Annotated in this window: 48 protein-coding genes, 5 tRNA genes and 1 pseudogene (1 of these 54 running past the window's edge); 40 read left to right on the forward strand and 14 right to left on the reverse strand. The window is 40.0% G+C overall.

Features of this window, described 5'->3' with window-relative positions:
* The 7 genes from CWB62_RS13470 to purF all read left to right on the forward strand — a co-directional run.
* Positions 1-2,926 (forward strand): FimV/HubP family polar landmark protein (locus CWB62_RS13470; protein ID WP_283235179.1); only part of this gene is annotated, 2,926 nt, incomplete at its 5' end.
* A 155-nt stretch (positions 2,927-3,081) separates the two neighbouring features.
* Positions 3,082-3,876 carry a tRNA pseudouridine(38-40) synthase TruA gene (gene truA / locus CWB62_RS13475; RefSeq protein ID WP_008128643.1) on the forward strand — a complete coding sequence of 265 codons (795 nt, stop codon included), beginning with the start codon at positions 3,082-3,084 and terminating at the stop codon, positions 3,874-3,876.
* Positions 3,877-4,026: 150 nt separating this feature from the next.
* Positions 4,027-4,902 carry an acetyl-CoA carboxylase, carboxyltransferase subunit beta gene (gene accD, locus CWB62_RS13480; protein WP_138530431.1) on the forward strand — a complete coding sequence of 292 codons (876 nt, stop codon included), beginning with the start codon at positions 4,027-4,029 and terminating at the stop codon, positions 4,900-4,902.
* A gap of 25 nt (positions 4,903-4,927) precedes the next feature.
* A complete protein-coding gene (gene folC / locus CWB62_RS13485) occupies positions 4,928-6,193 on the forward strand; it encodes a bifunctional tetrahydrofolate synthase/dihydrofolate synthase (RefSeq protein WP_138530433.1) in 1,266 nt (421 codons plus the stop codon).
* Positions 6,194-6,204: 11 nt separating this feature from the next.
* On the forward strand, positions 6,205-6,894 hold the full coding sequence (locus CWB62_RS13490; RefSeq protein WP_138530435.1) for an SPOR domain-containing protein: 690 nt from the start codon (positions 6,205-6,207) through the stop codon (positions 6,892-6,894).
* 184 nt (positions 6,895-7,078) lie between these two features.
* The gene (locus tag CWB62_RS13495) at positions 7,079-7,573 is read left to right on the forward strand and encodes a CvpA family protein (RefSeq protein ID WP_006793890.1); all 495 of its coding nucleotides are present in this window, start codon (positions 7,079-7,081) and stop codon (positions 7,571-7,573) included.
* 18 nt (positions 7,574-7,591) lie between these two features.
* On the forward strand, positions 7,592-9,118 hold the full coding sequence (gene purF / locus CWB62_RS13500) for an amidophosphoribosyltransferase (protein WP_138530437.1): 1,527 nt from the start codon (positions 7,592-7,594) through the stop codon (positions 9,116-9,118).
* 101 nt (positions 9,119-9,219) lie between these two features.
* On the opposite strand, the gene CWB62_RS13505 is transcribed toward purF, so the two are convergent.
* Entirely contained in the window at positions 9,220-9,819 is a 600-nt protein-coding gene (locus tag CWB62_RS13505) for a Yip1 family protein (RefSeq protein ID WP_058405738.1), read from the reverse strand.
* Positions 9,820-10,023: 204 nt separating this feature from the next.
* Between CWB62_RS13505 and miaE the strand changes: the two genes are divergently transcribed.
* The 3 genes from miaE (at position 10,024) to CWB62_RS13520 (ending at position 15,077) form a co-directional block, all read left to right on the forward strand.
* On the forward strand, positions 10,024-10,782 hold the full coding sequence (miaE, locus tag CWB62_RS13510; RefSeq protein ID WP_138530439.1) for a tRNA isopentenyl-2-thiomethyl-A-37 hydroxylase MiaE: 759 nt from the start codon (positions 10,024-10,026) through the stop codon (positions 10,780-10,782).
* A 166-nt stretch (positions 10,783-10,948) separates the two neighbouring features.
* Entirely contained in the window at positions 10,949-13,177 is a 2,229-nt protein-coding gene (locus tag CWB62_RS13515; protein ID WP_138530441.1) for an EAL domain-containing protein, read from the forward strand.
* On the forward strand, positions 13,164-15,077 hold the full coding sequence (locus CWB62_RS13520; RefSeq protein ID WP_008128625.1) for a sensor histidine kinase: 1,914 nt from the start codon (positions 13,164-13,166) through the stop codon (positions 15,075-15,077). The genes CWB62_RS13515 and CWB62_RS13520 overlap by 14 nt, the downstream gene beginning before the upstream one ends.
* 103 nt (positions 15,078-15,180) lie before the next feature.
* Here the strand turns inward: CWB62_RS13520 and CWB62_RS13525 are convergent, their stop codons facing one another.
* The gene (locus tag CWB62_RS13525) at positions 15,181-15,918 is read right to left on the reverse strand and encodes a UDP-2,3-diacylglucosamine diphosphatase (protein WP_138530443.1); all 738 of its coding nucleotides are present in this window, start codon (positions 15,916-15,918) and stop codon (positions 15,181-15,183) included.
* Between the two features lie 90 nt (positions 15,919-16,008).
* Positions 16,009-16,500, reverse strand: coding sequence for a peptidylprolyl isomerase (locus CWB62_RS13530; RefSeq protein WP_138530445.1), 492 nt, complete (start codon positions 16,498-16,500; stop codon positions 16,009-16,011).
* 132 nt (positions 16,501-16,632) lie between these two features.
* On the opposite strand from CWB62_RS13530, the gene cysS reads away from it, so the two are divergent.
* Positions 16,633-18,012 (forward strand): cysteine--tRNA ligase, encoded by a 1,380-nt coding sequence (cysS, locus tag CWB62_RS13535; protein ID WP_058405733.1) that lies wholly within the window; start codon positions 16,633-16,635, stop codon positions 18,010-18,012.
* 67 nt (positions 18,013-18,079) lie between these two features.
* Here the strand turns inward: cysS and folD are convergent, their stop codons facing one another.
* The gene (gene folD / locus CWB62_RS13540; RefSeq protein ID WP_058405732.1) at positions 18,080-18,934 is read right to left on the reverse strand and encodes a bifunctional methylenetetrahydrofolate dehydrogenase/methenyltetrahydrofolate cyclohydrolase FolD; all 855 of its coding nucleotides are present in this window, start codon (positions 18,932-18,934) and stop codon (positions 18,080-18,082) included.
* A 349-nt stretch (positions 18,935-19,283) separates the two neighbouring features.
* Between folD and CWB62_RS13545 the strand changes: the two genes are divergently transcribed.
* The 11 genes from CWB62_RS13545 to CWB62_RS13595 all read left to right on the forward strand — a co-directional run bounded on the left by CWB62_RS13545 (position 19,284) and on the right by CWB62_RS13595 (position 28,762).
* A tRNA-Pro gene (locus CWB62_RS13545) sits at positions 19,284-19,360 on the forward strand.
* A 58-nt stretch (positions 19,361-19,418) separates the two neighbouring features.
* A tRNA-Arg gene (locus CWB62_RS13550) sits at positions 19,419-19,495 on the forward strand.
* A 23-nt stretch (positions 19,496-19,518) separates the two neighbouring features.
* Positions 19,519-19,594: transfer RNA gene (locus CWB62_RS13555), tRNA-His, on the forward strand.
* 14 nt (positions 19,595-19,608) lie between these two features.
* Positions 19,609-19,685: transfer RNA gene (locus CWB62_RS13560), tRNA-Pro, on the forward strand.
* Between the two features lie 69 nt (positions 19,686-19,754).
* A tRNA-Pro gene (locus tag CWB62_RS13565) sits at positions 19,755-19,831 on the forward strand.
* Positions 19,832-20,191: 360 nt separating this feature from the next.
* Positions 20,192-21,496, forward strand: a complete 1,305-nt coding sequence (tig, locus tag CWB62_RS13570; RefSeq protein ID WP_058405731.1) for a trigger factor — start codon at positions 20,192-20,194, stop codon at positions 21,494-21,496.
* 165 nt (positions 21,497-21,661) lie between these two features.
* Positions 21,662-22,279, forward strand: coding sequence for an ATP-dependent Clp endopeptidase proteolytic subunit ClpP (gene clpP, locus CWB62_RS13575; RefSeq protein WP_008126622.1), 618 nt, complete (start codon positions 21,662-21,664; stop codon positions 22,277-22,279).
* 133 nt (positions 22,280-22,412) lie between these two features.
* Positions 22,413-23,696, forward strand: coding sequence for an ATP-dependent protease ATP-binding subunit ClpX (clpX, locus tag CWB62_RS13580; RefSeq protein ID WP_058405730.1), 1,284 nt, complete (start codon positions 22,413-22,415; stop codon positions 23,694-23,696).
* Between the two features lie 149 nt (positions 23,697-23,845).
* A complete protein-coding gene (lon, locus tag CWB62_RS13585) occupies positions 23,846-26,206 on the forward strand; it encodes an endopeptidase La (protein WP_138527935.1) in 2,361 nt (786 codons plus the stop codon).
* Between the two features lie 186 nt (positions 26,207-26,392).
* Complete coding sequence (locus CWB62_RS13590) at positions 26,393-26,689, forward strand: HU family DNA-binding protein (RefSeq protein WP_286364811.1); 297 nt, start codon at positions 26,393-26,395, stop codon at positions 26,687-26,689.
* 171 nt (positions 26,690-26,860) lie between these two features.
* The gene (locus CWB62_RS13595; protein WP_138527937.1) at positions 26,861-28,762 is read left to right on the forward strand and encodes a SurA N-terminal domain-containing protein; all 1,902 of its coding nucleotides are present in this window, start codon (positions 26,861-26,863) and stop codon (positions 28,760-28,762) included.
* A gap of 102 nt (positions 28,763-28,864) precedes the next feature.
* Here the strand turns inward: CWB62_RS13595 and CWB62_RS13600 are convergent.
* The 7 genes and pseudogenes from CWB62_RS13600 to pspF form a co-directional block, all read right to left on the reverse strand.
* Positions 28,865-29,328 (reverse strand): annotated as a pseudogene (locus tag CWB62_RS13600) (VOC family protein).
* Positions 29,329-29,421: 93 nt separating this feature from the next.
* Positions 29,422-30,183, reverse strand: a complete 762-nt coding sequence (locus CWB62_RS13605; protein WP_138527939.1) for an ATP-binding cassette domain-containing protein — start codon at positions 30,181-30,183, stop codon at positions 29,422-29,424.
* Positions 30,183-31,175 (reverse strand): peptide ABC transporter ATP-binding protein, encoded by a 993-nt coding sequence (locus CWB62_RS13610; protein ID WP_138527941.1) that lies wholly within the window; start codon positions 31,173-31,175, stop codon positions 30,183-30,185. Before CWB62_RS13610 ends, CWB62_RS13605 begins: the two co-directional genes overlap by 1 nt.
* Positions 31,176-32,069: an ABC transporter permease subunit gene (locus CWB62_RS13615; protein ID WP_058405724.1), complete on the reverse strand. Its 894-nt coding sequence runs from the start codon at positions 32,067-32,069 to the stop codon at positions 31,176-31,178.
* A complete protein-coding gene (locus tag CWB62_RS13620; protein WP_138527943.1) occupies positions 32,056-33,090 on the reverse strand; it encodes an ABC transporter permease in 1,035 nt (344 codons plus the stop codon). The genes CWB62_RS13615 and CWB62_RS13620 overlap by 14 nt, the downstream gene beginning before the upstream one ends.
* A complete protein-coding gene (locus CWB62_RS13625; RefSeq protein WP_138527945.1) occupies positions 33,090-34,697 on the reverse strand; it encodes an ABC transporter substrate-binding protein in 1,608 nt (535 codons plus the stop codon). Before CWB62_RS13625 ends, CWB62_RS13620 begins: the two co-directional genes overlap by 1 nt.
* A 15-nt stretch (positions 34,698-34,712) precedes the next feature.
* Entirely contained in the window at positions 34,713-35,777 is a 1,065-nt protein-coding gene (pspF, locus tag CWB62_RS13630; RefSeq protein ID WP_058552885.1) for a phage shock protein operon transcriptional activator, read from the reverse strand.
* A 186-nt stretch (positions 35,778-35,963) separates the two neighbouring features.
* On the opposite strand from pspF, the gene pspA reads away from it, so the two are divergent.
* The 9 genes from pspA (at position 35,964) to CWB62_RS13675 (ending at position 43,802) form a co-directional block, all read left to right on the forward strand.
* On the forward strand, positions 35,964-36,623 hold the full coding sequence (pspA, locus tag CWB62_RS13635; protein ID WP_058405721.1) for a phage shock protein PspA: 660 nt from the start codon (positions 35,964-35,966) through the stop codon (positions 36,621-36,623).
* A gap of 66 nt (positions 36,624-36,689) precedes the next feature.
* The gene (gene pspB, locus CWB62_RS13640) at positions 36,690-36,923 is read left to right on the forward strand and encodes an envelope stress response membrane protein PspB (protein ID WP_058405720.1); all 234 of its coding nucleotides are present in this window, start codon (positions 36,690-36,692) and stop codon (positions 36,921-36,923) included.
* The gene (pspC, locus tag CWB62_RS13645) at positions 36,920-37,321 is read left to right on the forward strand and encodes an envelope stress response membrane protein PspC (RefSeq protein WP_058552884.1); all 402 of its coding nucleotides are present in this window, start codon (positions 36,920-36,922) and stop codon (positions 37,319-37,321) included. Before pspB ends, pspC begins: the two co-directional genes overlap by 4 nt.
* A 55-nt stretch (positions 37,322-37,376) precedes the next feature.
* Entirely contained in the window at positions 37,377-38,801 is a 1,425-nt protein-coding gene (locus CWB62_RS13650; RefSeq protein WP_138527947.1) for a YcjX family GTP-binding protein, read from the forward strand.
* Positions 38,798-39,826, forward strand: coding sequence for a YcjF family protein (locus CWB62_RS13655; RefSeq protein WP_138527949.1), 1,029 nt, complete (start codon positions 38,798-38,800; stop codon positions 39,824-39,826). Before CWB62_RS13650 ends, CWB62_RS13655 begins: the two co-directional genes overlap by 4 nt.
* A 140-nt stretch (positions 39,827-39,966) precedes the next feature.
* Positions 39,967-41,148, forward strand: coding sequence for a methionine gamma-lyase (gene megL, locus CWB62_RS13660; protein ID WP_138528057.1), 1,182 nt, complete (start codon positions 39,967-39,969; stop codon positions 41,146-41,148).
* A gap of 237 nt (positions 41,149-41,385) precedes the next feature.
* Positions 41,386-42,183, forward strand: a complete 798-nt coding sequence (gene phhA / locus CWB62_RS13665; RefSeq protein ID WP_138527951.1) for a phenylalanine 4-monooxygenase — start codon at positions 41,386-41,388, stop codon at positions 42,181-42,183.
* Positions 42,184-42,221: 38 nt separating this feature from the next.
* Positions 42,222-42,566 (forward strand): 4a-hydroxytetrahydrobiopterin dehydratase, encoded by a 345-nt coding sequence (locus tag CWB62_RS13670; protein WP_006793641.1) that lies wholly within the window; start codon positions 42,222-42,224, stop codon positions 42,564-42,566.
* Between the two features lie 204 nt (positions 42,567-42,770).
* Positions 42,771-43,802: a DUF2804 domain-containing protein gene (locus tag CWB62_RS13675; RefSeq protein WP_138527953.1), complete on the forward strand. Its 1,032-nt coding sequence runs from the start codon at positions 42,771-42,773 to the stop codon at positions 43,800-43,802.
* Positions 43,803-43,930: 128 nt separating this feature from the next.
* Here the strand turns inward: CWB62_RS13675 and dapD are convergent, their stop codons facing one another.
* From dapD to map, 3 genes are all read right to left on the reverse strand, one after another.
* The gene (gene dapD, locus CWB62_RS13680; protein WP_058552878.1) at positions 43,931-44,758 is read right to left on the reverse strand and encodes a 2,3,4,5-tetrahydropyridine-2,6-dicarboxylate N-succinyltransferase; all 828 of its coding nucleotides are present in this window, start codon (positions 44,756-44,758) and stop codon (positions 43,931-43,933) included.
* Between the two features lie 10 nt (positions 44,759-44,768).
* Positions 44,769-47,387 carry a [protein-PII] uridylyltransferase gene (gene glnD, locus CWB62_RS13685; RefSeq protein ID WP_138527955.1) on the reverse strand — a complete coding sequence of 873 codons (2,619 nt, stop codon included), beginning with the start codon at positions 47,385-47,387 and terminating at the stop codon, positions 44,769-44,771.
* A gap of 62 nt (positions 47,388-47,449) precedes the next feature.
* The gene (gene map, locus CWB62_RS13690) at positions 47,450-48,235 is read right to left on the reverse strand and encodes a type I methionyl aminopeptidase (RefSeq protein WP_058405713.1); all 786 of its coding nucleotides are present in this window, start codon (positions 48,233-48,235) and stop codon (positions 47,450-47,452) included.
* A gap of 272 nt (positions 48,236-48,507) precedes the next feature.
* On the opposite strand from map, the gene rpsB reads away from it, so the two are divergent.
* The 9 genes from rpsB to bamA form a co-directional block, all read left to right on the forward strand.
* Entirely contained in the window at positions 48,508-49,236 is a 729-nt protein-coding gene (gene rpsB / locus CWB62_RS13695; protein ID WP_058405712.1) for a 30S ribosomal protein S2, read from the forward strand.
* Positions 49,237-49,340: 104 nt separating this feature from the next.
* Entirely contained in the window at positions 49,341-50,192 is an 852-nt protein-coding gene (gene tsf / locus CWB62_RS13700) for a translation elongation factor Ts (RefSeq protein WP_006793635.1), read from the forward strand.
* A 157-nt stretch (positions 50,193-50,349) separates the two neighbouring features.
* Positions 50,350-51,099 carry a UMP kinase gene (gene pyrH / locus CWB62_RS13705; protein WP_006793634.1) on the forward strand — a complete coding sequence of 250 codons (750 nt, stop codon included), beginning with the start codon at positions 50,350-50,352 and terminating at the stop codon, positions 51,097-51,099.
* A 49-nt stretch (positions 51,100-51,148) separates the two neighbouring features.
* Entirely contained in the window at positions 51,149-51,670 is a 522-nt protein-coding gene (gene frr / locus CWB62_RS13710; RefSeq protein WP_257903597.1) for a ribosome recycling factor, read from the forward strand.
* A 58-nt stretch (positions 51,671-51,728) separates the two neighbouring features.
* Complete coding sequence (uppS, locus tag CWB62_RS13715) at positions 51,729-52,508, forward strand: undecaprenyl pyrophosphate synthase (RefSeq protein ID WP_058405710.1); 780 nt, start codon at positions 51,729-51,731, stop codon at positions 52,506-52,508.
* A 20-nt stretch (positions 52,509-52,528) separates the two neighbouring features.
* On the forward strand, positions 52,529-53,395 hold the full coding sequence (locus CWB62_RS13720; protein ID WP_138527957.1) for a phosphatidate cytidylyltransferase: 867 nt from the start codon (positions 52,529-52,531) through the stop codon (positions 53,393-53,395).
* Positions 53,392-54,597, forward strand: a complete 1,206-nt coding sequence (gene ispC / locus CWB62_RS13725) for a 1-deoxy-D-xylulose-5-phosphate reductoisomerase (protein ID WP_138528059.1) — start codon at positions 53,392-53,394, stop codon at positions 54,595-54,597. The genes CWB62_RS13720 and ispC overlap by 4 nt, the downstream gene beginning before the upstream one ends.
* A 1-nt stretch (position 54,598) precedes the next feature.
* Positions 54,599-55,951: a sigma E protease regulator RseP gene (rseP, locus tag CWB62_RS13730; RefSeq protein WP_058552874.1), complete on the forward strand. Its 1,353-nt coding sequence runs from the start codon at positions 54,599-54,601 to the stop codon at positions 55,949-55,951.
* 96 nt (positions 55,952-56,047) lie between these two features.
* A protein-coding gene (gene bamA / locus CWB62_RS13735; protein ID WP_058405750.1) for an outer membrane protein assembly factor BamA crosses the window boundary here: on the forward strand, positions 56,048-57,671 show its 5' portion. Its footprint extends 848 nt past the window's final position; only the first 1,624 of its 2,472 coding nucleotides appear in the window; it begins with the start codon at positions 56,048-56,050; its stop codon lies off the right edge, out of view.

Consider the following 57,671-nt stretch of genomic DNA (forward strand, 5'->3'; position numbering starts at 1 on the left):
GCCAGAGCTTGAAGAAGAGCCTGAGCTTTTAGAGGAGCCAGCACTTGAAGAAGAGCTAGAGCCTAATGAAGTGCTTGAAGACTTTGGGGCCGATGATTTTACAGACACATCAGACACGCTTTTAGATCCAGAAGATTTACTGGATGAATATAACGATGATGCGTTGCAAAGTGTAGACGAACTCTTAAATGAATTACAACAACCAGAAGACTCAGAATACGTAGAAAGCCCTGATTGGACACTTGATGATCTGGACGATGAAATTGAAGAGGTTGAAGTTGATCTAGGTGATGATCCATTAGCAGAAGACACAGATTCTGATTTATCCCTTGAGGATGAATTACTAGAAACAGAATCAATAACGCCTAGTCAAGAATTAGACGATTACCCTGAGTTAGAAATAGCAGAAGATCAGGGCGCAGAAACAAACACAGAAGCTCTTTTAAATGAGGGTGACTCAGAAACACGAGAGTCTACTAACAACAATGGCGAAAATGTTGTTAGTCAAACAGAAAAAGACTTAGCTGAGTCGATTTCTAAGGGCGCGGACTTGGGTAACCTTAATGAGGAAATTGATGATGAGCCTCATATTAATCCTGATTTTGATGCAACCTCAGTAATTGATGATAATGAACCATTGCAATCAGGCGATGCTGACGAAGTAGCCTCAACAGAAGAGCATAACGAATTATATGGTAACGAAGAACTTGCTGAGCTCACAGCTAAAGAGGAGGTTTCAGACTTTTCGGATGATGATACTCAAGTGTCGGATGATGAAGAGCTAGAACCAGAGCTATCACCAAGTCAAACAGAGCAAGAATTATCACAAGCGCTCTCATCAAGTATTGATTTAAATAGCCTAGAAGATGACTTTGACGATGAGCCGTTAATCGATAGTGAGTTTGAACAGTCAGATTCTGGACTTGATACTAATTCAGAAAGTGAAGAACCACTACCAGAAATTACAGATGAAGCATTGTTATCGCAAGAGAACTTTGATGATTCACAGGTTGATTTAGCAGGGTTAGGCGCCGACCTAGAACTTGATTCTGTCAATGCAGAAGACTTTGAGGAGCTTGTTTCAGAGACGCCAGATGGTGATACTGATAACGACGAAGAGCTAGATGGATTAAATTTAGATGAAGTTGTTAGTGATACCACAATTGATGAAACTTTAGATGCAAGTCTAGAGCCAGAACTATCACCAAGTCAAACAGAGCAAGAACTATCGCAAGCGCTCTCATCAAATATTGATTTAGATAGCTTAGAAGATGATTTTGATGATGAGCCATTAATTGATAGCGAGTTCGATGAATCAAATTTAGAGCCTGAAATTAATGAAGAAGCCAACGTTTTAGTCCCAGAGGATACGGACGAAGATTCATTACTAGGCGCTGATTTAGAGTTTGATTCAGTGGGTGTCGAAGGCGTTGAAGAGCAAGTTTTAGAAACGCCCCAAAACGACATTGAGAGAACGGATACTAAAGAATTTGAACAAGATTTAGATGATGGCGGCAGTGCGATTGCTCAGGAAGTCGACATTGAGCATGAACCAGAATTATCACCAAGCCAAACAGAGCAAGAACTATCGCAAGCACTTTCATCAAATTTTGATTTAGATAGCCTAGAGGATGACTTTGATAATGAACCATTAATTGATAATGAGTTTGATGAATCAGAGTTAGTGCTAGAAGCTAATGACGAGACTGAAGTATCAGCGCCTGAAGCTACTGATGAAAGCCAAATTTTAGACGAAAACCTTGAATATTCACAAAACGATTTAGCAGAAACAGGCACTGATTTACCTAATAGTGAAGAGCTTGAATCATCTGATTTAGGTATCGAGCAAACTGTTGATGATGAACTAGATGAACTAGATGAACTAGATGAACTAGATGCTGAGCTTGAAATCAATGACGAGGTTGAGGGATCAATTGCTCAAGTTAACGATGATTCGGTTTCATCAGAAGAAGTTGAAGAGCCACTTCCGGATGTACCGAATAATGGTGCTGATTTCTCAGGTTCAGGTGAAGATAATAGTGAAATAACCAGTGACGATGCGTTCACTCCAGAGCTTAATGACAACGAAGCTGATAATCAAAATTCAGCTGAAGATGATATAGACAGCGCGGGAACTAACTTTAATGACGACCTGTTAATTGATGAATTTAATGAACTAGATGGTGAGCTCGACAATCTTAACGACTTAAACGATGACACACTTGATGATTTACTCTCAGAGTCGAATAACGCTGATGGGGACTATTTAGCGCCTGATAGCAGCGTTGGGCTAGACAATCCAGCATTTATAAGTGAATCGGACGATGAAATAAATGAACAAACTAATGTTGATCGTGAAGCTGAACTAACTCAAGTTGACTCTCAGGGTGATACTAACCTTGTATCAGATGAAGCACTTGATGATGAATTTATGGCTGATTTAAGTGAAACCGATTTCGATTCATTGCTCAATGAGTTAGCCGCTCCCGATGAACTTGCTATAGAAGATAGCAGCGAGTTTGATGTTGACTTTGATTCTTTATTGAAAGAAGACTTAGTTGATGAAGAAGTCTTCAATCATAAAGAGCCAGTCCCTGAAGACGCAAAACCTTTAGGTGAAGACGATTTTGTAGATATTGACTCATTACTTGAGCAAAGTGACGATGCTGAACTTGAGCATGAGCCTTACAATGACGTAAATATAGACTTAGGTTTAAGTGAGTTTGATGCATTACTTGCTGGTGATAATCCAACAGACGTTGATGCCGAGAGTGGAGGTTACTCCGCTAAGTTAGACTTAGCACGTGCCTATATTGAAATCGACGACTTTGATTCCGCGCTTAAGGTGATTGAAGACGTAATAGCAAAAGGGCCTGAAGAAGTTCAAGAAGAAGCGCTTAGTTTGCAAGCAAAATTACAACAATAGCATTTGTGTTAATTTCAATACGATAAACCCATAATTGGTGATGCTGATTATGGGTTTTTTATTGTTTTTATATGATTACATCACGGTCGCTTTTATTGCGCCGCGAGATAGCATAAAATGCGCCGTTAATTAGTACAGTAGGTAAAACGATAAATATGCGAGTAGCACTTGGGGTTGAATATAATGGCGCACGTTATAGTGGTTGGCAGCGTCAATCGCACGTAAATAGCGTACAACAAGAAGTAGAAAAGGCGCTGTCGAGTATCTGTAACCACCCAGTTGAAATTGTGTGTGCAGGGCGAACTGACGCAGGAGTGCATGGAACAGGCCAAGTTGTTCATTTTGAAACCAATGCATCTCGTGAAATGGTCGCGTTTACTATGGGTATGAACACTTTGCTACCTAAAGATATTGCTATTCGATTTGCTCAACCTGTTGCAGAAGACTTTCATGCACGTTTTAGTGCAACCGCAAGAAGGTATCGCTACGTTATTTATAACTATCCATACCGTGGAGCTGTTATGAACGAGGGTGTTACTCATTTCCATCACAAGCTAGATGAAAAGGTAATGCAAGAGGCGTGTCAGCATTTAATTGGTGAGCATGACTTTACATCATTCAGAGCATTACACTGCCAAGCTAATACCGCTAAACGTACAATTCATCACTTATCTGTTCAGCGCCAAGGTGATTACGTTGTAATTGATATTAAAGCCAATGCATTTTTACATCACATGGTACGAAACATAACCGGTTGTTTAATGGATATTGGCTTACACAAGCACCAACCTGTATGGCTAAAAGAGCTATTAGATTTAAAAGAGCGTGCAAAAGCGAGTGCAACAGCTAAAGCCGCTGGTTTGTATTTAGTCGATGTTGATTACCCAGAGCAGTTTAATATTCCTAAAACCCCACTAGGGCCATTATTTTTACCTGATGTTGATATTTAGTTAGAATTATTAATCGCTAAATTTAATTTCCTCTAACTACTAAGACCAGTTTTTTATACCGTGTTTGTGTAATTCATGTTTTAATTGAAAAAATCTGTCTGCTACTTATTAGCAGACTCGCGACACAGAACAGCATTAAGAGAGTTGCAAATGAGTTGGTTAGAAAAAATCTTACCTAAAACGACTAAGTCGTCAGGTCGTAAAGAAATTCCAGAAGGCGTTTGGGCTAAATGTACAGCTTGCGATTCAATTTTATATAAAGCTGAACTAGAAAAATCATTAAACGTATGTCCTAAATGCGACCATCACATGCGTGTGAGCGGCCGTAAACGTTTAGAGCACTTTTTAGATGAAGGTGACCGCACGGAGCTTGGTACTGAGCACGAGCCTAAAGATGTATTAAAGTTTAAAGACTCTAAAAAATACTCAGACCGTATTAGCGCAGCCCAAAAATCAAGTGGCGAAAAAGACGCGCTAGTTGCAATGAAGGGCCGCTTAAAAGGCATACCTGTTGCTGCGGTTGCTTTTGAATTCTCATTTATGGGTGGTTCAATGGCTTCGGTTGTTGGCGCACGGTTTGTTGATGCCGTAGACCAATGTTTAGAGCACAACATGCCATTAGTGTGCTTTTCTGCCTCAGGTGGTGCACGTATGCAAGAAGCACTTATGTCGCTTATGCAAATGGCCAAAACCAGTGCAGCACTTGCTAAAATGAGCGAAAAAGGATTGCCATTTATTTCGGTAATGACCGACCCAACAATGGGTGGTGTATCGGCTTCATTAGCAATGCTAGGTGATATTAACGTTGCTGAACCAAAAGCCTTAATTGGCTTTGCTGGCCCGCGAGTAATAGAACAAACAGTTCGCGAAACCTTACCAGAAGGTTTTCAGCGTAGTGAGTTTTTACTTGAACACGGCGCAATAGACATGATTGTAGACCGCCGTGAAATGCGTGATACCTTGGCACGTATTTTAGCCAAGTTTATGAACTTGCCTTCTACTGAACAAGAGCATAGAGTAGCGTAAATTTAAGCTTTTCTGATTTAACGCTATGACAAAAACAATTCCTAGCCAATCATCAAGCCTTGATGATTGGCTTTTTTATTTAGAAAGTGTTCACCCAGCCAATATTGCAATGGGGCTAGAGCGAGTTGCCGATGTTGCCAATAATATCGGTTTATTAAATACCCCTAGTAAAATAATTCTAATTGGTGGCACAAATGGCAAAGGCACTACTGCCCGTTGTTTAGAGTCGCTGCTTTTGGCACAAGGCTTTAGTGTAGGTACTTATGCGTCTCCTCATTTAATCCGTTATAACGAACGCGTGCGTATTAATGGCAGCGAACTTGACGATCAGTTTCATGTAGATGCATTTCATCAGTTAGAGCAAGGTCGTAAAGACACTCAGCTTACTTACTTTGAATATGGTACCTTGGGTGCGCTCGCTATTTTTAAACGCTTTAGTGTAGATTATGTATTATTAGAAGTTGGTTTAGGCGGACGTTTCGATGCTACAAACATAGTAACTCCATACGCAAGCGTTATTACAACCATTGATTTAGATCACAAAGAATACCTTGGCGATACCCGAGAGCTGGTGGCGTACGATAAAGCAGGTATATTCCGTGAAGGTACCCCGGCCATTATTGGGGATTTAAATATTCCTCATACAATGACAGATTACGGTTATGAAATTAATGCTAAGATGACATTATCAGGCACTGACTTTAGCTTTAAAGAGCATGACACAACGTTTAATTGGCAGTTTGAAACACATAACCTTACGCTTAATAAACCTGCAATACCTGCTCAGAATGTAGCAACGGCATTAACAGCGTTAAGCGTATTAAATTTATTACCGAGTGTTGAGGTAATACGCAATTGCTTAGCTAAATTAGTGGTTGAAGGGCGTTTTGAACAATTAAGTGCAGAGCCATTGGTATTTACAGACGTAGCTCACAACCCTGAATCAGCACGTTATTTAGCCAATAAGTTATTAAGTTACAAAGATAAAGGCTTTAAAGTTCACGCATTAGCCGCTATGCTTGCTGATAAAGATAAAGCCGCGGTGCTCAAAGAGCTAAGCCATTTAGTTGATAACTGGTTCCTTGCAAGCTTAGGCGGCCCTCGTGGTGATAGTGCTAATAATTTAAAAGAAGCTCTACAAAGCGTATCTACTCACAACAAGGTACAAAGCTTCGACAGCGTTGCGCAAGCACTTAGTGTTATTTTACCTAAGCAGCAAAGCAATGTTATTTTGATTGTATTTGGTTCATTTTTTACAGTAGCAGATGCTATTCATTATTTTAAAAAATAGAGAGGATATCGGTGAACTCAAGTTTTATTAATCGCTTAGTTGGAACAAGCATAGTGGTGATCGCAGCGATTGTGTTTATCCCAAACATACTTGATGGCGAAAAAGTGCATTACAAGGAAGGCTTTAAAGCGATCCCAGAACGACCTGAGTTCAAAACCATTGACTTGCAAGACTCAATTAATGATCAAGTAGCGATAGCTGAGCCATTAAAGCAAGACAAAATTGAAGATATTTCCCCTGATGATGACATTTTAAAACAAGACGATACGATTGCACAAAGCCACTATGCCAGCGAAGAGAAAATTGTTGAAGCGTCAGCCATACCATCAGCTATAGAAACTGAAGTTGTTGAACCGCAAGTTGCTAAAGCGAAAGAAGAGACTAAAGTTTCCGAACAAGTGGTTAAAGTGGCACCTAAGCCTATTACACCGCGTAAAAGTGATGAAAATCTAACTGATATGGCCTATGTGGTGCAGTTAGGTAGTTTTTCTCATGCTGCAAATGTTAAAGCATTACAGGCTAAATTAACTTCAAAAGGGTTTAATACGTTTACTAAACCTATAAAAACACCTAACGGAACGCTAACAAAAGTATTTGTTGGTCCGTCACTTGATAAAACTGAGTTGGAAAAACAATTACCAGAGCTTAAAAAGCTTACTAAGCTTAACGGTAAAATAACCCAATACGAAGTAACTAACTAATTAAAAAGGCCTTAAACAATAAGGCCTTTTTCTTTGATGTTACACAATTACTTAGGCCAATTTATTAACTGTCAAAATGTTAATTAAATGTTTCAGGTTGGCTGCGGTTATCTCCCGTTTAAACTTGCATACTGAGGATGTTTGGGTATAGAATGCGCCCCAAAATAGCGACTAATTGGTTATTATGATCTGGGTTGATTACGCCATTCTTGGCATCATTGCACTGTCTACCATCATCGGTTTAATACGCGGCTTTGTAAAAGAAGCTATGTCATTAGCGGTATGGGCAGGCGCGTTTATCATCTCAAGTTTATTTTACCAATATTTAGCTTCCTTCCTAACAAGCATTTCTGAACCCCTTTTAAGAAATGCGGCGGCCATTGCCATACTCTTCTTTGCGACGCTCCTGTTAGGCGGTTTACTAAACTATATTTTAGGTCAGCTTGTACTTCGTACTGGCTTATCGGGTACTGACCGTGTCTTTGGCATAGTGTTTGGTGCTCTACGAGGCGTGTTGGTCGTGAGCGCGTTACTCTTCTTTCTTGATGCTTTTACTGGTGCACCTAATACGCACTGGTGGGGTAATTCTATTTTGATTCCAGAATTTGGCTTTGTTGTTGAATGGTTTTTTTCGTACCTCGAAAACAACTCCAGCTTTTTAAATTCAGTAAACCGTTAATCGGCGAGGATAAATTACATGTGTGGTATCGTTGGAATAGTCGGAACGTCTCCTGTGAATCAGGCGATATATGATGGCTTAACTGTTTTGCAGCATCGTGGGCAAGACGCCGCGGGAATAATTACCATTGAAAATAATACGTTTAGCTTACGTAAAGCAAACGGCCTAGTGAAAGATGTATTTCACACACGTCACATGAAGCGACTACAAGGTACCATTGGTATTGGCCATGTACGTTATCCAACAGCAGGCTCTTCTAGTTCATCTGAGGCACAGCCTTTTTATGTAAACTCACCATTTGGTATCGCCCTTGCGCATAATGGAAACCTTACAAATGCTGAAGAACTAAAAGAACAGTTATTTTCAGAAGCACGTCGACATGTTAATACAACGTCTGACTCTGAGATATTGTTGAATATTATGGCGCATGAGCTTAGTCGCTCAGACAAGTTACACCTAGACCCTGAAGATGTGTTTACAGCCGTTGCTGAGGTAAACAAAAAAGTAACGGGTGGCTATGCAGCCATTGCTATGATTATCGGTCACGGCGTTGTAGCGTTTCGTGATCCTAACGGTATTCGCCCTCTTGTTTTTGGTAAACGCGAGACTGAAAAAGGCACAGAGTACATGTTTGCCTCAGAGAGTGTGGCACTAAAACCTGATGGCTTTGAGTTTATTCGCGATGTAGCCCCAGGTGAAGCTATTTTTGTGACTGAAGATGGACAGTTTCACTCATTAAATTGTGCAGATAAAGTGTCTTACTCGCCTTGTATTTTTGAATTTGTTTATTTTGCTCGTCCAGACTCAACAATAGACAGAATGTCGGTTTATGCAACACGCGTAAACATGGGTACCAAACTGGGTGAGAAAATAGCACGTGAGTGGGCAGATAAAGACATTGATGTTGTCATTCCTATTCCAGAAACTTCGTGCGATGTCGCGCTTGAAATTGCTCGCGTACTTGATTTACCGTACCGCCAAGGCTTTGTTAAAAACCGTTACATTGGCCGTACGTTCATTATGCCTGGTCAAGAAATGCGTAAAAAGTCAGTGCGTCAAAAGCTAAACGCAATTGATCGTGAATTTAAAGGTAAAAATGTATTACTTGTTGACGATTCAATAGTGCGCGGTACTACATCTGCGCAAATTGTGGAAATGGCGCGAGAGTCTGGTGCTAAAAACGTATACTTTGCCTCAGCAGCTCCTGAAATACGCTTTCCAAATGTTTATGGTATTGATATGCCATCGGCAGCTGAACTTATTGCTCATGGCCGTGAAGTTGAAGATATAAATGCAAGTATTGGTTCTGACGGATTGATTTTTCAATCGTTAAAAGATCTAATGGCTGCTGTAAGTCAGGAAAACCCTGAAATAACACAATTCGAAACGTCGGTATTTGATGGGCAATATATCACCGGCGACATAGATCAAAACTACCTAAACCGAATTGATAAACTGAGAAATGATACCGCTAAAAGCACACGCGAAAGTGCCATGTCATCGGGTTTAGAAATACATAACCAAGAAGAAAACGAGACCGATTAATACTTAGTGTAAACAGGCCGCGTATCTTAATTATAAAAAAGGAGCTTGTTAGCTCCTTTTTTATTGGTTGAACATAGCTTAATTGGCTTGCTTAAAGCACATTATGTAAACATAGGGCTCACAATGCCGTTAGTCCAAAGAATTGCAGTAGCGGCTAAAATAATAACCAACAATATAAGCCCACAAGTCACTACTGAGCTTGCATAAATAAATCCGCGTTCTTGGGGTATATGCATGAGTATGGGCACGCCTGTATAAAGTAAATATACTGAATACGCGAGCGCAACAATACCAGCACACACAACGAACCAAAGTACCGGCCAAAAAGCAGCAAGCGCAGACATGAAAACAGGTGTTGCCGTGTAAGCAGCTAGTTCAAGAGTTTGAGTAAAGGTTGGTTTTGAGCCAAAAGTAACCGCCATCCAATGTGCTAGGTATGCAAGTGCAAATACACCGATGATAAGTGCAACATACATGGCTATCGCAATCAGTAAGGCGCTGTCGTGGGTTAAAAATACGAGATCTCCAGTACCAATGCTCCAGCCCAAGTAAACGGATGAGTAATAACCCATTACTGACGGGAATAATGCGATGAGTAAAATATGTGACAAGCTATAGGTTAAACTTTCGTGTCGGTTATCAATTGTTTGCCACTCTTCGAGTGGATGAGCATATAAGCCCCATAGGTGGTTTAATATCATAGTGTGCACTCCGTGTAGGAAGATATTACTGTTTTTGTTGTAGTGTGTTTTTTATACAGTTCATCTACAGTTATGAGCTACATAGTTTACAAAGTCAAGTTAACTAATTTTTAACAAATAAATGAAAGAAGGTTTGATTTAATCAACCTATTAATTCGTGTTAAAATATTTGCTCTGTAAATTTATTAGCAATGAGTATTAACCGTGCCATATAGCCAGCTTTTAGAGCCTATTCATAACTTTTTATTGTGTAAAACACCAACTGAGTGGGTAGATAAGGCAGTTGAAAAAGAAAATTTGCCAGTTATTTTAATAGATCACTTAATTTGTGAGTTAAAAGCCGCTCAGTCAGCAATGTTTTTAATTCGTAAGTATGCAGTAGATAAAGAAAGCGGTGATGCACTTTTAGCTTGGCTTAAACCTTTCGAAACACTTATTTATAAACGTGAAGGTAACTGGCGTGATTTAGCAGCAAAAAACAAGCTTACTAAATCAATCATTCCCAAGTCTAACTCTCCTTACGGGCAAGACTTAATTGACAAAATGGTGTTGCTCATAAAAGAAGAGCTACATCATTTTTATCAAGTGTTAGAGATAATGGACGAGTATGGGGTTGAGTATCAAAGTATAACGCCATGTCGTTACGCAAAAGGGATGTTACGTAATGTAAAAACATTTGAGCCTAATGCACTCGTTGATAAATTAATTGTTGGGGCTTATATTGAGGCTCGCTCATGTGAGCGATTTGCAAAATTAGCACCGCATGTAGATAAACGTTTAGGTGACTTTTATATTTCATTACTGCGTTCTGAGGCGCGTCACTACCAAGATTATTTAGCCTTAGCCCAAGAAATTGCTGACTTTGATATTACAGAACGAGTAAAAGAATTTGGTGAAATTGAAGCTCAATTAATTTTATCAGCAGATGAAGACTTTAAATTTCACAGTGGTACCCCTGCATAACCCTCCTTGTCACACTACTTTCATGGCTGTAGTTATACAGTCATGAGGCTTAAAATTAGACGAATTTCAAACCAGCTTCTACTATATATAAAGTACTTTGGTACATACAAAAATATTAACTATATTTATTAATTTATCAGATGTTTTTTTATATAGGCGGTGAAGGATGTCCGACAGCAATAGTTTGTTTGTATTTGATGAAGAGCTGGAAATAGATGGTTCAAATATAGTAAAAAAAATCAAAGTGCTTACCGTTGAAGACGATCTTAATTATCAGCATGCTTTAACTAATAGTTTAAAAGAAATGACGCCAGAGGATAACTGTGAAATAGAAATACTCACGGCGAATTCAGTCTCTCAGGCTGCATTAGTGTTGAGCTTGCATCCAGATATAGCACTTACCTTTATAGATGTTGTTATGGAGGATGACGACTCAGGTCTCAGGCTTGTAAGTACTATAAGAGAGGTGATTGGTAACGCAGACATGCGTATTGTTTTGTTGACCGGTCAACCTGGATTTGCACCCGAACAGCAAATAATGAAAACGCTTGATATAGACGAATATTGGAATAAATCAGACGTCTCTGCTGAAAAATTACAATCTATTGTTACAAGCAACTTACGCACCTGGAAATACATTTCACAAATATCTTCAGCCAGAAAAGGTCTTCAACTTGTTTTAGATGCTTCAAGAAGCATAAACAGTAAACACGATATGGGATCTTTCTCTAAAGCTGTTTTAGAAGAAATCAGTAATATTTTAAACGTCACTGAGGGAGGAGGGATTATGTGCTCTACTCAAAGTGATGGCGAAATTATCAGAGCGCATATTTCGACAGCTAATGGTTGTTTTGATGGGTTTGAAGGAAAGCTTATTGACGATAGGGTTTTACTTCCACAAATCTACAGTGATTTTAAGCGAGCTTTGGACGAAAAAAGGCACGTTTTTTCTGAATACCACACGATATTTTATTTTTGCAACAAAGAAATAGCTGGGGAAAGCTATGTAACGATTGTTCAGTCGGACAATGAAATATCAGAACAAAATGAATATTTATTAAAAGTATTCAGTGAAAATGTAAGCACAGGCTTTAGTAACATAGCACTGCTTAACAAGCTTACTGAACTTGCATATACCGATGTGTCGTTAAACACGCACAATCGTAACTGGCTCATTCGTGAAATAAAAAATATGAACCTGCACGAGCAGTACCAAACACGTTTGTTAGTTTTTGAAGTTGAGCAATTTGAAGAAAAAGCATTTTCGTTTGGCCATGATTTTTGTCAAAAGCTATTAAAAGAAGTTTATAAAAATTTAATGACTATTTTTGATGGTTATTCAGCGCGCATTGCCATTATCAATAACAGCAGCTTTGGATTACTTATAAACGCAAACTTCGATATAACCGACGAAATGATAGCTAGCCTGATAAGGCAAAAATGTATAATTACCTCTGTAAAACAATATGCTGATTTGAGAATTCTTGATTTAGCGCTAAGTTCTGTTTTAAATATTGTACCCGAAAAAATAATAAGCATTGCTGAATCTAGTTTAAGTGATAGCCAAACCGCATCTTTAAAATATATAAAGCATACCCAAGAAAAAACAGAAGCATTAACTAACCGATATAGTTTAATGGCCCGATTAAGAAGAGTAATTGGTGCTGGTACTTTACAAATAGCCTTACAGCCTAAAATGGACTTAGCAACGTTAACCCCTGTGGGCTTTGAAGCATTGGCTCGTTGGCAGTTAGAAGACGGTAGTTTTGTAAGCCCAGAGATATTTATTGAACTTGCTGAAACAGCAGGTTTAATTAGTGAATTAGACAGCGTTATTTTCGATAAGATAATTTCGACTATTCATAAGTTAAGTGATATGGGCGTAAATTTGCCTATTGCTTTTAATGCGTCGGCTTTTGATTTGGTTGACTCTGACTACTGCAAAAAAATCCTTCATAAGTTAAAAGATGCCAATATACCTCCAGAAATGCTTGAGCTAGAGATTACTGAGACCCAAGCGATCAGTAATTACGACTTAATTAGAGAGTCGTTAGATGAATTTATGGCGCTGGGTATTAAAGTAAGCATTGATGACTTTGGAACAGGTTATTCATCTATTTCACACATAACTGAGATACCTGCAAATATTTTAAAAATAGACAGATGTTTTTTAACTGATATTGAGCGCAATGCTAATAACCAATACATCCTAGAAATGATTGTAAACTTAGCCAGACGATTTAATTTTTCTATTATTGTTGAAGGTGTTGAAACGTCAGAGCAATGTGAATGGGTTAAAAAAATAGGCTGTGATGTGGCCCAAGGTTATTACTTTTCAAAACCACTGTTTTTTGACGATTTAACAACATGGTTAAAGCAATATGGAAAAGTTTGATCATAGACTTTCTGTTAGTTTAAATAATAAACAGCTATATATTAAAGCATTGTTTATTATGGTTGCTGCTGGCGTTATTAGTTTTTTAGTATATTGGCAAATTTACCAATCAAGGCTTGCGCTTGTTCAAGATTATCAAGACGACAAACTATCTCTAGTGCAGACAGAGTTTGTAAAAGAGCTAAGTAGTATAAAAAAACTAACACAAGTTTTAGCAGACAACAAAAACCTAAAAAGGGGCAATAAGCTCAGGTATATGTTTAGAGACCGAGAATCCATACGAAGCATAAATGATTACTTCGTTAATTTTGGGTTATTATCGCCTATCATTTCGCAAATTCGGTGGATTGATATTACCGGGAACGAACGTTTTAGAGTTGACTTTAAAAACGGTGAGGCAAAAGTTGTTAAGCAAAAAGAGCTCCAAAACAAAATGTCGCGCTATTACTTTAGGCAAGGTATATCGATAGAGGCACCTGATTCGTTTTTATCAAGAATTGATTTAAACATGGAGTATGGTTCAATAGTTGAGCCATACGAACCCACCATTAGAGTTACTTATCGAACTAGCTCAAGCGAATTTATAGTTGATGGCCTCATTATAATTAATTTTAACTTATCTGACTTTTTTCAGAAAATTAGAAATTACTCTTCTGAAAACGCTCAAATTAATATTGTAAACAAAGATGGGTATTGGATTTTTAACAATGATAAGTCTAAAGAGTGGGGGTTTATGCTTGGATTGCCAGAGCTAACAATTGCTAATTATAACCCATCACTCTGGGAGTCTATGCAAAACCAACAAGAAAATACAGTAAGATATTTTGATTCAAACATTTATTCGTTAGACAAGCTGCCCGCACTTTTTTCAAAAAGGCATAATGAAACCCTTAATGAAGTCATTTATATTTACATCAAAAGTAAAGATAAGTTGATGAATAAAATACACTTTACGGCACTAGGTTATGCTGGTACTAGCGGTATTATTCTTTTGTTTATTGGTGGCTTTATTTTATATAGAGAGTATTGTTATACAAAAACGCTAAAAGATTTATTTGACCAGTTACGCGCTGAAAAGTTGGAGCTGGATTCTGTCAATAATCAACTTTCAAATACCATTAGGCAGCAGCAACTTTTGCAGGACAGCTTTGTTGAAGCGCAAAAATTATCTTCATTAGGCATGCTTGTTGCGGGTGTAGCTCATGAGATGAATACGCCTATTGGCGGTGCTATTATTTCTGTTACTAATGCTGAGTCGGTGATGAGCCGCCTAAATGAAGGTATAAAAACTGGCTTAACAAAGTCTCTACTAGAGAACAGCGTATCAAGCTTAGATGATAATTTAGGCTTAGCCAGAGTAAACCTAGATAAAGCTGCTGTACTTGTAAAAAGCTTTAAAAAAATGGCTATTGATAGAAACAATGAAGAATTTATTGAGTGTAATATTGAAGCAATAATAAAAGAGTTGTTGGTTACGCTAAACTCTCGATTAAAAACTTCAAAGGTTAAAATTAAAACCTTGTTTAATGATAGCTGCACGCTTAAAAGTCGCCCTGGGATTATCTCACAGGTTATTGAAAACCTTATAATGAATGCGCTTAACCACGCTTTTGAAGAGAATCAATCTGGAGAGATTGAAATTAAGGTTGAGGAAAGTGATAAGGGAGATGTAAATATTATAGTATCAGACAGCGGATGCGGGATTAATCAGCAGCAGCAATCTGTTATTTTTGAGCCCTTTCATACATCAGCGCGCGGTAAAGGAAACATAGGGCTTGGGCTTTATATGGTTTCTCAATGGGTTACCAAAATTTTAAAAGGGCAGTTGGTTTTAGAGTCTGATCCTAAATGGGAAGATAAATTTAAAACTCGATTTACAATTACGTTGCCTAAAAATTAAGTGAGTACCCACATTCAATTTTTAACGTATTATTTAAATGCTATATAGGGCCTTAAAGGGACTACACTTAGGGATTGAGGCTCTAAAAATGGCTTTATATAGCTCATTTAAATGGTGTGTTTATTAGCCTTTGTTCTTGAGGTGTCACAATTAAGTAGGAGCCTTGTTCGTACCAGTCACCTAAAACAGTGCGTGTAAGCGTTTGTCCATTTAGTGAGTATGTATGAATATTTGGTCGGTGCGTATGACCATGGATCATGTTAACAACTTTGTGCTTCGTAAATGTCGAAAGGACAGCATCATCAACAACGTCTAAAATTTCTATCGGTTTATCTGCTTGGCTAAGCTTACTTTTTTCACGGGCATTGCGAGCTATTTTTTTTCGGTACCATAATGGCATGGCAAGCATTAATTTTGGCCACCACCAACCGCGGCTTTTTTTACGAAATTTTTGATACTCAATATCCTGGGTACACATTTCATCCCCATGTAAAATAACAGTGGGTGTGCCGTAAAGGTCTATAACAGTTTGCTCATCTAACAGTGTCATACCTGCTAAATTTGCATAGTGTTTTCGCAGGATAAAGTCGCGATTACCATGAATAAAATAGACGGGAATACCTGAATCACTTACTGCTTTAAGCTTTTTAGCTACACTGCGCGCAAGTTCAGTGACGTAGTCATCACCTACCCATACTTCAAAAAAGTCACCTAAAATGTAAAGCGCATCAACGTCTTGATTCAAAATGTTAGATTCTAAAAACTTAAAAAAAGCAGCGCTAATATCAGGTCTGTTTTCAGTTAAATGTAAATCAGCAATAAAATACGTTTTTTGAGTCATAGGGGTGTCTTTTTGATAAAAATAAAGCGGGCGCATGCATTTTGCATAAACACCCGCTGATTCTCCAACATTACGTGGGTAAACGTACTATTAGCTAACAGTAACGTTTTCGATGATCACGTCTTCAAGAGGAACATCTTGGTGAAAACCATTGCTACCAGTAGCTACACCTTTAATTTTTTCTACAATGTCCATGCCTTCAACTACTTCAGCAAACACACAGTAACCCCAGCCTTGAGACGTTTCGCTGCTGTGGTTTAAAAAATCATTGTTGTTAACATTAATAAAAAACTGTGCTGTAGCAGAGTGTGGATCTGGTGTGCGTGCCATAGCTAAAGTACCTACTTTATTAGACAGGCCGTTGTTAGCTTCGTTTTGAATAGGGTCGTTAACGTCTTTTTGCTCCATACCTGAAACAAAGCCACCACCTTGAACCATAAAGCCATCAATTACACGGTGAAAAATTGTACCGTTGTAAAAACCTGCGTTTGCATACTCTAAAAAGTTTTTTACTGTGTTTGGAGCTTCTTGCTCAAACATTTTAATGGTGATGTCACCAAAGTTTGTGTGTAGAACAACCATGTGCTTTCCTATATCTGGTTTAAATAGTCGCACTATTTTATCTTAGTTAGCTAAGATTAACAAAGCGCTAGAGCCCATGCTTTTCAAGTGGTAACATACATTTTCTTGATAATAGTGAAGGACACCAACTAAATGGTACAAATATACAACACACTGACACGACAAAAAGAACAATTTAAACCCATGGTCGATGGTAAAATCGACATGTACGTGTGTGGTATCACCATTTACGATTACTGTCATATTGGTCATGCGCGCACATTTGTTGGGTTTGACGTCATTGTTCGTTACCTTCGTCATATTGGTTACAATTTAAAGTACGTGCGTAATATTACCGACGTAGACGATAAAATTATTAAACGTGCAAATGAAAATGGCGAGTCAATAAATGATTTAACACTTCGCATGACTAAAGCCATGCATGAAGATTTTGACAGCCTAAACATGCTGCGCCCTGATGTAGAACCAACAGTAACAGGGCACATGGATGAAATTATTGAAATGGTTGAGCGCTTAATAGCAAAAGGACATGCTTATGTTGCAGCCGACGGGGACGTGTTATTTGATGTATCAACGTTTGAGCAATACGGTGCGCTTTCTCAACAAGATTTAAGTATGCTGCAATCGGGTTCGCGTGTTGAAGTAGCTCAAGATAAAGACGACCCTCTTGACTTTGTTTTATGGAAGAAAGCGAAAGCTGGTGAACCATCGTGGTCATCGCCATGGGGAGAAGGACGCCCAGGTTGGCATATTGAATGTTCGGCAATGAGCTCTAAACATTTAGGTGAACATTTTGATATTCATGGTGGGGGCTCTGATTTACAGTTTCCGCATCATGAAAATGAAATTGCGCAGTCATGCTGTGCCAACAATGGTAAGTATGTAAATACGTGGATCCATACTGGTATGGTACAAGTAAATAAAGAAAAAATGTCTAAGTCGCTAGATAATTTTTTCACTGTTCGCGATGTGTTAAAAGAGTATGATCCTGAGTCGGTTCGTTACTTTTTAATATCAGGACATTATCGAAGCCAACTTAATTACTCGCAAGAGAACTTAGATCAGGCTCGTTCATCGCTTGAACGCATTTATACCGCTTTGCGTGACGTTAAACCAATCGAGTGTGAGCTTGAGGGTAATGAGTTTGTTGCCAAATTCAGAAAAGCGATGGACGATGATTTTAATACTCCAGAGGCTTTACCTGTTATGTTTGAGCTGGCAAAAGAGTTAAATCGCGTAAAAGAAAGCGATATCACATATGCAGGTCAACTCGCGTTTATATTACGTACCCTAGGCGAAGTGCTAGGCGTCGCACAACAAGCGCCAGAAGCGTTTTTACAAGGTGGGCAGGACGACGATGAAGTTGCAACAATAGAAGCGTTAATTGTAAAACGTAACGATGCTCGCGCCAGTAAAAATTGGGCTGCAGCCGACGAAGCACGCGATGCGCTTAATGCATTAGGTGTAATACTTGAAGATTCAGCCGGTAAAACAACCTGGCGTAAAGCGTAAGTGTTTTAAACAATAGCTTTAAAATAAAAAGGGTTGCCAATTGGCAACCCTTTTTATTTATATAAGCCTAGCTGTGATATTTTTCACATGCCTCTAGTGTATTTTCAATTAGGCTCGCAACAGTCATTGGGCCAACCCCGCCAGGTACAGGGGTAATAAAGTGAGCTTTTTGCTCTGCAATGCTGTATTCAACGTCGCCTACTAATTTACCTGTATCCAAACGGTTAATGCCAACATCAATAACAATGGCACCTTCTTTTATCCAATCTCCAGGGATAAACTCAGGCTTACCTACAGCCACTACAAGCAAGTCAGCACGGCGAACATGTGTTTCTAAATCTTGTGTAAATTTATGACATACCGTTGTTGTACAACCTGCTAGCAATAATTCGAGCGACATAGGTCGCCCTACAATATTGGATGCGCCAACCACGACCGCATGCATACCTTTATAACGTACGCCGGTAGAATCTAGTAAAGTAATAATACCCTTTGGTGTGCAAGGACGAAGAGCAGGCATACGCTGTGCTAAACGGCCTATATTGTAAGGGTGAAAACCATCAACATCTTTATGTGGTGTAATACGTTCTAAAATTTTCTCTGCATCGAGCCCGTCAGGTAGAGGTAACTGCACTAAAATACCATCGACTTCTGCATCATTATTTAGCTCATCAATTAAACTTAAAAGAGCATCTTCTTTTGTGTCTGCAGGTAAATCAAATGATTTTGAAATAAAACCAACTTCTTCACAGGCTTTACGCTTTGAACCAACATAAACTTGGCTTGCTGGATCAAGTCCTACAAGTACTACTGCAAGTCCGGGGGCGCGTAATCCTTTAGAAACGCGTTCACTTACGCGTTGTGCAACTGAACTACGTACTTGTTTTGCGATTGCTTTACCATCAATGATGTTTGCCGTCATGGGTGACCTTTAATTGGGGTTAATTAACTAGATACCGATACTTTAAAAATGAACGCATAATAAAAAGGGGGTATACGCTTATAAAGATAATAATAACTTTATTTTTTCATTTTATATTACCTGTGCTATTTTCGCAGAAAAGCATTGCAGCGCCAAGTTGCTTTTCATCTATATAGTACTAGAGTAATTAAATAGTTTAAATTTCAGGCTTCTATTATAATATTTAGCCATTGTGGACTAAAAATGACCACTTGATTTGTTTTCTTAAAAAAACGTTTGACCTAACCCCGTCAAATCACTATTATGCACCCCGTTGTCAACGAGGTCACTCGTAGATAATAGTAAGTAACGGCGATTAGCGCAGTTTGGTAGCGCACTTGGTTTGGGTCCAAGGGGTCGCAGGTTCAAATCCTGCATCGCCGACCATTTTTTTATAATTTAATTATAATCGAATAGCTTATTGGTAAACTATGAAGTTTTCGATGCGCCCATAGCTCAGCTGGATAGAGCAACGCCCTTCTAAGGCGTCGGTCGAAGGTTCGAATCCTTCTGGGTGCGCCATTTGAAAACACGTAAATATAGCGGTGATTGTAGCTCAGTTGGTAGAGCCCCGGATTGTGATTCCGGTTGTCGTGGGTTCGAGCCCCATCAGTCACCCCATTTACACAGAATAACGGCGATTAGCGCAGTTTGGTAGCGCACTTGGTTTGGGTCCAAGGGGTCGCAGGTTCAAATCCTGCATCGCCGACCACTTTCTCAAAGTGGTTTTAAACCCTCAGTTTAATTATTCAGTATGAAAAAGAAGCTTAGTCTTCAATGTCGGCGATTAGCGCAGTTTGGTAGCGCACTTGGTTTGGGTCCAAGGGGTCGCAGGTTCAAATCCTGCATCGCCGACCATTTTCTCATTAATAAATCCTCTGCGTTAAATCTCAAAAATAGAATATTCTATTGCAAAAATTAAAGTTTATTTAAAGTACTAAGAACACTGTATAGCCTGTTTTTTACTCGGTTAGGTACTGTAGTACCCAATCTACCCCAAATAATTGCCCCCCATACTCGACTATCATAAATATTAGGTTATAATGCCGCGTCTATTGTTTAACATAGTGCCCTAAGGGCAAAGCAACAATGGTATCTCATGGTAGCGACGGATGCTTTTAAGTGTGAAAAATCGCTTAAACTTTATCAAGACTCATGCAGATCACTTTGTTTGTAAGGAAGGCGAACAGTCGCCAAAATTGAATATTGAGGTAAATCATGCAAGTTTCTGTTGAGACGACCCAAGGCCTTGAGCGCCGTATAACTATCACCGTTCCTGCAGAGAACGTTGAGACCGAAGTAAAAAAACGCCTACAACAACTGTCAAAAACACAGCGTATAGATGGTTTCCGTGCTGGTAAAGTTCCTGTATCTGTAATTAACAAGCGTTTTGGCGCTGCAGTTCGTCAAGAAGTTGCTGGCGAAGTAATGCAACGTAACTACATTGAAGCAATCGTTGCTGAAAAAATTAACCCTGCTGGCGCGCCTTCATTCGCTCCTAAATCACTTGAAGCAGGTAAAGATTTAGAATTCTCAGCAACATTTGAAGTTTACCCTGAAGTTGAAGTTCAAGGTTTAGACAAAATTGCTGTTGAAAAACCAGCGGTAACAGTAACTGACGAAGATTTAGCAAATATGCTAGAAACACTTCGTAAGCAACATGCTGCGTGGGCTGAAGTTGAAGCTGCTGCTGGCGAGAACGATCGTGTAACGGTTGATTTTGTAGGTACTATTGACGGTGAAGTATTTGAAGGCGGTAAAGCTGATGACTTCCCATTAGAGCTTGGCCAAGGTCGTATGATCCCAGGTTTTGAAGATAATATCGTTGGTAAAAAAGCAGGCGAAGAAGTTGTTGCAGATGTAACATTCCCTGAAGATTACCATGCTGAAAACCTTAAAGGTAAAGCAGCTCAATTCACTATCACAGTGAAAAAAGTTGAAGCACAAGAACTTCCTGAATTAAGCGAAGAGTTTGCAACTAAATTCGGTGTTACCGAAGGCGGCGTAGACGCGCTTAAAGAAGAAGTTAAAAAGAACATGACGCGTGAACTTGACCAAGCGGTTAAAGCTAACGTTAAAGACCAAGCAATTAAAGGTCTTTTAGAAAATAACGAAATTGAAGTGCCAAAAGCACTTGTTGATCAAGAAGTTGACGCACTACGTCAGCAAGCAGCTCAACGTTTTGGTGGCGACGCTAAAAACATGCCTGAGCTTCCTGCTGAATTGTTCCATGAGCAAGCTGTAACGCGTGTTAAAACTGGCCTTTTATTAGGTGAAGTGATCAAAGCTAACGACATCAAAGTTGATGATGCTAAAGTTGAAGCATTAATCGCTACAGTTGCTTCTGCATACGAAGATCCAACTGAAGTAGTAGAATACTACAAAGCAAATGATCAACTTATGCAACAAATGCGTAATGTTGCAATGGAAGAGCAAGCTGTTGAAGCTATTTTAGCTAAAGCAAATGTTTCTGACGTTGAAAAAGCGTTTGATGACATCATGAATCCGCAGCAAGGTGCTTAATAAGTCATTGACTTAAGCTCTCGCTAACGATTAAATGGCTCGTGTTACACTGTTTAAACAGCGTGCCCGGGCCATTTTTAGTTTTTGGCTCTTAATTTGCGAAAAACGATAACTATGCTTCCTTATAATAAGGATAAGTATAAGCGCATAAGGAATTAAATAAGTATGAATACTGGTATTACAGATCCCCTAAATGCATTGGTCCCTATGGTTGTTGAGCAAACACCAAAAGGTGAGCGCTCGTATGATATTTATTCGAGACTTTTAAAAGAGCGTATTATTTTTTTAACAGGCCAAGTTGAAGACAACATGGCAAACCTGATTTTAGCACAAATGCTGTTTTTAGAATCAGAGAACCCTGATAAAGATATATTTCTATACATAAATTCACCGGGTGGCTCAGTAACTGCAGGTATGGCAATTTACGACACAATGAACTTCATCAAGCCTGATGTAAGCACCATTTGTGTAGGACAAGCAGCAAGCATGGGCGCATTTTTGCTTACAGCTGGCGCTAAAGGTAAACGTTTTTGTTTACCTAACTCACGCGTAATGATTCACCAACCTTTAGGTGGTTTCCAAGGTCAAGCTTCTGACTTTGAAATACATGCTAAAGAAATACTATCTATTAAAGATAAGCTAAATCGCTTAATGGCAGAACATACTGGTCAGCCGTTAGATGTGATTTCAAAAGATACTGATCGTGATAATTTCATGAGCGCGTCAGAAGCTGTAGAGTACGGCTTAGTTGACTCAGTATTTGCAAATCGCGATAAAAAGTAAGCGCTTGGTGAGCAGGGGACCTGTTAATCACTTTTAGTTACTATGCGAAAAATAATAAATTTTGTTATAGTTAAGCGTATTGAAATAGCCACCATCAATTTTGGTGGCCAACGTAATAAGATGAGGTAGCTGAATGTCTGACACTCCTACAGACGGCGACAAAAGTAATAAATTGTTATACTGCTCTTTTTGTGGCAAGAGCCAGCACGAAGTACGCAAATTAATTGCAGGCCCTTCAGTATACGTTTGTGATGAATGTGTAGAGTTGTGTAACGATATTATCAGGGAAGAGATCAAAGACATTGCTCCTAAGCATGACTCGTCTGATAAACTACCTGTTCCAAAAGAAATTCGTAAACACCTAGACGACTACGTAATTGGCCAAGACCATGCAAAAAAAGTATTGTCTGTTGCTGTTTATAACCATTATAAACGTTTACGTAATCAATCAACCAAGCAAGATATCGAGCTTAGTAAAAGTAATATTTTGCTAATAGGCCCAACTGGTAGTGGTAAAACATTATTAGCTGAGACGTTAGCTCGTTTACTTGATGTACCATTCACAATGGCTGATGCAACGACACTTACTGAAGCAGGTTACGTAGGTGAGGATGTAGAAAACATTATTCAAAAACTATTGCAAAAATGTGATTACGATGTGGAAAAAGCACAGCGTGGCATCGTGTACATTGATGAAATAGACAAAATTTCTCGTAAATCAGATAACCCATCAATCACACGTGATGTATCGGGTGAAGGTGTGCAACAAGCATTACTCAAGCTGATTGAGGGTACGATTGCTTCTGTTCCGCCACAAGGTGGGCGTAAACATCCGCAGCAAGAATTTTTGCAAGTAGACACTTCTAAAATATTGTTTATCTGTGGTGGTGCGTTCTCAGGGCTTGATAAAGTAATTGAGCAACGTAGCCATAAAAATACTGGTATTGGCTTTGGTGTTAGTGTTAAAGAGTCTGCAGAGGCACGTTCATTAAGCGAAACGTTTAAAGACGTAGAACCTGAAGATTTAGTAAAATACGGTTTAATACCTGAATTTATTGGCCGTTTACCAGTAGTTGCTACACTAACAGAGCTAGATGAAGCCGCTTTGGTACAAATTCTAAGTGAGCCTAAAAATGCGATTACTAAGCAGTTCTCAGTATTGTTTGGTATGGAAGATGTAGAGCTTGAGTTCCGTGATGATGCTTTATCTGCGATTGCTCACAAAGCCATGGTACGTAAAACGGGTGCACGTGGTCTGCGTTCAATCGTAGAAGGTATTTTATTGGATACCATGTACGAACTTCCATCTATGGACGATGTGAGTAAAGTGGTGATTGACGAAACGGTAATTAAAGGTGAGTCAGACCCAATCTTGATATATGAAAATAACAATCAAGATAAAGCTGCATCTGAATAGTTTTTAAGCTATTTGCATTAAAAAGGAGCCTAAGGCTCCTTTTTTTATAATTAATTTAAACGAGTCGGGTAAAATTGTTGAACTTTAATGTGGTTATCCCCATATACTTGAGTAATCTTTTAAATAAATGAAGTGCGAAGAGAAATATAATGACGCTTGAGAGAACCGACCAAGTCGAAATCCCAGTGCTAGCACTGCGCGATGTTGTGGTGTACCCACACATGGTGATCCCGCTTTTTGTAGGCCGTGAAAAATCAATAAAATGCCTAGAAGCGGCAATGGACAAAGACAAACAAATTTTCTTGGTTGCACAAAAAGATGCAACTGTAGACGAACCAGAGCAGGATGATATTTATCGCATTGGTACTATTGCCACTGTACTTCAATTATTAAAACTTCCCGACGGGACAGTGAAAGTATTGGTAGAAGGTACCCAGCGCGCTGAGATCAAAAATTTTGTTGATAATGATGATTTTTTTGTTGCCAATGCTCAATTCATTGAATCTGATTTAATTGATGAACAAGAGCAAGATGTATTTATTCGAAGCGCAATTAGCCAATTTGAAGGTTACGTAAAGCTCAATAAAAAAATTCCACCGGAAGTACTTACTTCGGTATCAGGTATTGATGAACCTGCGCGCCTAGCTGATACAATGGCTGCGCACATGCCTTTAAAAGTACCTGAAAAACAAAAGGTGCTAGAAATTTCAAGCGTGACAGAGCGTTTGGAATACTTAATGGCGCTTATGGAAGGTGAAATCGACTTATTACAAGTTGAGAAAAAAATCCGTACCCGCGTTAAAAAGCAGATGGAAAAATCTCAGCGTGAGTATTACCTCAATGAGCAAATGAAAGCTATTCAAAAAGAGCTTGGCGAGCTTGATGATGTTCCTGATGAGTTTGAAGCGCTGAAAAAGCGTATTGAAGAATCGGGCATGTCATCAGAAGCGCAAGAAAAAGCCACGACAGAACTTAATAAACTTAAGATGATGTCGCCAATGTCTGCTGAGGCAACGGTTGTGCGTTCTTACATCGATACATTAATCAATGTGCCATGGAAAAAACGTTCAAAAGTTAAAAAAGATTTGGCTGGTGCACAAAAAATACTAGACAGTGAGCACCATGGCCTCGATAAAGTTAAAGAACGCATTTTAGAGTACCTCGCGGTACAACAACGTACCAACAAGCTTAAAGGTCCTATTCTGTGTTTAGTTGGTCCTCCTGGTGTTGGTAAAACATCACTTGGTCAGTCTATTGCGCGCTCCACTGGACGTAAATATATTCGTATGGCACTTGGTGGTGTTCGTGATGAAGCCGAAATTCGTGGCCACCGTCGAACTTACATTGGTTCTATGCCAGGTAAGTTGATTCAAAATATGACAAAAGTGGGGGTTAAAAACCCATTATTTTTATTAGATGAAATTGACAAAATGTCTTCAGACATGCGCGGAGATCCGGCTTCAGCATTGCTAGAAGTGCTCGATCCTGAACAAAACAGTCATTTTGCTGATCACTACTTAGAGGTCGATTTTGATTTATCGGATGTTATGTTTGTAGCTACTTCAAATAGCTTTAACATCCCGGGTCCTCTTTTAGACCGTATGGAAGTTATTCGTTTGTCAGGTTACACCGAAGATGAAAAGCTTAATATCGCCAAAGAGCACCTGATCACTAAGCAAGTAAAGCGTAACGGCTTAAAAGAGCATGAGATTGAAATAGACGACAGTGCCATTATCGGCATTATTCGTTATTACACCCGTGAAGCCGGTGTGCGTAATCTAGAGCGAGAAATTTCTAAGCTGTGTCGTAAGGCAGTTAAAAATATTTTAATTGAAAAAGACACCAAAACGGTGACTATCAATCAAGATAACTTAGAAGAGTATTTAGGCGTACAACGTTTTGACTATGGTAAAGCAGAAGACGGTGATCGTATTGGTCAAGTTACGGGTCTTGCTTGGACCGAGGTTGGTGGTGATTTGCTAACCATCGAATGTGCTGCCGTGCCAGGTAAAGGTAAACTGACTTACACGGGTTCACTTGGCGATGTTATGCAAGAGTCGATTCAAGCAGCAATGACCGTTGTTCGTAATCGTGCTGATACATTCCGTATTAATAGCGATTTTTACGAAAAACGCGACATACACGTTCACGTACCTGAAGGTGCAACACCAAAAGATGGTCCAAGTGCTGGTGCAGCCATGGTGACGGGATTGGTGTCGAGCTTAACAGGTAACCCAGTTAAAGCTGATGTTGCTATGACTGGCGAAATAACCCTTCGTGGTGAAGTTTTGCCTATTGGTGGTTTAAAAGAGAAATTACTCGCGGCACACCGTGGTGGAATAAAAACCGTTATTATTCCAAAAATTAACGAGCGTGACTTAAAAGAGATACCTGAAAATGTGCTTGCAGGTCTTGATATTCATCCAGTGACATGGATTGATGAGGTGCTGAAGCTTGCTTTAGTGCATCCTGTTGAGAGTTTTTCAGTCGAAACAGAAAAAAAGCAGTAAAAAACGCAAAAAAAGTGCTTTTTAGGGCTTTTCAAATCTAAACGGTATGATAAGTTAAGCACTGGTTTTCAAGCCTAGGCCTTATGTGGCCTAGGCTCAAGAAAAATATAATCATGTGAGCATTACAAGTTTGCTCTAAAATTTTCAAAAAAGTGATGTTAGTTTAAAAAACCATCGCTCTTGATAATAACAATGAAAGAGGATGATATTGTGAATAAATCTCAATTAATCGATCAAATCGCAGCTGATGCTGACATTTCTAAAGCGGCTGCAGGTCGTGCACTTGATTCATTCATCGAATCTGTATCTGGCGCGCTAAAAGACGGCGATTCAGTTGCACTTGTTGGTTTTGGTACTTTCTCAGTGCGTGAGCGTGCTGCACGAGCTGGCCGTAACCCACAAACTGGTGAAACTATTCAAATCGCTGCTGCAAACATTCCAGCTTTCAAAGCCGGTAAAGCGCTTAAAGACGCAGTAAACTAATCATTATTTTAAACAGATTAGTTATGGCGAAAGTAGAGTTACTTATTCGGCCTAACCGTTGAATTGGGTAACTTTACCGCTAGTTACTTCAAGTGAAAAAGCGTATCTGGTAAGATACGCTTTTTTTACATGTGACAAGGTATTAAACCTTGATCAAAAAGAGATAAACAAATGCTTGAGAAAATCAGAGAAGGTTCGCAAGGACCTGTAGCCAAAATAATTTTAGGCGCGGTGATTTTATCTTTTGCTTTAGCAGGGATCGGTAGTTACCTAGGTCAAACCACGGAACAACCTGTTGCTGAAGTGAACGGAGTTAAAATTAGCCAAACGGAATTTAACCGTGCGTATCAAAACGAACGTAATCGATTAGAGCAACAATTTGGTGAGTACTTTACACAAATTGCTGCAGATCCAAATTATATGGCACAAATTCGTCAAGGTGTAATTGACCGCTTAGTACAACAAGAATTGCAATCACAGCTAGCGGCAGAATTAGGCCTTCGCGTAAGCGATGACACAGTTCGTAAAACAATTTTAGAATTACCTTATTTCCAACTTGGTGATAAATTTAATAACGATCGTTATTTACAAGTAATTCGCCAAATGAATTTCCAACCGGATACATTTCGCGAGTACCTTCGCGAAGACATGACGCGTAGCCAACTAGTATCTGCGGTTGCAGGCACAGACTTTGCGCTTGAAAGCGAACTTAAAAGTGCTATTGCTCTTCAACAACAAACTCGTAGCATTGATTATTTAGTAATAAATAAAGAAGCGCTTGCAGCGAGTGTTGAAGTATCAGAGCAAGAAGTTTCAGATTACTACGACTTAAATGCATCACAGTTTTTATCACCAGAGCTTATTTCTGTAAATTATGTTGAACTAAAAGCTGAGAACATTACGGTCGCTTCGGTTATGGAAGAAGATGTTAAAGCATACTACGAGCAAAATAAGGCACAATATGTTGAGCCTGAAAAACGCCGTGTATCGCATATTTTAATAGATAACAGTGAAGACGATGATGCTGCAAAAGCAAAAGTAGATGCTCTTTACGCTGAACTTCAACAAGGTGCTGACTTTGCAGAACTCGCAGAATCTTCATCTGATGACATCGTTAGCGCTGAGATGGGCGGCGATCTTGATTGGATTGAACGTGATGTAATGGACCCTGCATTTGAAGATGCAGCATTTTCACTTGAAGCGAAAGGCGACTTTTCAGAAGTGGTTACATCAGAATTTGGTTACCATATTATTAAACTTACTGATATTCAGCCACAGCAAGTTAAAGCATTTGATGACGTGAAAGCTGATCTACGCGCTGAACTAGAGCGTGCCGAGAAAATAGACGCATTTTACGATAAGCAAACAGAAATGGGTGCTATTGCGTTTGAAATTTCAGACCGTTTAGATGATGCAGCAGAAGTTGCTGAACTAGAAGTTAAGTCAACTCCTCTTTTAGCATTAAACGCCTTACCTGAGCCGCTAAACACTCCAGCTGTAGTTGCAGCTCTTACATCAGTTGACCTACTGGAAGACAAAGTGAACTCTGAGGTTATTGAGTTAGGTGATGAGCACATTGTTATTGTGCGCATAAACGAGCATCAACCAGCGTCAACTAAACCGCTAAGTGAAGTAAGCGAGCAAATTAAAACACGCCTAGTTAATGAAAAGTCGTCTGAGCTTGCAAAAGATAAAGCGCGTAGTTTGTTTGCTGAGCTACAGTCGGGTAAGAGTTTGAACGATATTGCTACTGAACAAAGTTTAACGCTTCGTCAAGAGCCACAACTAAATCGTCAAAGCTTTGCTGTATCGCCTGCGATTGTTACTCAGGCCTTTAAAATGGCTCACCCAGCAGATACTGCAGTAGTTGATGTTGTTGATTTAAACAACGGAGATGCAGCCATTGTTGCACTTAACTCAGTAACAGATGCTGCCGTGACCGCTGACATTGACCCACAAGCTAAACAAAGTATTACAATGGCACAAGCGAACAAAAACTATATGGTATTTATAGAGTCGCTTAAAGCTAAAGCTGAGCTTAATTTACCTGTAGTTGAGCAAGCTGCTGAATAAATTAATTTAAGTTATTTAAAAGGCGCCTTGAGCGCCTTTTTTATTGTTTTGAATTCGGATGTGCTTTTACCATTGCGTAATAATACTCATCATTTTATGGGGCTAGATAGGCCTCGCAATAAATTCAATACGATTACCGCTAGGCTCTCTTATCATCATGTGTTGCGCAGGGCATTTACCTAAACTCTTTGGGGCAAATTCTATAGTAATATTTTTGCATTTTAAGTGTTTGTGCAGCTTGCTTAACTTTCGGTGTTTTTCAATACTTTGAACACTGAGTGCTAAATGGTGTAGGCCTACATTTTCTGATTGATTAAACGCTACACGTTTTTCATCATTCTTAACTCGCCATAATTCAATGATTGTTTTTTATTGGATAAAAAGCAAGCAGGATAAGTCGCATCATTTCCAACCACTTTAAAACCAAGTACATCAGTAAAAAACACTTTAGATGAATCTAAATCTGAAACTGTTAAACCTAAATGATCGATTCCGCCAACCCAGTTTTTAACTTTGTTAGGGGTATCGGTAATAGCAGAGGCAGATAAAAGCAGTAGGGGAGTAATGCTAGGTAGTGTGTTTGAGCATGGAGTGGCCTTGTTAAAAAGTAAAGTTAATAACAGGCGCTTTTAAAATGCACTTACATTACGAAAACTTCATTAACAGCTTAATAGCCGCTGCGTTATTTTTGATTGAGGGTTATTAAATACACTTTCGGTTAAACCATATTCAACCACTTCGCCTTTATCAAGCACAATTACTTGGTCACTAATATGGCGTACTAAACTAAGATGGTGGGTGATCATGACATACGTTAAACCTGTTTCACGTTGTAACTTAAGTAATAAATTTACTATTTGGGCACGTATAGATGGGTCTAATGATGATACAGCTTCATCAAGTACCATTACTTTAGGGTCTAAAATAAGTGCTCTGGCAAAAGCCACACGTTGTAATTGACCAACGCTGAACATATGCGGGTAATAATGTTGGTGATCAACTAATAACCCCACTTTAGAAAGTGTTGAATTTATTTTTTCAGTCCGTTCTTCTTCATCAAAGTCAGTATTATACTGCAAGCAATCATCAAGCATGTCGCCAATAGTGAGACCAGGGTTTAACGATGCTCCCGAGTCTTGAAAAATCATTCTAATGTGACGACATTGGTTATCTCGAATACCGTTGTCTTCAATTATATTGCCTTCTAATAATATTTGCCCTGAGTTAGCATTATCTGCACCGGCAAGGAGTTTTGCGAGGGTACTTTTACCCGACCCGGTTTCGCCAATTACAGCAATGGTTTCACCTTTGCCAATACAAAATGAAATATTTTTTAGTACTTCAAACTTTTTCCGTTTAAATAAACCTGCCCGCACATCAAATGTTTTAGATAGCGCTTGTACCTTAAGAGTAGGTTGCATTACTTCATCTCCTTTATGAGCGGAAAATGACATGCATAGCTGTGACCACTGTGTTTAGTTAGTGTAGGAGTTATCACACATTCTTTTTGTGCCTGTGGGCAGCGAGGTCCAAGGCGACAACCAATTGGTAAATGTTGTAAGGTTGGGATAGTGCCTTTAAGTGCATAAAACGGTTCTTTATGTGCCAAACCTTGTTCGTAATCGGGTAAGCTTTTTAACAGGGCCTGAGTATAAGGATGGCGAGGCTGCTTAAATATTTTATGGGTAGGGCCTGCCTCAACCATTTGGCCGCAATATAAAACGTGAATACCATGTGACCAATCGGCAATTTCTTCAAGCTCATGTGAAATCATTAAAATAGACATATTTTTTAGCTGATTAAGACTTTTTAACAATCTGAATACTTGTGCCCGAGTTGTACTCTCTAGCGCTGTAGTGGGCTCGTCAGCAATTAAAAGCTTAGGTGTGCGAGCAATCGCCATAGCAATCATTACCTTTTGACACACACCTTCAGAGAGCTCGTGAGGGTAGCTATCAAGTACGGCTTCATGATTTTTTATGCCGACTTTGTGAATAAGCGCCTTAACTCGGTCTTTTCGGTCTCTATTACGTTTTAAAAAGAACCCTTTGCGAGCAACTTCTGGCAGTGTTTCAGCAATTTGATTAAAAATTTTCGCCGTAGGGTCTAGGCACCGGCTTGGATCTTGGTAGATCATCGCAATGTCTTTGCTCACAGTTTGCCTGCGTTGTTCAGGAGTTAGGCGCATTAAGTCAACACCCCGCCAATGGATTCGGTCAGCGGTTATATTCCAGCGTTCATTTAAAACACCAACAATGGCTTTTGCTATAAGGCTTTTACCTGAACCAGATTCACCTACAAGCGCATGTACTTCACCTTCTTTTAAACTAAAGCTGACTCTATCTACCGCTCTTATAACGGTTTCTGAAGTACGCAGTTCAATGGTTAAGTTTCTTACATCAAGTAATTGCATTTAATCGGCCTTACGCTCTTTTAGCACTTGTCTAAGTCCATCGCCTACTAAATTGGTTGATAATACCGCTAAAAATAATAATACCCCTGGCAAAGCAACCGTCCAAGGAGCCAAATAAATTAAGCCAAGATTTTCTGCCAAAATAGCCCCCCACTCGGTGGTAGGAGGTTGTGCACCGAGCTTTAAAAAACCCAACGCAGAAATATCTAGTATGGCCGTAGACAGTGCCATGGTAAAAATAACCACAATATGTTCGTAAATGTTGGGGAAAATACCACGAGATATAATATGCCAATTTGAAGCGCCGTCGAGCTTAAACGCGGTGATATAGTCTTTGCTCAGCTCTTCTACTATTAGGTTTCTGATTGAATGAATAAACTGGGGTAATAACGCTAAAATAATTGCCCATACGGTATTCATTAAGCCAGGGCCAAGTACTGCGATAATAATAATAGCTAACAACAATGAGGGTATTGAAAGAGTGATATCAAGTAGGTGATTTAAAAAGCTTGAACGGATACCACGGCTAATGCCTGCAAAAGTACCGACTAATACGCCTATTATAGTCGTTAGTAACGCGGCAACCACGGATAAACCAAAGGTATAAGTTGCGCCGTTCATTAATCGCGACAACACATCACGCCCTAAATCGTCTGTTCCCAAAATAAAGCGCACGTCGCCCATTTCATGCCATGAAGGCGGAATAAGTAGTGCATCGCTGTGCTGCTGGTTTACCCCATAAGGCGCTAAAAATGGTGCACTGGCAGCAAGTAAGGCAAATGCTATAAACACCCATAAACCAACAAGGGCAGGGTGATTGTTTTTAAATTTTCGCCAAAATCGCGCAAGTGGCGATTTATTCGACTCTTCAGAAAATACTTTAAACTTTGCCATGGGCTTGGTTCCGTGAGAGTGGGTCGAATAAACTGTAAAGAAGTTCGGTTACAATGGTGGCTAAAATTACAAACAATGATACAGCCATTAAGCCGCCTTGAATGGCAGGAAAATCTCGTTGGTAAATGCTGTCTATTAACCAGCGGCCAATACCAGGCCATGAAAAAATAACCTCGGTGATCATAGCAAGCGTAATTAATGTACTAAATTGCAAACCAATTTTTTTTATGACCGGTAAAAGCGCGTTACGCAGTGCGTGATGCAAAATTAACTGACGTCGGTTCAATCCTTTTGCTCGCGCTGTTTTTATGAAGTTTTGATCCATTATTTTTAACATTGACTCTCGGGTAAAGCGCACAAGTACAGTTGTTGGGTACATGGCAAGTACTATGGTTGGTAATGTTAAATGATGTAATGCGTCAGTAAATGCCATACCTTTATATGGAAAACCTGCTAACGCAATATCAATCAGCATAAACCCGGTAGTTGGCGGAATTTCATAAAGAAGCCCCATTCTGCCCGACATTGGAAACCACCCCAATTTCAGAGAAAAAATCATAATTAGCAATAGAGCCAACCAAAATACAGGCATAGAATAGCCCACAATAGTCGTTGAATTAATGAGCTTATCGGGCCAGCGATTGTAATATGCTGAACCTAAAATTCCTGCTGGCACACCAATAAAAATAGACACAATAAGTGCATAAACACTAAGCTCTAGCGTTGCCGGTAATAGATCAAGAATATGCGAAAACACATTGTCGCCAGAGGCAAACGATAAGCCCCAATCGCCTTGAAAAACACGACCCAAAAAAGCGATGTATTGAGTGAAGTAATTGCTGTTATATAGATACTTATCTTCTAGTTGAGTATTTTGCGAGAAGTTATTACTTGGCACACCACTTAAATTACTTAACGGATCTCCAGGGAATAAATAAGCAAGAGAAAACGTAAATATGCTTAGCATTAATAGCATAAAAAGTAATAAACCAAGGCGGCGTAAAATATAATCAAGGATCATTACTTTTTCCTCGCATTGGCTAACGAAATAGCACCAAATGGGCCAAGTGTTATGCCTTCAACATCGGCACTACTTGCTTGAAACCGCAGGCCATGAGCAATTGGTAGCAAGGGTAATTCATCCATAATGAGCGATTGCACATCGGCATAATATTTTTTTCGCATTAATATATCGGTGGTATCGAGTGCTTGCGCTAATAATAAATCAAATTTTGGGTTGCACCAATTAGCGGGGTTTTTACCACTAAATGTTGCAGAGCAACTTAATAAAGGGCTAAAAAAATTATCTGGGTCAGGCGTGTCTGCTGCCCAGCCAAGTAACACGCTATCGTGGCGGTGCTCACCAATGCGTTGAATAAACGTATTCCACTCGTACTCTACAATATTTACGTTAACGCCTATTTTGCGCAAATCACTTTGCATCAGCTCAGCCATTTTACGCGCATTTGGATTATAAATACGGCTTACCGGCATAGCCCAAATATTCATATCAAACCCATCTTTTAAGCCTGCTTCTGCAAGCAAACTTTTGGCAAGATCGGGGTCAAACAATGGCATCGATGTTTGGGCATCAAATGCCCAAGATGTTGGTGGTAACATCGACTCGGCTCGTGTTCCGTTGCCGTAATACACCGCTTGCATTATTTTATCTGTATCGATTGCATGTGCAAGCGCCTTACGAACTCGAATATCGTCAAAAGGTGGGCGTTCTGTGTTAAAAGCCCAATAACCAACATTAAGGTTCGTTTCTTTTTCAATATTAATATCTTCACGCTGGGCTAAAATACTCAACTGAGCACTACTAGGATGAGCGGCTAAGTCGCACTCTTTAGTAAGTAGCTTTGCGATTCGGGCTGTGCCATTCGGTGTAATATCGTAAACAAGTTGTTCAAGAGCGACGTCGTGTTTCCAATAATCAGGATTACGGTAAAAGCGGACTAAATTATCTCGTCGATATTCACGATAAATATAAGGACCAGTGCCTACAGGGTATTGATCAAATAACCCTTCCTGTTCGGCTGCTTTGCGCTTCATTGCATATTCTGCCGATAAAACTACCGCAAAATCGGTTGCCATATTGGCTAAAAAGCTGCTTTCAGCATTAAATAACTCAAACCTGACTTGGTAGTCAGACACGCGAACAATTTTTCGGATAAGCTGATCAACGCCTACACTTTGAAAATAGGGGTAACTTGCATCACCCACAAAATGATAAGGGTTGTAAACGTCAAATAATCGGCTAAAGGTAAAAATGACGTCATCGGCATTAAATGTGCGTGTAGGAGTAAAGTACGCAGTCGCATGAAACGGCACGTTTTGTCGTAAAGTAAATGTGACAGACTTACCATCTTTACTTACTTTCCAATCTGTAGCGAGTTCACTTTGAAACTCTGCAGTAACCGGATCAATACTTATTAAACGGTCGTAAAGCTGATTTGCAATAATATCAATAGTTGAGCCTGTGGTTGTTACTTGTGGGTTAAACGACACAGGGTTTGCTTCGGCGCAATATACAAGGCCTTGGCTTTTTTCTTCAATAACGCGTTCTTCACTATCTAAGCAGCCAACTAAAGTGACGGCTAGTAAAGTAAGTAAAAATTTATGCACACGCATAACCTCTAACTATTGTTGATCCAACAAATTGTATTTTTTTAGATACCCACGTAATTGATGATACGTTAAACCAAGTACTTCTGCAGTTTTCTTTTGATTAAATTGGCTGTGCTCAAGCGCTTTATTAATCATATTTATTTCAAACTCATTTGAGCGCTCTTTTAAGCTACAAGGAAATTGAATATCAGCGTCTACTTTTTGCTCAGAAATACTTACAGGCGCGGCAACAGAAATAGGCTCAGCACTTACATGCTGTGGAGTTATGGGAGCTTTAATACGCGCTTTTGGCCTAAATGGACTCTCGAATGGGTCTAAAATAATCTGGTGAACGGGAATATGTTCACTGCCGTGGCGATACAAACTACGCTCAACCACATTTTTAAGCTCACGAATATTTCCCGGCCAATCATACGATAAAAGTGTTTCTGTAGCGCTTCGGGTAAAGCCACTGAATAACTCCCACTCTAAATCGCGTGCCATGTTCATCGCAAACTGCTCTGCAAGCAGCATAATATCGTCTTGACGTTCACGCAGTGGGGGGAGGGTAATTACATCAAATGCTAATCGGTCCAACAAATCGCTTCTAAATTCACCTTGTTCTGCAAGGTATGGTAAGTCTTCATTGGTGGCGCATACTAAGCGTGTGTCAACTTTAACAGTTTGCTTACCGCCAACGCGTTCAAACTCACCGTACTCTATAACGCGAAGAAGCTTTTCTTGTACCATGGCAGATGTATTTGCCAATTCATCCAAAAATAGCGTACCGCTGTTAGCGCGTTCAAAACGGCCTTCGTGGCGTTTACTGGCCCCGGTAAATGCACCGCTTTCATGACCAAATAATTCGCTTTCGAGCAGGTTTTCGTTCAAGGCCGCACAGTTTAGCTTTACGTAGTTTTGATCCCAACGCTTAGATAAAAAATGTAAGCGAGCAGCAATAAGCTCTTTACCTGTGCCTCGTTCGCCAATAATAAGCACCGGCTTATCTAAATTAGCGAGTTGCGATACTTGATCCAATACCGATAAAAAGCTGTCTGATTGGCCTAGTAAATTGTCTTGTTGGCGATATTGGCTCATATTCCCTAAGTCTTGGTCATTTTTACTAACTGTTAGTGTATTTCATAATTATGAATAACTAAAGTAATTTGTATATTTAGTTTAACTTAATGAAAATAAAGTGTATTTTGTTTTTTAAAAAGTTGGCAAGCATATTGATACTAATTAAAGCAGACTAACTAAGTTTTAATTACAGAGGTAAATGTTATGGGAATTTTTTCACGTTTTGCAGATATTGTTAATTCTAATATCAATGCCATTTTAGATAAAGCAGAAGACCCAGAAAAAATGGTGCGTCTGATTATCCAAGAAATGGAAGATACACTGGTAGAGGTTCGTTCTACGTCAGCTAAAACTTTGGCTGAGAAAAAAGAAATTGTTCGCCGCCTAGATACACTTAAAGTTCAAGTAAGTGACTGGCAAGAAAAAGCTGAGTTAGCACTTAGTAAAGACCGCGAAGATTTAGCACGTTCAGCATTACTCGAAAAGCAAAAGTCGGCAGATGCAGTGAGTGCCGTTGAAGGTGAACTTGAGCATGTAGAGTCTCATATTGAGAAGCTTCAGCAAGAAGTGACCACACTACAAGAAAAGTTAGCTGATGCTAAATCACGTCAAAAGGCAATAATTCTTCGCCAGCGTTCAGCTGAGTCGCGCCTAGAAGTGAAAAAAGCACTTGATAGCTCTAAAGTAGAAGACGCACTTAATCGCTTTGAACGTTACGAAACTAAAATTGATGGACTAGAATCTCAAATAGAGTCTTACGATTTAGGTAAGCAAACGTTAGCAGACGAAATTGCTGATTTACAAAAAAATGAAAAAATTGATGATGAGCTAGCTGAACTTAAAAAGAAGCTTGCTGATAAGTAATTTATACAGGGGCATGTAATGTGCCCCACTGCTTAACATATTTGAACGGATTGTCAGGAGAGGATTATGTTTGATCCAGAGATACTAGTTGCACCATTTATCTTATTTATGATTTTTGTTGCGCCACTGTGGTTAATTTTACACTACCGTAGCAAAAAGCAAGTAAGCCAAGGTTTAAGTGAACATGAACACCGCCAATTACTCGAACTAGCACATAAAGCTGAACGCATGGCTGATAGAGTAGAAACACTTGAAGCATTGCTTGATCAAGAGTCACCACAATGGAGACGCAAAATATGAATGCCAAACGCGAATTATTAAGAGACCCACAGCGCGGTAAAATAGCCGGTGTGTGTGCGGGATTAAGTGACTACTTTAATATGGAGTTATGGTTAGTTCGCATTATATTTGTTAGTGCGGTACTGCTAGCAGGTGGCCCATTATTTGTGGTAGCGTATATTGCAGCGTGGTTTATTTTAGACAAAAAAGAGCCAACGACTGCACATACCAGTAGTTCAACCAAAGCTGACGATCCGTTAGAAGTAAAATTTAAAGTATGGCAAAAGGGTGAGCCACCGCGCCGCGCTTTACAAGATTTAAAAGAGCGTTTAGCGCGAGTAGATACACGCCTTCAAGATATGGAACGCCACGTTACCTCTAGCGAGTTTACGGTAAGCCGTGAAATCAACAAACTTTAAAGGATTTAATGGCACTTTATTAGGTGATTAAGCATCAATGAAGTGCTAGCCCATTATGAGTCGTACTTCATTTGCTAAAAAGACCTTTAAAAGTATTAAAGGCAGTGCACAAAAAGCCCTTCACCGAAGTTTAGATCAGCATGTAAAATTGGCTGTTACCGGGTTAAGTGGTAGCGGTAAAACCGCCTTTATTACAGCCTTAGTAAAGCAATTAACGACACAAGCTAGCGATAAAAACCTCCCGTTTTTTGACGTAATGCGAGAGCATCGCCATATTGCTACCAAAGTTGTTCCACAAGAAGCGCTTAACGTTCCCACTTTCGATTATGCGCGTGCGCTTAATTCTCTTTTACCAAGTGACGGCGAACCAAAATGGCCAGCATCAACGGAGCGCATTAATACACTTCGTTTGGCAATAAAATATCAAAGCAACACGGGTTTACGTGGGCATTTTTCACCGCAATCCACGTTGTACTTAGATATTATTGATTATCCCGGCGAGTGGTTACTCGACTTACCCATGCTTGAGCAAAGCTATGAGCAGTGGTGTGATCTTCAATACCCCTTATTACTGCAACACCCGCGCGTAAATACGTCTAATGATTTTTTAAATGCGCTTGAGCAGCTTGACTTAAACGCACCTGTTGATGAGAGCTTACTTTCACACATTGCTGAGCTTTACCAACATATGCTGGTGGGTCTTAAAAAAGACACCAAACTAGCCATGCTACAACCTGGGCGAATGCTTATGCCTGGCGACTTAAAAGGCGCGCCGCTATTATTATTTTTCCCTGTTAATTCTCAGCAGTTTAATCGCGGTGATATTATTGCGGGATCGAATTTAGAGCATCTTATTAAGCGCTTTAATGCTTATGTAAAAGAAGTGGTTAAGCCTTTTTACAACGAGCATTTTAAACATTTTGACCGTCAAATAGTGTTAGTCGATGTATTAAGTGCTTTAAACGAAGGCCATGCAACACTCCAAGAGCAAAGTAGTGTAATAAATCAATTACTCGCCCACTTTAATTACGGCGAGTCAGGCTTTTTCAAACGTTTATTTAAACCCAACATAGATAAAATACTCTTTGCGGCAAATAAATCAGATCACATCAGTGCCAAGCACCATAAAGACTTAGCATTACTGCTCGATTCGCTTGTGCATGAGCAAACTAACTATTTAAAATTCGATGGTGTGCAAATAGAAACCATGGCTATGTCGTCAATAACGGCTACGCAACCGCGCCAAATAAATGATAAAGGCCAAACGCTTGATTGTATTTATGGTAAACCTTTAAACGAGCAAGACTGGTTAACTTATTTACCGCCACAGCCGCCGAGGCGCATGCTTAGTAAAGCTGAATGGCCCGCACAAGGTTTTGAGTTTTTATCGTTTACGCCCATGCCATGCCCTGATAAACAACTAAAACACATTCGCCTTGATCATGTAATGCAGTACTTGTTAGGAGACAAATTATCATGAATGAGACACAACCTCAGTTTCAAGCAGGTCGCCGAATAGACACACAAGATGTTGAACAAATTGAACCCGCTTTAGTTCCTGCAAAAGTGATTGAGCACGGGCAAAGTAATGATAGCGATGACTTTGATGACGAAACACTTGAGCCTGAAATTGACCTAACTCCAGTTTATAAAAAATCAAAATGGCAAACCTTAAAAGGTATTTTTACGATTAGCTTTATTGTGCTTGTACTTTTAGAGTTTGCGTTTTCGTTAGTATTTACATTTCAGCAATCTATTATTTTAGGCAGTGTTTATTTAACCGCCGTTGTCAGCGGTGTAGTGTTAATTGGACGAATGTTGTGGCGAGAATATTCAATGTTGCGCAGTTTAAAACGTAACCAGTTGCATAGGGTTGAAGCCGATAGACTTTTAAATAGTGAGCAAGTAGGTGGGGCATTGCCTTGGCTTGAAAAGTTAAATAAACACCAACAGCTTGATAATTTCGACACTTTTAAAAGCCAAGTTGCAGAGCATCACAGCGATAAAGAAATAATGACACTATACGCAAATAGCTTATTGGTCACCCAAGATACTCAAGCGAAAAAGCTTATAAATCGTTTCGCAACCGAGTCCGCATTATTGGTTGCACTGAGCCCAATTGCGCTAGTTGATATGATGGCAGTATTGTGGCGTGGCACCAAGCTAATAGAGCAAATTGGTAAAATTTATGGCATTGGATTTGGCTATGCTAGTCGAATTAAGCTTTATCGTATGCTGATAAAGCAAGTCATGTTTGTGGGTAGTGCTGAGCTGGTATCTGATTTAGCGGCAACGGCGCTAAGTGCTGAGTTATTGGGTAAACTTTCTGGGCGAGCAGCACAAGGCGTCAGCGCTGGTATTTTTACAGCGCGTATAGGCTACAAAGCTATGGAGCTAAGTCGCCCTTTACCAAGGCTCGAGCACAAGCGGAACTTGCTAAAAGAGACCGTACAAAGTATTGCAGGTAAAATCATAAAACGAGGAAAAACAGAGCCTACACAATAGCATGGAAATATTTGTGTACAGCTAAGCGGGTAAACTTTGCACAAATAGCCATCTGAGCATCCGGCATGCTTGTGATTTAAACTGTGGTACGTTTTTATCTATGTCACTAACAACACATAATAAAAATGAGCACAAAGATAATGACCAAGCATCATCTTCATACACAATGTATTCATGGCCCGCAAAAAGCAAACGATCCTCATGGCGCATTAACCTCTCCGTTATACCAAACATCAACCTTTCATTTTGAAAATGCAGCACAAGGTGCCGCACGTTTTGCAGGGGACGAACCAGGTTATATTTACACTCGTCTAGGTAACCCAACAACCACCGAGCTTGAACAAAAAATAGCACAGCTAGAAGGCTGTGAAGCGGCTGCGGCAACGGCTACCGGTATGGGCGCTGTGTCTGCATCTGTATTGAGCTTTTTATCACAGGGCGACCACCTAGTGGCCTCAAGTGCATTGTATGGATGTACATTCGCATTTTTTGCGCACATGTTACCGCGTTGGGGAATCGAAGTGACGTTTGTTGATATGACCAATGAAGCTGAACTTCGCGCTGCGATTAAACCAAATTCAAAAATGATATTTGTAGAAACACCTATAAACCCAACAATGGCTGTAATTGATTTAGCACTTATTGGCGCTATTGCTAAACAGCACAACTTAATTAGCGTGGTCGACAACACCTTTTTAACGCCGCTGCTGCAATCACCAAAACAATATGGCATTGATATAATTATGCACAGTGCCACCAAATACATAAATGGCCATGGCGACGTAGTGGCAGGACTTGTGTGTGGATCGCTCGAGCATATCACCCTAATTAAAATGACCGTACTAAAAGACATTGGTGCCACCATAAGCCCACACGACGCATGGCTTATAAATCGCGGATTAAAAACCTTAGCCATACGCATGGAGCGTCACTGTCAAAGTGCCCAAACAGTAGCCGAATACTTAGAGGCGCACCCGCAGGTTAATATTGTTTATTACCCGGGGCTTAAATCTCACCCAGGGTATAAATTTATTGGTAATCAAATGAAAGCTGCAGGCGGCGTAATTGCGTTTGAAATAAAAGGCACCTTACAACAAGGCGCCCAATTTATTGATAGCATGAAGCTTTGTACACTTGCTGTCAGTCTCGGCGATGCTGAAACACTCATTCAGCACCCTGCTTCTATGACTCATTCTCCTTATACACCAGAGGAGCGAGCTGCTGCTGGAATAAGTGATGGGCTGATCAGGCTTTCGGTTGGGCTTGAAGATGTTAACGACATTATTAGCGATTTAGACCAAGCATTTGCTCAAATAGTTTAGGTGTAATTTTTTATATACATATTAATGCAGCCTAAACGCCTTTAAATTTGGGTGTGTACATTAAAAGTACCAACGCTGTAATTTTTAATTTACAGTTTATGTAATCGTGCCAAGCACAGATGTTAGCCCATCTATTAAACTTTTGTTCACTTTTGCATAGTATGGCTGCATTAGATATTCACTAATATTGAGTATCACACTGACACACATTTAGGGTACACACCCAAGAAGGTACTTATGGCTAAATCAAGTAAATACACCTCCAAAACACCAGACGAAAATGGCGTCATACACTGGAGCGAAGAAGAAAATAAAATTTGGTCAGAGCTAGTGGCACGCCAACTTGAATGCATTGAAGGCAAGGCCTGCGATGAGTACATGGATGGGCTTAAAAAAATAAATCTTCCACACGATCGTATACCGCAATTAAGTGAGCTTAATGAGGTACTTCTTGCTACTACTGGCTGGCAAGTAGCGCCAGTGCCAGCACTTATCGATTTTGATGAGTTTTTTAGGCTGTTAGCAAATAAACAGTTTCCGGTAGCGACGTTTATTCGTAGCCGTGAAGAGTTTGACTATCTCCAAGAACCAGATATTTTTCATGAAATATTTGGCCACTGCGCCATGCTAACAAACCCAGATTTTGCCAAATTCACACACAAATACGGCCAACTAGGTTATGCGGCGCAGAAAAAAGATCGCGTATACTTAGCTCGTATGTACTGGTTTACCGTTGAGTTTGGTTTAATGCAAACAGAAAACGGCCTGCGGATTTATGGCGGCGGTATTTTATCAAGCCCGGGTGAAACGCAATATGTGTATTCAGATACACCAGAAATAACGCCAATGAGCGTCATTGATGTGCTGCGTACGCCGTACCGTATTGATATTATGCAGCCACAGTACTACACCATTAATTCGATTCATGATCTGTTTGATATATCACAAATGGATATTATGACTTTGGTAGAGCAAGCTAAAGCGCTTGGTTTGCACGACCCAAAATTTCCACCAAAAGAAAAATTAGCCAGTTAACTTTAATTTAAAAAGAAACGCTAAAGTAAGGATTTAAGATGTCTTCATTAAGTGAACAAAAATGCGAAGCTTGCCACGTAGATGCACCAAAAGTATCTGACGAAGAGCTTGCACAATTAATTACTAAAATCCCAGACTGGGTACCTGAAGTACGCGACGGCATTATGCAGCTTGAACGTGTTTATAAATTTAAAAACTTTAAGCAAGCTATCGCGTTTACCAATAAAGTTGGCGACATGGCAGAAGACGAAGGCCACCACCCAGGTTTATTAACCGAGTGGGGCAAAGTAACCGTTACATGGTGGAGCCATTCAATTAAAGGCCTGCACAAAAACGACTTTATTTGCGCAGCTAAAACAGACGATGTATTTAACGCACTGTAATAAAAAATTAATTGAGCAAACTAAAAGCACTTATTTTTATAAGTGCTTTTTTATTGGCGGTGGTAAATTATCACCTTCTACAATCAAAATTGTTACAACAAAAAGCATATGGATAACAAAACAAATATATACCATGTGGTTATCTTCTAGGTTGATTATTTTGTGTCCGAGAATAATATAGGCTGTATAAAAAAGGATGGTTACATGGCAACAAAACTGCAGCTTATTAACCCTGATGGACAGGCTAACTTTGGTTTATTCCCGCAAGGGATTAAACATATTAATTACTTGGATTTTGACTTAAGAAACTCAATGGATAAGCCATGCGGTATGCTTGCAAAAAAACTTAAGTTTAACCAGTTCCAATTTATAAGCATTACTTGCGAAGAATTAGTCGTTGGGCTTGCGATCGTTGATCTGAAAATTGCCAGTAACTGCTTTGTTTATGTTTATAATTTAAAAACAAATCAGTTAAACGAGTACAGCTTTGTAAATCTATTTTCTAAAGACACACTCATTGAGCCTCAGCCAAATTCAGGCAATAGTTATTTTAAAAAGGGTAATAATAGCGTTTACATTAATACAACAGACAGACCCGGAGAGCGAAAGGTAACAGTTAAAATAAGCACCACACTGTCTCTTGATGCAATAATTAACGAGTCAGATAATTATATTCCTCTGAGTGTATGTGCACGGGCTGGTTATGCAGGTTTTCATTTTACCCAAAAGTCAGCAGGGCTAAATTGCCATGGTACGCTTATGTTAAATAATACCCACTACGATTTTAGCAGTATGAACGCACTTGCCTGTGTAGATTGGAGTGCAGGCTATATGCGTCGTGAAACGTTTTGGAATTGGGCAAGCCTTGCCTGTAAATTACCAGATGGACGCAATTTAGGATTAAACCTTTCAGCAGGTGTAATTGAAACAGGATTTACTGAAAATGCCATTTGGCTTGATGGCAAGCTATACAAAATTGATATGGTTGATTTTAAATTTAACCGTTATGGCAATAAAACTGATTGTGCTAAGTGGGAACTCCACTCAAACGACGGCATGATTAATCTTATTTTTGAACCTGTAAGTCACCGCTTTGATAAAACGAACTTACTCATTGTGGCGACGAATTTCACACAAAAAATTGGTCGTTACTTCGGTGAAATAACTCTTCCAAATGAAGTGATAATACTTAACGGACAGTGGGGCTTAGTGGAAGATCATTATTCAAAATGGTAGATGTACTTTTTTGGGTATTAACGTAAAGTTAATCATAACTACGAAAGAAAAAGATAAGGCTCTAAATTAAAGAAGTTCAGAGCCTTATTTTTTCATCAATAATTTATTCTAATGTTATTAGTTTCTTATTAATCGTCAATCGAGCGAAGTAGGGCGTTAATGCCTACTTTTTCACGTGTTTGTTGATCTACTTTTTTCACGATAATTGCAGCGTATAGGCTGTGAGTGCCATCTTTTGACGGTAGTGCACCTGGCACAACTACAGCGCCTGCTGGTACGCGGCCGTAGTGAATTTCGCCGGTTTCACGGTCATAAATACGGGTGCTTTGGCTGATATAAACGCCCATTGAAATCACAGCGCCTTCTTCGACTACTACGCCTTCAACAATTTCAGAACGTGCGCCAATAAAACAGTTGTCTTCAATAATGGTTGGGTTAGCTTGCAGTGGCTCTAACACGCCGCCAATGCCAACACCGCCCGATAAATGCACATTCTTACCAATTTGAGCACATGAGCCTACAGTGGCCCATGTATCAACCATGGTGCCTTCGTCAACGTATGCGCCAATGTTTACGTATGATGGCATAAGCACGACATTTCTACCTACAAAGCTGCCTTTACGGGCTACTGCGTTTGGTACTACGCGCATGCCGCCTTGCTGAAATTGCTCCGGCGTGTAGTCGCTGAATTTAAGCGGCACTTTGTCATAAAATTGGTTTACGCCGTCGTTCATTGGTTGATTGTCGCGAATACGAAACGACAGTAATACGGCTTTTTTAAGCCATTGATGTACAACCCATTCTCCTGATATTTTTTCAGCTACACGGGCAGCACCGCTGTCGAGCAGCTCTAATGCGTCGATAATAGCTTGTTTTACGTCGCTAGATACTGTGCTTGGGCTAATGCTGTCACGGTTATCCCATGCGTTTTCGATCATTGTTTTTAAATCTGACATGTATGTCCTCTTATTCTGTTTCGGCGTTGAATTTTTTACGCAATGCCTGATGAATTTTTGCTTGCTCTTCATCGGTTAGCGCTTGATATTCGTTATTAGATACAACAAAGAAATCCTCTGCACGTTCACCTACCGTTGTGATTCGGGCTGCGTGAATGTGTAGTAAATGTGCTTGGAAAACTTCGGCTATTTTGGTGAGTAGGCCCGGTATATCAACAGCTTGTATTTCAATTAAGCTGCGATCTTTACGAGCATGAGGGCGAAGCACTATTTTAGGCTTAATGTTAAAGTCTTTAAAACGTTGCGAGCGGCTCTTTTTAAAGCGAATTTTTTTACGTGGGTCGTTAAGTGCTTGCTCAAGGCCGCGTTTAATCGATTGCGAACGGCTGCTTGCGATAGGGTCGCCACTCACTTCAAGAATTACAAAACTAAATAGTACGTAACCATCTTTAGTGGTGAGTACTTGTGCATGTTGGATTTGTGCTTTTTTAGTACCAATAATATTTACTAAACGAGCGAATAGGGCACCTGAGTAGGGACTATAAACAAAAACTTGTGTGCCACCGTGCATCGGCGCATTCGACACAATTACACTCGGTTGACTTAAATCGCTGCTATTTAATAAATGTTCGGTTTGCCACGATATTTGTTGCTCGCTAAATGCAGTAAAGTAGTTTGCTTTGAAGCGGCTCCAAATTAGGTCAATTTTTTCTTCAAGGTACCCTAAGTTAAGTAAGCGCTGTTTTGCTTGGTGCTTTTTATCACGGATTTGGTCGCGTTGGTCCATTGGGTTTTCAAGGCCTAGACGCAATGCACGTTGTGTGTGCAAATAAAGTTCGCGTAGTAGGGTATTTTTCCAATCGTTCCATAGGTTGTCGTTAGTGGCACGAATATCTGCCACGGTCAAACAATAAAGGTAGTCGAGTTGACGCTCTGTTTTTACACGTGTTGCAAAGTCTTTAATTACACCCGGGTCGTTTATATCTTTACGCTGTGCAGTTACAGACATAAGTAAGTGATTACCAACAAGCCATGCTATAAGCTTGCCATCGGATGATGGGAAGCCATGTAATTTAGCAAATGCAATGGCATCAACAGAGCCAAGCTCTGAATGATCGCCTCCACGGCCTTTTGCAATATCATGAAAAATACCGGCTAAATATAAAAGCTCAGGTTTATCCATACGGGTCACTATTTCACTACAAATTGGAAACTCACTCACGCCCGTTTTATCAAAATATTGGTAAATATTATTGATTAATTTGTGGGTGTGCTCATCTACTGTGTAGGCATGAAATAAGTCAAACTGCATTTGTCCAAATATATTACGCCATTGCGGTAAGTAAGCTGCAAGCATGCCGTGTTTGTGCATGAGGGTAAATGCACGCCCCATACCGTTAGGGTGTTTTACCAGACGTAAAAAGGCTTCACGACAGGCTGCGTAATCTTGCAGGTCACCCAATAAACGACGGCGCACTTGGCGAATAGTTCGAATGGTGCTTGGGTAAATGTGGGTTATTTCTGGATTTTCCGCAATGTGCTCAAACAGAACAAAAAGCTGGTCGCGTCTAAAAAAGACAGATGGGTCTTTAACACGAATTTGATGACCTACTCGCTCAAAGTTTCTGTCGAGTACTTCAACAACTGCTTCGCTGCTCAGTGGTGAAATGCTTTGTTCAAAATACGAAAGCAGCATTTGATTGAGTTCGCGTACACGGCTCATGATACGAAATAAGCGCTTCATCATTCGCTCAACCGACGCTTTACCATCGCTACCAAAGCCAAGTATTTCTGCAGCAAGGGGTTGATGATCAAACAGTAAACGGTTCTCTGAGCGTCCGGCAGCCAAGTGTAATGCAAAACGAATATTCCACAGGTTTTCTAGGCACTCTGATAGCTCTTGAAACTCTTCATGGGTTAAGTAGCCATGATTTATAAGCTCTTGAAGTGTTTCGGCTCTAAAGTGTTTTTTGGCTACCCAAATAATAGTTTGTAAATCGCGAAGGCCACCTGGGTTTTCTTTTATGTTTGGTTCTAGGTTATAAGCTGTACCATGGCATTTACGGTGACGCAGGTTTTGCTCTTGTACCTTGGCTTCAAAAAAGTCATTAGAGCCCCACACTGGCGTTTCGAGTATAAAGTTTTTAAGCTTTTCGAACTCAATGTGATTACCAAAAATAAGACGACTTTCCAGTAGGCTGGTGGCAAAGGTTACGTCTTCACGTTTTTGCTCTATTGCTTGATCAATAGTGCGCACGCTGTGGCCAATTTCTAAATTGAGATCCCACAGCATAGTCACAAATTGGCCAATTTTTTCACATACGCTTTCACTTGGTTGCTCTGTAACAAGCAACAAAAAGTCGATATCTGAATAAGGATGGAGCTCACCGCGTCCATAACCGCCTACGGCAATCAATGCTAGATCAGGTTCATGAGATAAGTCATAAACATGAAATAACTTGATCAACAGGCGGTCGATAAACTCAGCCCGGGCATTAATTAAATTACCAACCGGTTGCTTTGAAAACTCGTTATGTAACCATTTATAAAAATAGCTAGAACAATCGCGATAGTCACTCAGTTGCTCAGCATCGCTAAGCAACTTTTTTACTTTGTTGGGTAATGCCACGTGGGCTGGCTCCTCATTGAACCTTCCACATTGATAAACGTACTATCAACTGCGTCGGTTTATTAGTGTTCGATAATCCTGTCGATAGTATCATCTGATCGTAGCGTTAAAATTTCAACACCATTTTCAGTCACTAATAACGTGTGTTCCCACTGTGCAGACAAGCTGCGGTCACGTGTAACAACAGTCCAATCGTCTTTAAGTAGTTTACATTGACGTTTACCCGCATTAACCATTGGCTCAATGGTCAAACACATACCGGCTTTTAATGTTTCACCTGTACCGGCTTTACCGTAATGCATTACTTGTGGTTCTTCGTGAAATTCGCTACCAATACCGTGGCCACAGTATTCACGTACGATTGAGTAGTTAAAGCTCTCTGCGTACTTTTGAATTGCTTCGCCAATGTCACCTAAACGTACACCCGGTTTTACCATTTTAATGGCAAGGTATAAGCTCTCTTGGGTAACTTCTGCGAGACGTTTACCTTGGATATTAGGTTTACCTACGTGAAACATTTTAGATGTATCACCGTGATAGCCATCTTTAATAACGGTGATGTCTATATTTACGCTGTCACCTTCTTTTAACGGTTTGTCGTTAGGAATACCATGACAAATTACATGGTTAACAGAGGTGCAAATTGATTTTGGAAAACCGTGATAATTTAACGGGGCAGGAACTGCTTTTTGCTCGTTAACAATATAATCATGACAAAGTGTATTTAGCTCATCAGTGGTGATCCCCGGCACGACATGTGGGCCGATCATTTCAAGTACTTCTGCTGCTAAGCGACCAGCTACGCGCATTTTCTCTATTTCTTCAGGGGTCTTGATAATAGCGCTCATTGAGGCTCCAAAGTTGCGTTTTTAACATTTTATCGCTGCATAATTTTTGCACGCGATGTTGAGTATTTAATTTTAATATGGTATAAAGCGCGCCGTCTTTTTACAAATAAATTCTTAAATGATTTTTTGTATTTAAGGCAAACACAATTTGATTTTAACACACACACGTATCGTCACATACACTTGGGTGCATTAGAAGTTTAAATACTTCGGTGTTGGTGCTATGGGATATGTGGAGGCCTAACCCTAAACAACTATAGAGGATCTATAAAATGGCAAACGTTTCAATGCGCGACATGCTTCAAGCTGGTGTTCACTTTGGTCACCAAGCACGTTACTGGAACCCTAAGATGAAGCCTTTCATCTTCGGCACTCGTAACCGTGTACATATCATCAACCTTGAGCAAACTGTACCAATGTTCAACAACGCACTTAAGTTTTTAACTGGCGCTGCTGCAAACAAAGGTAAAGTTCTTTTCGTTGGTACTAAGCGCGCAGCAAGCGACGCAGTAAAAGAAGCTGCTATCGCGAGCGATCAGTTTTACGTTAACCACCGCTGGTTAGGTGGCATGTTGACTAACTGGAAAACAGTACGTCAATCAATCAAGCGTCTTAAAGACCTTGAAATCCAAAGCCAAGACGGTACTTTCGAGAAATTAACTAAGAAAGAAACGTTAATGCTTAACCGCGAAATGGAAAAGCTTGAAAAGAGCCTTGGTGGTATCAAAAACATGGGCGGTCTTCCAGACGCGATCTTTGTTATCGATGCTGACCACGAGCACATTGCTATCCGTGAAGCTAACAACCTAGGTATTCCTGTTGTTGCAATCGTAGATACTAACTCTAATCCAGACGGCGTTGATTTCATCGTTCCTGGTAACGATGATGCTATCCGTGCTGTAACCCTTTACACTAGCGCTGTTGCAGCGGCTATCACTGAAGGTCGCGAGAATAACATCGTTGCTCAAGCTGAGAATGACGATTTCGTTGAAGCTGAGTAATTAGCTGTCATCAAGTCTTCATCTTATTAGGATGAAGACTTGCTATTCTTGTAGAGCGGGTAACCCGCTTATCTAAACCAGATTTCAGATTTGAGGATTTACTAATGGCTGTAACTACTGCCCTAGTTAAAGAATTACGCGAGCGTACAGGCGCTGGCATGATGGATTGTAAAAAAGCGTTAACTGAGACTGATGGTGACATCGAGTTAGCGATTGAAAACATGCGTAAGAGCGGTGCTGCAAAGGCTGCTAAAAAAGCAGGTAACATTGCTGCTGAAGGTACTATCATCATCAAGCAAAATGCGGGTGTTGCTGTACTTGTTGAAGTTAACTGTCAAACAGACTTCGTTGCAAAAGACGTAAGCTTCTTAGCATTTGCTAACAAAGTTGCTGACGCTGCAATTGCTGAAACAATCTCTATCGAAGACTTACAAGCTAAGTTTGAAGAAGACCGTGTTGAGCTAGTAACGAAAATTGGCGAAAACATCAACGTACGTCGCCTACAGTACATCGCTGGTGAAAACCTAGTTGAGTACCGTCACGGTGAGCGTATTGGTGTTGTTGTTGCGGGTGTTGCTGATGAAGAAACACTTAAGCACGTTGCAATGCACGTTGCTGCTTCAAGCCCTGAGTACTTAACACCTGCTGATGTTCCTGCAGATGTTGTAGAGAAAGAGAAGCAAGTTCAAATCGATATCGCGATGAACGAAGGCAAGCCTGCTGAAATCGCTGAAAAAATGGTTGTTGGTCGCATGAAGAAGTTTACTGGTGAGGTTTCTCTTACTGGTCAAGCTTTCATCATGGAACCTAAAAAATCTGTTGGCGATGTTCTTAAAGAGAAAAACGCAACAGTTACTGGCTTTGTACGTGTAGAAGTTGGTGAAGGTATCGAGAAGAAAGAAGAAGATTTTGCTGCTGAAGTTGCTGCTCAAATTGCTGCTGCTAAAGGTGAGTAAGATTGACTAACGTGAAGGATAAGGAAATTAGATGCAATTAAAGTACTATTTGCTTTTGCTTCACGCTTAGAAATTCTTTAAAATAACCGCGCTTTTATGTTTAACATAAGCGCGGTTATTTTTTATCCATAATTCAATAAAAGTTGGCCCCAAAACTATGACTATCAATCGCAAACCTATTTTTAGACGTGTTCTTCTCAAATTAAGTGGTGAAGCTTTAATGGGAGACGAAGGCTTCGGCATCGACCCTAAAGTTTTAGACCGTATGGCACAAGAAATTAAAGAGTTAGTAGAGCTCGACGTAGAAGTGGGTTTAGTTATTGGCGGCGGTAATTTTTTACGCGGCGGGTCATTAGCTGAGGCTGGTATGAACCGAGTTGTTGGTGACCACATGGGTATGCTGGCAACGGTAATGAATGGCCTTGCAATGCGTGATGCGCTGCATCGTGCATTTGTAAATTGCCGATTAATGTCAGCTATTCCACTTAATGGTGTATGTGATGCGTACAACTGGGCTGAAGCAATAAGCTTATTAAAAACTGGCCGCGTTGTTATTTTTGCAGCGGGTACGGGTAACCCGTTTTTCACTACAGATTCTGCTGCGTGTTTACGTGGTATTGAAATTGAAGCTGATACAGTAATTAAAGCAACGAAGGTTGATGGTGTATTTAGTGACGATCCTGTGAAAAACCCAGAGGCGACGCTTTACCGTCATTTAAGCTACAATGAAATTATTGATAAAGAATTAAAAGTTATGGATTTAGCGGCCTTTACTTTAGCCCGCGATCATAATATGCCATTGAGCGTATTTAACATGAATAAATCAGGCGCGTTAAAACGCGTAATTATGGGTGAAGAAGAAGGAACACTTATCTCTTCACAAGCCTCAGATGAAGTAATCAAATAATTAGGATTGAACCGTGATTAACGATATTCAAAAAGATGCGCAAGCGCGCATGCAAAAGAGTGTAGCAGCACTAGGTAGCCAACTTTCTAAAATTCGTACTGGCCGTGCTCACCCTGCAATTTTAGATGGTATTATGGTGTCTTACTACGGTGCTCCTACACCGTTAAATCAAGTTGCAAATGTAACAATTGAAGATTCACGTACGCTTGCTATTGGTGTTTTTGATAAGTCATTAGCACAAGCCGTGGAAAAAGCGATTATGGCTTCTGACTTAGGTTTAAACCCTATGTCAGCGGGTACAGTTATCCGTGTGCCACTTCCTCCTCTTACAGAAGAGCGTCGTAAAGATTTAATTAAAATTGTACGTGGCGAAGTAGAAGGCGGCCGTGTTGCCGTTCGTAATATTCGTCGTGATGCTAATGGTGACATTAAAACACTATTAAAAGATAAAGATATTTCTGAAGACGAAGCGCGCCAAGGTGAAGATGCAATTCAAAAGTTAACAGATAAATTTATCAAAGAAATGGATACGCAATTAACAGCGAAAGAAGCTGAATTGATGGAAATCTAAACAGCTAATTTTATTAGTTTTGAAACGCCGTCTGGGTTATACTAGGCGGCGTTTTTTTATGGAATACTCGATATTTATGGCTTTAAACGCTGATACAATTTCACAACAATGTTTACCTAAGCATGTTGCTATCATCATGGACGGGAACGGACGTTGGGCGCAAGCTAGAAATAGGCCTCGTGTGTACGGGCATAAAAAAGGCGTGGACGCAGTTCGTCAATCTGTTCAGTTTTGTACTAAGTTAGGCGTTCAGTCGTTAACCTTATTTGCATTTAGTAGTGAAAACTGGCGCCGTCCTGAAGACGAAGTAAACACGTTAATGGAGCTATTTTTGTTTGTATTAACAAAAGAGGTTAAAAAGCTTCATAAAAACAATGTAAAACTAACCATCATTGGAGACTTATCTCGATTTTCTGAAGGGTTGCAAAACAAAGTACATAGTGCACAGCAACTGACAGAAAATAACACAGGGTTGTGTTTAAATGTGGCAGCCAATTATGGCGGCCGTTGGGATATGGCAAACGCAGCTAAACAACTTGCAGTGCAAGTTGCAAGTGGTGACATTGACGCACAAGATATTACTGAAGAGCGTATTGCGCAGCATATGAGCATGGCCGATCAACCTGAACCCGATTTACTTATTCGAACGGGGGGTGATGTTCGCATTAGTAACTTTTTACTATGGCAGGCAGCTTACGCAGAACTTTATTTTACCGAAACACTTTGGCCTGATTTTAATGAAGCAGCATTTGCTGAGGCCATTGCGTGTTACGTTGCCAGAGAGCGACGATTTGGTTGTACGGGCGAACAAATAAAACAATTACTCGCTCAAACCTAAATAGATTAAGGGTCACAATTTTGTTAAAACAACGCATTTTAACCTCGCTAGTGTTAGCACCTGCAGCGCTAGCCTTGGTTTTTTATACACCACTGACGTTATTTAGTTACTTTGCAGGCGCCATTGTTTTAATGGGCGCTTGGGAATGGTCTGCTTTTATGGGGCTTTGCGACAAAATCAAAAGAGGCGCCTTTGTTGCGCTAATTGCTGCATTACTGGCGGTGCTTAATTTACATTGGCCGATAGAATCGCTTTGGCAAAACGGCCAGTTAGTGGGTGACGCTAATTATTTATTCACCCTAGCGTTTGCATGGTGGATTGTTGCTAGTTATTTAATTTGGCGTTATCCGGCTATGGCCAAAGCGTGGAATGAAGGGCTGGTAATGCGTGGTATTGCCGGGCTACTAACTTTAGTGCCACTGTGGCTTGCGCTCAATACGCTTCGAAGTGCTCAATATGCTGAGTCTACACATTTTGGTTCTATGCTGATACTTGTGGTACTTGGTATTGTGTGGAGCGCAGATATTGGTGCCTATTTCACTGGTAAAAGCTTTGGCAAACACAAGTTAATGCCAAAAGTAAGCCCAAATAAAACGATTGAAGGCCTTGCTGGTGGCATCGTTGCGTCAATTTTATTTGTTATGGCGTTTTGCCATTTTACCGATGTTGATTTAGCTGTGTGGCCAATTTATGCCATTATGACTGCATTTATAGCGTTATTTTCGGCAGTTGGCGATTTATTAGAAAGTATGTTTAAACGTGAAGCTGGCCTTAAAGACAGTGGTAAATGTTTACCTGGACATGGCGGTATTTTAGACCGTATTGATAGCTTAACAGCGGCAGCGCCAATGTTTGTAATGTGTTATGCATGGACCTTAAGTTTATGAGTCGTAAGCAGCAGCTAGTTATTTTAGGTGCTACGGGGTCAATTGGTTTAAGTACACTTGATGTTGTAGCAAAAAACAGTGATTTATTTGGTGTATTTGCTTTAACAGCGGGACAAAATGCAAAAAAAATGGCTGAGCTTTGCATAACGCATTCGCCCCTTTATGCAGTTATGGCAACGCAAACCGCCGCAGAAGAGTTATCACTGCATTTAAAGGGTACAGCGTGTCAAACGCTGATTATGCACTCACAACAGGCAATGAGTGATTTATGTGCGCATCCTGAAGTAGACATTGTTATGTCTGCCATTGTTGGAGCCGCAGGATTGTTACCCACGCTTAGTGCAGTAGAAGCCGGCAAGAAAGTTCTGCTTGCGAACAAAGAGTCGCTGGTTATGTCGGGCCAATTGTTCATTGATAAAGTTAAAAAGCACAAAGCCACTTTACTGCCAATTGATAGCGAACATAACGCTATTTTTCAATGTTTGCCTCACTCAATACAGAATGCGCAAAGCGATAAAAACCTGCAAGATAATGGTGTCAGTAAAATTTTACTTACCGGTTCAGGTGGGCCATTTTTAACGCGTGATATCAATACCTTAAAAGAGGTAACCGTTAGCGAAGCCGTCGCGCACCCTAATTGGTCTATGGGGCAAAAAATCTCAGTAGATTCTGCAACTATGATGAATAAAGGGTTGGAGTTTATTGAAGCCAAGTGGCTATTTAACTGTAACAGCGATGACATTGACGTTGTTATTCATCCTCAAAGCATTATTCACTCAATGGTTCAGTACCATGATGGCTCAATTTTAGCGCAAATGGGTAATCCCGACATGCGCACGCCTATTGCCCATGCATTGGCGTTCCCAAAACGAATTGACGCAGGTGTTAAACCGCTTAACTTTTCAGATATTTGTGATTTTTCGTTCACCAAACCGGACTTTACCCGTTACCCTAACTTGCAGCTTGCTATTGATGCTTGCTCGGCGGGGCAGGGCGCTACGACGACCGTTAATGCCGCAAATGAAATGGCAGTCGCTGCATTTTTAAAAGGTGAAATTGGTTTTACAGATATCTACAAAATAAATGCACAAACTCTAGAATCGGCTCAATGCATTAACGTGCAGAGTTTAGATGAAATATTACAATGCGATAAGCTTGCGCGTGCTAGCGCCGCTCAGTTTATAAATAAAGTGGCTCATTAATATGTTTGATTTTATTTGGAATCTTGGATCATTTATTTTAGCTTTGGGTATTTTAGTTACTGTTCATGAGTATGGTCATTTTTGGGTAGCTCGAAAAGCGGGGGTTAAAGTACTTCGCTTTTCTATTGGTTTTGGTAAGCCCTTAATCAAATGGCACGACAAATACAACACTGAATATGTCATAGCTGCTATTCCACTTGGTGGTTATGTAAAAATGCTTGATGAGCGTGTGGACGATGTTCCACCAAATCAGCGGCATCTATCTTTTAACTCAAAGTCGGTACAAGCACGAATTGCTATTGTTGCAGCTGGGCCTATGGCAAATTTTTTGTTTGCTATTTTTGCGTTAGCGGTGATGTACATGGTGGGGGTGCAATCGGTTAAACCGGTAGTTGGCAGCATTACTGAGGGAAGCCGGGCAGAGCAAGCCGGCCTTATGCCAAGCCAACACATTATTAAAATTGGTGATGACAATATAACCACTTGGCAAGATGCGACGTTCGCTTTTATGTCGCGATTAGGTGAACAACGCGTAGAGGTTACAGTCCGCGATGAAAACTTACAAACACGCGTTAAAACACTCAACATTGATGGTTGGAAGCTCGATCAACAAGATGTTCCTCCACTAACCTCTTTGGGCATTGTACCATTTCGCCCGCAAGCCACATTAACGGTTGCCGCAGTGACTAAAAATTCGGCAGCGGAACAAGCCAATTTGCAAGTTAACGATACTATTTTGGCTGTAAACGGTGAAACTATAAGCAATTGGCCGCAATTAGTTAATGTAATTACGCAATCGGCTAACAAATCTTTACAATTTAGTGTAAAAAGACAAGATAGTATAAAAACCATAACAGTGACGCCTCAAGGGCGTGTTGGCAACAATGGTATTGAACAAGGCTTTTTAGGTGTAGCGCCTGTTGTGCAGCAATGGCCTGAGGGGTATGTACAATCCCGAAGTTTTGGACCGCTTGATAGTATTGTTCGCGGTACAAAAGAAACGTGGCGATTAATTACGCTGAGCTTTGACATGATTGGTAATTTAATTACGGGTCAGGTTTCGGTTAAAAATTTAAGTGGTCCTGTTGGTATTGCAGTGGGAGCAGGGACTAGCGTAAGCTATGGTTTAGTTGCCTTTTTAAGCTTTTTAGCCCTGATAAGCGTTAACTTGGGTGTATTTAATTTATTACCCCTGCCAGTGCTTGATGGTGGACACTTAATGTATTACATAATTGAACTTTTTCGTAAAAAGCCGGTCTCTGAAAAGACACAAGAATTTGGTTTTAAAGTGGGGGCGTTACTACTCATTTTTCTAACATGTTTCGCTTTGTTCAATGATGTATCGCGTTTGTAGTTAACGCGTAACATTTATTAATTAGAACACGATTGTAAAGCACTAGTAATTTAGGTGTTGAGCGGTAATACAGTTGTAAAGGATAAAGATAATAAAATGGCTATAAAAAAACATTTGGCAGTTTCAAGTTTATTGGGTGCAAGCTTTGCCGCCCTAGGCCAAACTTCCTTTATTGTTGAAGACTTGAAAGTTGAAGGCTTACAACGCGTAGCACTGGGTGCTGCATTAACTCATATTCCTATTAACGTAGGCGATAATGTAGATGACTACACAATTTCAAAAACAATAAAGTCACTTTATCGTTCTGGCCACTTCGACAACATCAAAGCATTGCGTGATGGAAACAACGTTATTTTTAAAGTAACAGAGCGTCCAACCATCAGTTTTATTGAGTTTGAAGGTAATAAAGATATTAAAGATGAGCAACTTAATGAGTCGCTTGATCAGCAAGATATCCGCCAAGGTGAACCACTTGATAAAACCGTAATAGACAACATTGAAAAAGGCTTAGTAGAGTTTTTTCATAGTATTGGTAAATACAATGCAACGGTTGATATTAGTGTTACTAAATTGCCACGTAACCGCGTTAAACTTAAATTGGAGTTTGACGAAGGTGATGCTGCGTCTATCCGTCAAATTAACTTAGTGGGTAATGAGCTTTTTTCTAATGAAGAATTACTAAAACTTGCCGAGTCTCAGCAAGATTTACCTTGGTGGCAGTTTATGGGCAGCGATCGCTACCAAAAACAAACTATTGAAGGCGATTTAGAAAAAATCCGCAGCTTTTATTTAGACCGTGGTTATTTACGTTTTAATATCGATTCGACGCAGGTATCGGTAAGTCCAGAGCGTGAGTCTGTATATGTAACGGCTAACCTTACCGAAGGCGTGAAGTATAAGGTTAAAGGCTTTGATTTTATTGGTGACTTACTCGGTCGAGAAGATTTAATCAAAAGCGTTATCCCACTGAGAGCTGGTGAGCTTTACAATGGTTCTGTTGTTACATCGTCAGAAGAGTTCATAAAAAGTTATTTAGCACGTTTTGGTTATGCAAATGCTGAAGTGCGCACAATTCCTGAAATTGATGACGAAAAGCAAGAAGTTCAGTTAACTTTATCTGTTAACCCTGGTAAGCGTGTTTATGTTCGTCGTATAATTGTTGGTGGTAACCAAAACACCGCTGACGAAGTATTGCGCCGTGAAATGACGCAACTAGAAGGTGCATGGTTATCAAACCAAAACCTTGAGCGTTCAAAGCTACAAATTCAACGTTTACCGTACATGGAAACTGTTGATTTTAATGTAGTACCCGTGCCAGGTGTAGACGACCAAGTTGACGTAGATTTCACTGTAAAAGAACAGTCAGCCGGTAGTTTTAATGCTGGCCTTGCTTATGGTTCATACCTAGGTCTGCAATTTAATATTGGTGTAACCGAATCTAACTTTTTAGGTACAGGTAACCAAATTGGCTTAAATTTAAATACGTCTACTGGCTCTGAAAGTATCAGTTTATCGTACACAGACCCCTACTTTACGCCCGATGGCGTATCGCAAGGCAGCAGTATTTTTTACCGAAACTACGACGCAAGTAAGTTTAGTCTTGTAGATTACAAATCAAAAAGTTATGGTTTAGGTACAAATATTGGTTTTCCGATTGATGCAATAAACCGAGTTAATTTTGGTGTGCGCTGGATAAAAGAAGAGCTGTCAGATATTGCTG

This window comes from Pseudoalteromonas sp. S408 (genome assembly GCF_005886645.1).
Taxonomy (GTDB): Bacteria; Pseudomonadota; Gammaproteobacteria; order Enterobacterales; family Alteromonadaceae; genus Pseudoalteromonas.

Excerpts from the sequence above, each read along its gene's own strand:
- truA (WP_008128643.1), top strand. The coding sequence starts at position 3,082 with ATGCGAGTAGCACTTGGGGTTGAATATAATGGCGCACGTTATAGTGGT.
- accD (WP_138530431.1), top strand. The coding sequence starts at position 4,027 with ATGAGTTGGTTAGAAAAAATCTTACCTAAAACGACTAAGTCGTCAGGT.
- folC (WP_138530433.1), top strand. The coding sequence starts at position 4,928 with ATGACAAAAACAATTCCTAGCCAATCATCAAGCCTTGATGATTGGCTT.
- CWB62_RS13495 (WP_006793890.1), top strand. The coding sequence starts at position 7,079 with ATGATCTGGGTTGATTACGCCATTCTTGGCATCATTGCACTGTCTACC.
- purF (WP_138530437.1), top strand. The coding sequence starts at position 7,592 with ATGTGTGGTATCGTTGGAATAGTCGGAACGTCTCCTGTGAATCAGGCG.
- CWB62_RS13505 (WP_058405738.1), bottom strand. The coding sequence starts at position 9,819 with ATGATATTAAACCACCTATGGGGCTTATATGCTCATCCACTCGAAGAG.
- CWB62_RS13515 (WP_138530441.1), top strand. The coding sequence starts at position 10,949 with ATGTCCGACAGCAATAGTTTGTTTGTATTTGATGAAGAGCTGGAAATA.
- CWB62_RS13520 (WP_008128625.1), top strand. The coding sequence starts at position 13,164 with ATGGAAAAGTTTGATCATAGACTTTCTGTTAGTTTAAATAATAAACAG.
- CWB62_RS13525 (WP_138530443.1), bottom strand. The coding sequence starts at position 15,918 with ATGACTCAAAAAACGTATTTTATTGCTGATTTACATTTAACTGAAAAC.
- CWB62_RS13530 (WP_138530445.1), bottom strand. The coding sequence starts at position 16,500 with ATGGTTGTTCTACACACAAACTTTGGTGACATCACCATTAAAATGTTT.
- cysS (WP_058405733.1), top strand. The coding sequence starts at position 16,633 with ATGGTACAAATATACAACACACTGACACGACAAAAAGAACAATTTAAA.
- folD (WP_058405732.1), bottom strand. The coding sequence starts at position 18,934 with ATGACGGCAAACATCATTGATGGTAAAGCAATCGCAAAACAAGTACGT.
- tig (WP_058405731.1), top strand. The coding sequence starts at position 20,192 with ATGCAAGTTTCTGTTGAGACGACCCAAGGCCTTGAGCGCCGTATAACT.
- clpP (WP_008126622.1), top strand. The coding sequence starts at position 21,662 with ATGAATACTGGTATTACAGATCCCCTAAATGCATTGGTCCCTATGGTT.
- clpX (WP_058405730.1), top strand. The coding sequence starts at position 22,413 with ATGTCTGACACTCCTACAGACGGCGACAAAAGTAATAAATTGTTATAC.
- lon (WP_138527935.1), top strand. The coding sequence starts at position 23,846 with ATGACGCTTGAGAGAACCGACCAAGTCGAAATCCCAGTGCTAGCACTG.
- CWB62_RS13595 (WP_138527937.1), top strand. The coding sequence starts at position 26,861 with ATGCTTGAGAAAATCAGAGAAGGTTCGCAAGGACCTGTAGCCAAAATA.
- CWB62_RS13605 (WP_138527939.1), bottom strand. The coding sequence starts at position 30,183 with ATGCAACCTACTCTTAAGGTACAAGCGCTATCTAAAACATTTGATGTG.
- CWB62_RS13610 (WP_138527941.1), bottom strand. The coding sequence starts at position 31,175 with ATGCAATTACTTGATGTAAGAAACTTAACCATTGAACTGCGTACTTCA.
- CWB62_RS13615 (WP_058405724.1), bottom strand. The coding sequence starts at position 32,069 with ATGGCAAAGTTTAAAGTATTTTCTGAAGAGTCGAATAAATCGCCACTT.
- CWB62_RS13620 (WP_138527943.1), bottom strand. The coding sequence starts at position 33,090 with ATGATCCTTGATTATATTTTACGCCGCCTTGGTTTATTACTTTTTATG.
- pspF (WP_058552885.1), bottom strand. The coding sequence starts at position 35,777 with ATGAGCCAATATCGCCAACAAGACAATTTACTAGGCCAATCAGACAGC.
- pspA (WP_058405721.1), top strand. The coding sequence starts at position 35,964 with ATGGGAATTTTTTCACGTTTTGCAGATATTGTTAATTCTAATATCAAT.
- pspB (WP_058405720.1), top strand. The coding sequence starts at position 36,690 with ATGTTTGATCCAGAGATACTAGTTGCACCATTTATCTTATTTATGATT.
- pspC (WP_058552884.1), top strand. The coding sequence starts at position 36,920 with ATGAATGCCAAACGCGAATTATTAAGAGACCCACAGCGCGGTAAAATA.
- CWB62_RS13650 (WP_138527947.1), top strand. The coding sequence starts at position 37,377 with ATGAGTCGTACTTCATTTGCTAAAAAGACCTTTAAAAGTATTAAAGGC.
- CWB62_RS13655 (WP_138527949.1), top strand. The coding sequence starts at position 38,798 with ATGAATGAGACACAACCTCAGTTTCAAGCAGGTCGCCGAATAGACACA.
- megL (WP_138528057.1), top strand. The coding sequence starts at position 39,967 with ATGACCAAGCATCATCTTCATACACAATGTATTCATGGCCCGCAAAAA.
- phhA (WP_138527951.1), top strand. The coding sequence starts at position 41,386 with ATGGCTAAATCAAGTAAATACACCTCCAAAACACCAGACGAAAATGGC.
- CWB62_RS13670 (WP_006793641.1), top strand. The coding sequence starts at position 42,222 with ATGTCTTCATTAAGTGAACAAAAATGCGAAGCTTGCCACGTAGATGCA.
- CWB62_RS13675 (WP_138527953.1), top strand. The coding sequence starts at position 42,771 with ATGGCAACAAAACTGCAGCTTATTAACCCTGATGGACAGGCTAACTTT.
- dapD (WP_058552878.1), bottom strand. The coding sequence starts at position 44,758 with ATGTCAGATTTAAAAACAATGATCGAAAACGCATGGGATAACCGTGAC.
- map (WP_058405713.1), bottom strand. The coding sequence starts at position 48,235 with ATGAGCGCTATTATCAAGACCCCTGAAGAAATAGAGAAAATGCGCGTA.
- rpsB (WP_058405712.1), top strand. The coding sequence starts at position 48,508 with ATGGCAAACGTTTCAATGCGCGACATGCTTCAAGCTGGTGTTCACTTT.
- tsf (WP_006793635.1), top strand. The coding sequence starts at position 49,341 with ATGGCTGTAACTACTGCCCTAGTTAAAGAATTACGCGAGCGTACAGGC.
- pyrH (WP_006793634.1), top strand. The coding sequence starts at position 50,350 with ATGACTATCAATCGCAAACCTATTTTTAGACGTGTTCTTCTCAAATTA.
- frr (WP_257903597.1), top strand. The coding sequence starts at position 51,149 with ATGCAAAAGAGTGTAGCAGCACTAGGTAGCCAACTTTCTAAAATTCGT.
- uppS (WP_058405710.1), top strand. The coding sequence starts at position 51,729 with ATGGAATACTCGATATTTATGGCTTTAAACGCTGATACAATTTCACAA.
- ispC (WP_138528059.1), top strand. The coding sequence starts at position 53,392 with ATGAGTCGTAAGCAGCAGCTAGTTATTTTAGGTGCTACGGGGTCAATT.
- rseP (WP_058552874.1), top strand. The coding sequence starts at position 54,599 with ATGTTTGATTTTATTTGGAATCTTGGATCATTTATTTTAGCTTTGGGT.